The following is a 55,122-nucleotide window of genomic DNA, read 5'->3' as shown; positions in this document are numbered from 1 at the left end:
CCCAGCCCAGCTCGCCCACGTACGTGACGCGGGTGGCGCGCACGGTGGCGTGACCGAGGTCGACCAGCCGGGACGTGCCGAATTCGAAGGCCGAGAAGTCCGACTTCGACACCGACTGCAGGATCCTCCTGGACGACGGGCCCATCACGCCGAAGACGGCGTACGCGCCGGTGACGTCCACCAGGACCGCCCGCCGGTCGCCGAGGCCCTTGGAAATGTGGTCGAAGTCCCTCGTGGTCTGGGCCGAGCCGGTCACGACCAGGTACTCGTCGCGGGCCACGCGGGTCACCGTCAGGTCCGACTCGTAGCCGCCCCGGTCGTTGAGCAGGCCGGTGTAGACGACCCGGCCGAGCTCGACGTCCACGTCGGCGGTGCAGAGCCACTGCAGCGCCTCCATGGCCTCGGGGCCCTTGAGGACGAACTTGGAGAAGGACGTCTGGTCGAACAGCGCCGCCGCGTTCCGGCACGCCGCCACTTCGGCGTCCACGTACGGCTGCCATCCCGGCCGCCCGAACGTGGACGGCGTGGCGGGCCCGAAGTAGTTGACCCGCTCCCAGCCCATCTTCGACCCGAAGCGCGCCCCGGCCTCGGCCAGCAGGTGGTGGACCGGCGAGCGGCGCAGCGGCCGGGCCGTCTCCAGCTCCTTGTCCGGCCAGGACATCGCGTAGTGCAGCCCCAGCGTCTCGGTGACCCGGTCGCGCAGCCAGGTGTCGTTGCCGGCCCAGCGGGCGAAGCGCCGGATGTCGGCGGGCCACAGGTCGCCGGTCGGCTCGCCGTTCACGATCCACTCGGCCAGCGCGCGGCCGGCGCCGCCCGCCGAGGCGATGCCGGCCGAGTTGAACCCGGCGCCGACGAACAGGCCGCGCACCTCGGGCGTCTCGCCCAGCAGGAACATGTTGTCGGGCGTGAAGCTCTCCGGCCCGTTGTAGAACATCCTGACCCCGGTGCTCTCCAACGCCGGGACGCGCTGGATCGCGTTCTCCATGATGATCGCGAACTGGTCCCAGTCCTCCTCCAGGAGCTGGAACTCGAAGGGGTGGGGGATGCCGTCCATGCCCCACGGTTTGGCGTCCGGCTCGAAGCCGCCCACGACCAGGCCGCCGACCTCCTCCTTGAGGTAGGCGTACCCGTCGGGGTCGCGCAGCACGGGCAGGTCGGGGCGTACGCCGGGGATCGGCTCGGTCACCACGTAGTAGTGCTCGGCCGAGTGCAGCGGGACGGTCGCGCCGGCCATCCGGCCGAGTTCCTTGGCCCACTGGCCGGCGCAGTTGACCAGCACCTCGGTCTCGATGTGGCCCTCGGTGGTGTCCACGCCGCGCACGACGCCGTCCCGTACGGTGACGCCGGTGACGCGGACGCGTTCCATCACCAGCACGCCGCGCCGCTGGGCGCCCCGGGCGAGCGCCTGGGTGAGGTCGGAGGGGTTGGCCTTGCCGTCGCCGGGCAGCCAGACGCCGCCCACCAGGTCGTCGGTGCGCATGACCGGCCACAGCTCGCCGGCCTCGCGCGGGGTGATGACCTCGGCCTGGATGCCGTAGTTGCGGGCGGCGGACGCGGTGCGCCTGAGCTGGGTCATGCGCTCGGGGGTGCGGGCCACGCTGACGCTGCCGCACTGCTTCCAGCCGGTGCCGAAGCCGGTCTCGGCCTCCAGGCGGGCGTACAGGTCGGTGCTGTACTTGATCAACTTGGTCATGCTCTCGGTGCTGCGCAGCTGGCCGACGAGCCCGGCGGCGTGCCAGGTGGTGCCGCAGGAGAGTTGCCCCTGTTCGAGCAGCACGACGTCGGTCCAGCCCAGCTCGGCCAGGTGGTAGGCCACGCTGCAACCGGCGATGCCGCCACCGATGATCACGACCTGTGCCCGGGAGGGCAGGGATGTCACGAGATGCTCCTCAAGCGGTTGATCCCCGGCCAGCTGCGGACGTTGCGCAACATGGCGATGAACGCCTGTTCGGCGGGCCCCAGCAGCCGGTCGCGGCGGTGGGCCAGCACGATGGGGCGGGGCTTGGGCGCGGGCAGCACTTCGAGGGCCGCCAGCCGCCCGTCGGCGAGCTCCTGCTCGACGCAGTGCTCGGACACCAGCGAGACGCCGAGCCCGGCGGCGACCGCCTGTTTGATCGTCTCGGGGCCCCAGATCTCGCTGCGGCCGGCCTCTTCGAGCCCCCACGTCTCCAGCGCCTGTTCCTGCAGCTCGCGGGTGGAGGAGCCGGGCTCGCGGATGAGGAAGAACTCGCCGGTCAGGTCGGCGGGCTCGGCGCGGCCCCTGCTGGCCAGCCGGTGGCCCGGCTGGGTGATGACGACGAGCCGGTCCTCCAGGATGGGCTCGCTGACGAGCTGCGCCGCGCCGGGCTCGCCGGCCAGCACCGCGACGCCGATCTCGCCGTCCACGAGCCCGCGTTCGACCCGCTGGCCGTTGCCGACCTGGATGCCGATCTCGATGCCCGGGTGACGGTCGCGGAAGGCGGCCAGCAACGGCGGCAGGAGGTACGTGCCGACGGTGGTGGTGCCTCCCGCGACCAGCTTGCCGGTCTGCAGCCCGGAGACCTGCCGGATCGCGGCCACGGCCTCGTCGGCCAGCAGGAACACGCGCCTGGCGTACTCCAGCATCACCTCGCCCTCGGGGGTGAGCCTGATGCGGGCGCCGCTGCGGTCGATCAGCGTGGCGCGCAGCGACTGCTCAAGCTGCCTGACCTGGTGTGACACGGACGGTTGGCTGAGGTAGAGCTTCTGCGCCGCGGCCGAGAAGCCGCCGCACTCCACGACCGTCATGAAGATCCAGAGCCGGTGCAGGTTGAGCTGCATGTCGTCGTTAACCCCTAGCTGCCTCGATCGACTCTCGGAGCGCGTCCTCGAGCTGTTCCAGCCGGTGCCAGGGGATCTCGCCCATCGTGCAGATCCTGAAGAAGTCCGCCGAAAGTTGCCCCTGACCGGCGTAGATAACGTAACCGCGCTTTTTGAGCTCATCGTGAAGCGCCGCATAAGTTACGTTTTCGGGGAGATGAAGCATTGTTACGGTGTTTGACCTGAATTGTTCATCAACGAGGATTTCCAGGCCCAGACGGGTGAACTGGCCGCGGACCAGGTCGGCCCGCTCGCGGTACAGCCGGGTGCGCGCCGCGAACCCGCCCGCCTCCTCGTACTCCTTGATCGCCTCGTCGAGGGAGTAGCAGACCTGGACGGCCGGGGTGAACGGCACGTCGCCCTTGCGCTGGCCGGCCAGGTAGCTGGCGGCGTTGAGGTACAGGCTGCGCGCGGGCGCCTCCTGGATCCGCTCGATCGCCGCCTCGCTGCACAGGATGAACGACATGCCGGGCAGCCCGTGCAGGCCCTTGTTGGCGGTGCCGCAGACGACGTCGGCCTTGACCTCGGCCAGGTCCTGGTCCTCGATCGCGGTGCCGCTGATCGCGTCGATCACGAACAGGGCGCCGTGCTCGGCCACGACCTCGCCGATCTCATTGATCGGGTTGATCAGGCCGGTCGTGGTCTCGTGGTGCACGCAGACCACGGCGTCCACGTCGTCGCGCCCGGCCAGCGCCGCCCGGACGGCCTCGGGGTCGGCCGGGACCGTCCAGTCGCTCCTGACCTCGTGGAACGGGATGCCGTGCGCCTTCGCGATCTTGATCATCCGGTCGCCGTAGACGCCGTTGTTCACGACGAGCACGCCACGTCCCGCGCGGACGGAGCTGATGACCGCCATCTCCATGGCCGCGGTTCCCGACCCGGTGACCAGCAGCGCCTCGTGCGTGCCGCCGAGGTTCAGGCACCGGGGCAGGGCCTCACGGATCCTGAACAGCAACTCCGTGAACTCGGGCTCGCGGTGGCAGAGGTCGCCGCGAAGCAGGGCGTCCTTGACCCGCTTCGACGTACATGCGGGCCCGGGATTCAACAGAATGAGTTCTTCGTCCATCAATCCACTCGATCTTGGGTAGTTATCGGGCATTACGGACGCTATCCGGGGTGGCGCCGCATGGGACAGCCGCCTTTCCCCTATGGGGGCCATAAGGGAAACGGGCTTGTCCGTGCTGAACAGCGCCGACTGGGATGGAGCACGTGCCGTTGGAGACCGTCGTACTGATCGGGGTCGCGGGGCTGTTCGCCGTCGTGTCCGGGATCAACGACGGCGGGGCGCTGCTGGCGACCGGGCTCAAGCTGCCGGTGATCCGGCCGGCCGTCGGCATCCTCACGCTGGTGCTGCTCGTCACGGTGATCCCGTTGATCACGCACCGGGTGGCGCTGACGTTCGTGAACCGGCTGGCGGCCTTCCACGCCCCCGGCGGTCAGGCCGCGATGACCGTCGCCGTGCTCTGCTCGCTGGCCGTGGTGTTCACGCTCAGCGCCAGAGGGCGGCCGACCAGCCTCACGCTGGCCGTGGTGGGCGGGCTCACCGGGGCGGGGCTGGGGTGGGGGCTGCCGGTGTCGGGCGGCTCGGTGGCGCTCGTGCTGGCCTTCGGGCTGGCCGCGCCGTTCGCGGGGGCGCTGCTGTCGTGGCTGCTCATCCGGCTGCTCGTACGGGTGACCGACGCGCCCGGCCTGGCCCGCTGGCACTGGGCCGGGTTCCTGCTCCAGACGCTCGCCTACGCGGCCAACGACGGGCAGAAGATGCTGGCCGTCTTCATGATCGCGCTCGGCTTCCAGGGCGCGCCCCTGGCCTGCACCTCGCTGGTGGCGATGTTGTTCGGGCTCGGCGCGCTGTACGGGCTGCCCAGGGCGGGCCGCACGCTGAGCCGCGAGATCATCGTCTCCCGTCCCGCGCACGGCGTCGCCGCCGAACTGGCCGCGGGCACCGCGGTGATCGCCTGCGCCGCCGTGGGTATGCCCGTGAGCATGACCCAGGCCGTGGCCGGCGGGCTGGTCGGCGCGGGGGTCGCGCAGGGCGGCGGCCGGGTCCGCTGGTACGCCGCCGTCAAGATCGTCGTGGCCTGGCTGCTGACGCTCCCGCTGAGCGGGCTCTTGGCCGCGACCGCGGCGTTCGTCCTGAAGGGGCTGAGGGGGACGTGGTGAAGCGATGGCGCCGGATCCGGGACCTCATGACCGGCCGCATGGACGGCGCGCTCAGCGGGGCCCTGCTCGGCCAGCTCAAGGCCACCAAGCAGGGCGCCTGGCTGGCGATGGCCATGATCGGCGGCGAGGTCGGCAGGACCGGCGCGCACGAGCAGATGCGCGCCATCGAGCACCTCGGCGACGAGGAGCGCGCCCGCCTGGTCGAGGAGCTCAAGACGGCGCTGGTCACGCCCATCGACCCCGAGGACCTGTTCCGCCTGTCACGCTCGATCGACGACGTGCTGGACTCGCTGCGGGACTTCGTACGCGAGTCGCACCTGTACCGGGTGCCCGACCAGATCCGCTTCACGCCGCTGCTCGACCAGGTCATCGTGGGCATCGACGCCCTGGAGAGCGCCGTACGCGGCCTGGCCTCGCGGCCCTCGGCGGTGGTGCAGGACGCCCTGGAGGCCAAGAAGGCCGGCGGCGCGATCCGGCGCATGTACCAGTACGAGATCTCCCGGATCTTCTCGGCCGAGGTCACCTCGGACGCCCTCAAGCAGCGCGAACTGGTACGCCGCCTGGAGATCGTGGGCATGGCCATCGGCGACGCCGCGGACGCCATCGCCGACGGCGCCATGAAACGCTGACCGTCAGCCCGGTGAGACCCCGCCTCTCAGTACCGCGCGACGCCGCCGCCCCTCAGGACCGCGCGGCGAAGGCGTCGACGCCGGTCAGCTCGGCCGACAGCCGCCACAGGCGCGCGGCCTGGTCGGGGTCGGTCGCGTAGGAGTGGACGCCGCCCCCGGCTGCGCCGGCCTGCTCGGCGATCTCGCAGTCTTCGCAGTAGACGCCGCCCATGTCGTCGAGCTGCGGCGAGGTGGCCGCCCACACCTGGGTGGCCGCGCCCTGCTCCGGCGTCTTGAAGCTGGTGTTGAGCTGGTTGCCCTGCTCGTCGATCCAGCCGGCCTCGACCATCTCCTGCCTGGTCAGGTGGCGCTGGAGCGGGGTGAGGATGCCGCCGGGATGCACCGCGAACGCGCGCACCCCCGCGTCCTTGGCCAGGGCGTCGAGGTGCACGGCGAACAGCACGTTGGCCGTCTTCGCCTGGCCGTACGCCTGCCACTTGTCGTAGCCATGCTCGAACATCACGTCGTCCCAGCGCATGCCGGAGCGCCGGTGGCCGGCGGAGGAGACGGCCACGACCCGGCCGCCGCCCCGCTCGACGGCCGGCCACAGGCGGTTGACCAGGGCGTAGTGGCCGAGGTGGTTGGTGGCGAACTGGGCCTCCCAGCCGGGGCCGACCCGCGTCTCGGGGCAGGCCATGATGCCCGCGTTGTTGATCACGAGGTGCAGGTCGCGGCCGGTCGCCAGGAACCCGTCGGCGAAGCGGCGCACGCTGTCGAGGTCGCCGAGGTCGAGCTCGCCCACCTCGACGCGGTCGATGCCGGCCAGGGCCTCCTCGGCCGCACCGGGACGCCGGGCCGGGACGATGACATGGGCCCCGGCCCTGCTGAGCGCGCGCGTGGTCTGCAGGCCCAGGCCGGAGTAGCCGCCGGTGACCAGCGCGATCCTGCCGGTGAGGTCGATGCCCTGGAGCACCTCGTCCGCCGTGCTTCTGGCGCCGAAACCCGAACCGATCTTGTGCTGAGGCGTTGTCATGGGACCGACGTTACGAATTGAAGTGCGCTCTAAGTCAAACCGACCCGCCGGGGCCCGCCCCTCGATCAGAGGCCGAGGGCCGGCGCCAGGCGCTGGAGCTGCTTCAGGGCGTCATCGAGGTCGGGGGCGCCCGGCGAGAGCGGCTGGACGGCCACGTGGTCGGCCCCCGCGTCGAGGTGGGCCCGCAGCCGCGCGGCGACCCGCTCCTCGTCGCCCCAGGCCACGATGGCGTCGGCCAGCCGGTCGCTGCCGCCGCCCGCGAAGTCGTCGTCGGTGAAGCCGAGGGCGCGCAGGTTGCCCAGGTAGTTGGGCAGGGTCAGGTAGTAGGCCAGATGGGCGCGGGCGATCTCGCGGGCCCTGACCGGGTCGGCCTCCAGCACCACGGCCTGCTCGGGCACCAGCAACCGGTCGGCGCCGAGGACGCGGCGGGCCTGCTCGGTGTGCTCGGGCGGCACGAAGTAGGTGTGGGCGCCGTCGGCCCGGTCTCGGGACAGCTTCAGCATCCGGGGACGCAGCGCCGCCAGCAGCCGGGGGGCGCGCGCCTCGGGCAGGCCCTCCTCGGCGGCGTCCATGCCGTCGAGGTAGGCGCGCATCGCGCTCAGTGGCTTGTCGTAGGCGTGGCCGCGGCTGCCGACCAGCGGGCCGTGGCTGACCCCGATGCCCAGCAGGAAGCGGCCCGGGAAGGCGTCGGCCAGCGTCTTCGTGCCCGCCGTCATGCCCGTCGCGTCGCGGCCCCAGATGCTGGCGACGCCGGTCGCGACCGCGACGCGGGTGGTGGCGGCCAGCAGGACGGCCGCCGTGGTGAGCGGCTCCTTGCTCTGCCGGCCCTCGTTGATCCACACGGAGCCGTAGCCCAGCCGCTCGATCTCGGCCGCCGCCCGCCGCGCCTGCTCGGCGGGGGCCTTGCCGATCAGCGGGTGCCACACTCCGAAGTGCCCGGTCTCCATGACCGCTCCCTCGACTAAGATGTTCGATCGAGATGGAACACTACACCAATGTTCGACCGGCATCGAACAGGACGCGCGGCCTGACCCACGCCTCTCCCGCCGAGGTGTCGTTGCAGGCCGCCCTCGACGCGCTCGGCGACCCGGTCCGCCGCCGCATCGTCCGCGAGCTGGCCGGTGAGCCCGACTGGGCCCGCGCCTGCGGCACGTTCGCCCACCTGCGGGTGGCCAAGTCCACGCTCAGCCACCACTTCGGGGTGCTGCGCCAGGTCGGCCTGCTGGAGCAGCGCGACGAGGGCACCCGCCGGCTCAACCGGCTGCGCCGCGAGGAGTTCGACGAACGTTTCCCCGGCCTGCTCACCCTCGTGGTCGAGGAACCCGAGGGCGCCTAGGGCATGCGGCGGCCCTGGCGGGTAGGGGCAGGCCCATGCAGATGCGCCCGTTCGCCCGTAACCTCCTCGCCACCACGGCCGCGGTCACCGTCACGGCCACGCTCGGCAGCCTGGCCACCTCCTCCGGCTCGGCCTGGTACCGCCGGCTGCGCAAGCCGCGCTGGCAGCCGCCCACGCGGGCGTTCGGCCTGGTCTGGACCCCGATCTACGGCCTGATCGCCTACGCCGGCGCCCGCGCGCTGACCTCGGGCGACGACCGGGCGGGCCTGACCCGCGCGCTGGGCGCCAACCTCGCGCTCAACGCCGCCTGGACGCCGCTGTTCTTCGGCGCCCGCTCCCCCCGCCTGGCCCTGGCCGACATCGTGGCGCTCGACGCGGCCAACCTGGTGCTCCTGCGCCGCTTCCTGCGCGCCGACCGCCGCGCCGGGCTGGCCATGCTGCCCTACGTCGGCTGGACGGCCTTCGCCACCGCGCTCAACGCCTCCATCGCCGCCCGCAACCCCTGACCGGGAGCCCCGTCCCAGGACGAGACTCCCGGCCGCACCCGGCCCCACCCGGCAGCACCCGGCAGCACGGTCAGGAGACGCGCAGGTCGTCCACCGCCCAGTACCAGTTGTTGGTCGCGTCGAAGTAGTGGAACTTGACTCTCATCGACGTGGCCCCGGCCGGCACGGTCACCCTGAGCGACTCGTTCCTGGCGATCGCGTCGGCCGTGTAGTTCTTCACCAGCGTGACCGCGCCGCCGTCGAACGAGACGAGCACCTGCGCCTTCTGCGCGCCGTCCACCCGGTAGTGGGTGGCGTAGGCGAGCGTGACGGACGCGCGGCCGGTCACGGTGTAGGCGGGCGAGACGAGCGTCGAGTCGAACGTCCCGGTCCCGTGGGACTTGTCGTCCCATTCGTCGGAGTCGGCCACCGCGAAGATGCCCCTGGACCGGACGTTCAGCTCCCGCTGCTGGTCACGGGCCGCCCGCGACCAGAACTCGTCCGTGGTGAACGCCCAGCCGCGCCACTCCTGGACGCCCCCGGACGGCATCCTGGACGCGTCCGCCGACCAGCCCGAGGGCGGCGTGTGCGAGTAGCCGAGCACGCCGGCCGGGATGCCGGTCTCGTCGGTCCTGCCGGACAGCGTCACGCCCTCGAACCGGTCGCCGGTCCTGGTGTCGACGCGCCTGCCGTCGATCCCGCCCGGCACGGCCAGCCGCAGCCCGGTGAAGACCGCGGCCGTCACGTCCACCAGGCGCGTGTCGGCCGGCCGCGCCCCGGCGGCGATGCCGGGCCCGGAGGCCAGGACGAACGTGCGGCGCTCCTCGATCGAGGACCCGCCGTGCCCGCCCGCGTCGGTGTGACCGTGGTCGGTGGCCACGACCACGGTCCAGCGCTCGCTCGCGTACGACGGCCTGGCCCTGACCGCGGCCAGCAGCCGGCCGATCCGGGCGTCGGCGTCGTGGATCGCGGTCAGGTAGGCGGCCGAGCCGGCGCCGCTGCCGTGCCCGGCGATGTCGATCGCGCCCAGGTAGACGAAGGAGGCGTCCGGATTCCTGGTGCGCAGGACGGTCTCGCTGACCTGGGTGACGCGCTCGTCCTCGGCCGGGTAGCCGTCGGCGTCGCCGTCCAGGGCCACTCTGGCGTCGATCCGGGGGCCGAACGTGCCCTGGTCGGCGAGCGGCTTCCAGTCGAGCGCGGCGTAGGTGGAGTAGGCGGCGTTCGTGTTCTCCAGCCTGGTCAGGAAGTCGGGGTACTGGTCGTAGTGCTTGCCGGCGAAGGTGTTGTCCTTCACGCCGTGCAGGTCGGGCCAGACGCCGGTGGCGATCGTGGACCAGCCGGGGCCGCTGGAGGTGGCGGCCATCGGGCTGGTGTAGAGCAGGCTGGTGCCGAACGTGCCGCCGCTGATCAGGGCGTCGAGGTTCGGGGCGTCGGCGGGGGCGATGCGGTCGTGGCGTAACCCGTCCAGGCCGATGACCAGGACCTTGTCGGCGCTGATGCCGTTCGGGACGTCGGGGACGGGCACGGGCGCGGCCAGGGTGGTCACGCCGTTGAGGACCTTGCCCTCTGGGGCTGGCGCGGGATCGGCCACGGGATCGGCCACGGGATCGGCCAGGGCGGCGGGCGCGGGGACCGACACGGCCGCGGCCACGAGAGCGGGCAGGATGCGCCATCGTTGCATGGACGTACTCCTCGCTGAGTGCTGGGATGATCCGGCTGAAGGATCTCCAGCGTCAGGCGGGTGCGTGAATAGCGTCTTTCCGATGGTCGCCATAGAGGAAAAAGGGGGCCCAAATGGGCAGTAGCCAACGTCCTGCCGCCCGCGTCGTCTGCCTCGACCGCGACGGACGCGTCCTGCTCATGCACTGGTACGACCCGATCAGCGGCAGGGACCTCTGGGAGCCGCCGGGCGGCGGCCTCGACCCGGGCGAGACGCCGCTGGAGGCCGCCAGGCGCGAACTGGCCGAGGAGACCGGGCTGCCCGGGTCGGCGGTGCGCGATCACTCGGTGGACGTCGAGCGCGACTTCACCTGGCTGGGCGTGCGCTACGTGAAGACCGAGCCGTTCTTCCTGGCCACGTTCGACGAGGCGCGCCCGCGGGTGACCCCCGCCGCGCTCACCGAGGAGGAGCTCGGCGTCTACCGCGGTCACACATGGGCCGAGGAGATGCCGTACGGCGTCGAGCCGCCGGAGCTCGCCGCCGTGGTGACCGCCCTGCGCACGCCCCCGCCACGCTGAGCCCGGTGCGTCACACCTCGATCGCGAGGCCCGCCGTGGCCACCGCGAGGTCGCCCGCGTAGGACCTGGCCGCCGCGTCGAGCGCCGGCTCGGGCCGGGTGCCCGGCCACAGGTGGGTGAGCAGCAGCCGGGCGGCCCCGGCCGCGGCGGCGGTGCGGCCCGCGTCGAGGGCGCTGGACAGGTAGGGCGCGTCCTCGTCGGGCACCCGCTCGGGGTAGGTGGCCTCGGCCACCAGCAGGTCGGCGTCGGCGGCCAGCGTGACGAGGTCCGCGGACGGCCCGGTGTCGCCCGTGTAGGCGATCGCCCGGCCGCCCGCGCTCAGGCGCAGCCCGGCGTTGGGCACGTGGTGCGGCAGCGAGAAGGCGTCGAGCCGGAACGGGCCGATCTCGCGCGGCGTGCCCGGCTCCAGGTCGTGCAGCTCGAAGCTGCCGGCCAGCATGCCGCGCCGGTCGAGCGCGAGCACGGCGTCGAGCGCGCCGGGCGGCGCGTGCACGGGCAGCGCGGCCGGCGGCGCGTCGCCCAGGGCGCGGGCGCGCAGCAGCGGGTTGAGGTCGGAGCAGTGGTCGGGATGGCCGTGGCTGACCAGGACGGCGTCGACCCGCTCGGCCGGCGTGCTTTCGAGCAGCCGCGGCAGCGTGGCGTAGCCGGGGTCGACGAGCACGCGGAACCCGTCGTGCTCGACGAGGTAGCCGCTGCACGCCTGGCCCGCCGCCGGCCAGGCCCCGCATCCGCCGAGCACCGTGATCCGCATGATCCCCGACTTTAGCGGGGCCGGTGGCCCAGCTCGGCCAGCGTGGTGGACATGAGACCGCGCAGCAGCGACCCGGCCAGGCCCTCGTGCACGGACTCGACCGGAAACCCCTGGGCGATGCGGGCATGGTACGCCTCGCGGTCGCGCTCACCGGTGTAGGGCAGCGCGGTCATCGCCACGACCACGGTCGCCCGGGTGCCGCCGCGCGGCAGGACGGCGACGGCGTGGGTGCGCAGGCAGGTCTCGTCGGGGGCGCCGTACCAGCCGCACTTGATCCCGGCGTCGGGCGAGCCGAGCGCCTCGCGGGCGCCGAACGTCTGCTCCCCCGCCACCTGCCGCATCCACTCCAGGACGGTGGCCGCCACCGGGTCGCCCGCCGCCGCGGCCTGCGCGAACACGGTGTAGGCGGCGGCGACCTCGTCGGCCGACACCTCGACCGAGCCGAAGCGCGACGGGTCGCCGCCCGGCTGGGCCCACCGCACGCCGGTGCGCCGGTAGAGGTCCTCCAGCAGGACGCGCGGGCCGATGGACAACCACAGGCTCAGCGTGTCGGCGTTGGAGGAGAGGACCACGGCGGGCTCGGCGTGGCGGCGCCAGCGCTCGGCGTCGTCGATGTGGTCGGCGGCCACCCAGGCGTAGAGGGGCTTGAGCAGCGAGGCGCAGCGCAGCCGGGCCGGGCCCGAGCGCACGCTCATCGTCCGGGCGGGCGGGCCGCCGTAGCCGCGTCTGATGCCCGCGGCCTGCGCTCCGGCGCTGTGGTCGAGGTCTTTCAGCAGGTCATTGAAGGCCACCGTCCCACCGTAGACCTACGGGGCGGTCCGCCAGCGCCCTTCGTACCACTCCGTGCTCGGCGGATCACCGGGCAGCGGGGTCGTGCCGGGGGCGCGCAGGCCGTCGAGCGTGACGGCCAGCAGGCGCTGCTTGACCCGCTGGTGCTCCTCGCTGGGCGGGCCGGGGGCCGGTCTGCTGAACTGCTCGATGAGCAGGGAGACGTCGAGCGTGGTGACGTCGGGTCTGAGCGCGCCGGCCTCGCGGGCCTTCGTGACGAGCTCGTCGGCCAGCTCGGTGGCCCGCCGGGAGGTGCGCCACATCTCGTCGGTGACCTCGATCGTGCCCGCCACCGGGGCCAGCGCGCCGGAGCGGCCCTCCACGCAGGCCCGCACGTACGCCTCCAGCCCGGTCCACGGGTCGGGTTCGGCCAGGGCCGACTCCAGGGCGTCGACCACGCGTTCCATGGCGATCAGGCACAACCGCTGGAGCAGCTCCTCCTTCGTGCGGTAGCGGCGGTAGAGGCTGCCCATGCCCACGCCCGCCTGCTTGGCGATGGCCGACACCGGCGCGTCGAACCCCTGTGTCGTGAACACCTCGTGGGCCGCCTGGAGCAGGCGCAGATCGTTCCGCGCCGCCTCGGCCTGTCTGCCGCGTCCTGCCATGCCGTACAGGATATTGCGGAGCGGAGCGCTCCGATATACCGTACTTTGTCGGAGCGTAGCGCTCCGACTAGGGAGGATTGTCATGCGTGCGGTGGTGCTGCGGCGGTTCGGTGGTCCCGGGTCGCTGGTCGTGGAGGAGGTGCCCGATCCCGTCGCGGGGCCGGGGCAGGTGCTGGTCGAGGTGGCGGTCGCGGGCATCACGTTCGTGGAGACGCAGGTGCGCGCCGATCGGGGGCCGCGACGGGCCGAGCTGCCCGCGATCCTGGGGAACGGGGTGGCGGGCACCGTCCTGGCGGTGGGCGAAGGCGTGGACGCGGCGCTGGTGGGAACGCGGGTGGTCACCACGCTCGGCGGCCGGGGCGGCTACGCCGAGCTGGCGGTGGCCGCCGCCGACGACCTGATCCCGCTGCCCCCGGGCCTGTCGGCGCTGGACGCCGTGGCGCTGCTGGCCGACGGGCGCACCGCCGTGGGGCTGACCCGCGCCGCCGCGCCGCGGCCCGGCGAATGGGTACTGGTGGAGGCCGCCGGAGGCGGGGTGGGCAGCCTGCTGGTGCAGCTCGCCCGCGCCGCGGGGGCACGCGTGGTGGGCGCGGCGAGCAGCGCCGCCAAGCGCGACCTGGCCGCGCGCCTCGGGGCCGAGCTGACGGTCGACTACACCGTCCCGGGCTGGGCCGAGGAGGTACGCGCCGCGACCGGCGGCCTGGACGTCGTCTTCGACGGCGTGGGTGGCGAGGTCGGCGCCCAGGCGCAGGCACTGCTGAAGGACGGCGGGCGGCTCAGCGCGTACGGCATGGCCGGCGGCCCGATGACCACCCCCGACCCCCGCGTGACCGCAGTGGCCTGGCCCTCGGCCGACCCGCGTGAGCTGGCCCGCGAGGCACTGGAGCTGGCCGCCGCCGGCCGCCTTCGTCCCACGGTCGGCAACGTGCTGCCCCTGGAGTCGGCGGCCGAGGCGCACGCCGCCGTCGAGGCCCGCAAGGTCACCGGGAAGTCGCTGCTGCTGCCCGCCCGTGCCAGGACGATCCTGGTCACCGGCGCCACCGGCAACCAGGGCGGCGCGGTGGCCCGGACGCTCCTGGAACGCGGCTGGACGGTCCGCGCCCTGGTCAGGGACCCGGCCTCGCCCGCCGCCCGCGCCCTGTCCGCGCTCGGCGCCACCCTGGCGAAGGGCGACCTGGACGACCCCGCCTCCCTGCGGGCCGCCATGACGGGCGTGCACGGCGTGTTCAGCGTGCAGGCCCTCGCCCTGACCGAGGAGGAGCTGGCCCGCGAGGTGCGCCAGGGCGTCGCGGTCGCCAACCTGGCCGCCGGGCTGGGCCTGGCCCACCTGGTCTACAGCTCGGTCGGCGGCGCCGAGCGCGACACCGGCATCGAGCACTTCGCGAGCAAGTGGGCGATCGAGCGGCACCTCGCGGAGCTGGGCCTGCGGGCCACCGTCCTGCGGCCGGTGTTCTTCATGACGAACCTGCTGTACTACGCCGAGCCCGCCGGGGACGAGCGGGTCATCGCGCTGCCGTTCCGGCGCATGCAGCTCGTCGCGCCCGAGGACATCGGCCACTTCGCGGCGGAGGCGTTCGAGCATCCCGACGAGTACGCCGGCCGGGCGCTGGAGCTGGCGGGCGACGAACGCACCGGGCCGGAGCTCGCCGAGATCTACCAGCGCGTCACCGGCACCCCCACCCGGTTCGAGCAGACCCCGACCGGCGGGGAGCGCATGTACGAGTGGTTCCTGGAGAGCGGCTACCAGGCCGACGTCGCCGCCCTCCGCGCCCGCCACTCCGGCCTGCGCACGTTCGAGGGCTTCCTGCGCGACCGCCTGGCCCGCTGAGCCCCGGTCAGTCCCGTCAGCCGAGCGCCGACTCGAAACGGGCCCGCAGGTCCGACAGGCGCCCGACCGGCTCGGCGCTGTAGACGAGGCGGACGTACCGGGGGGCGACGCTCTCGCCCCAGGCCGTCATGGGGGTGGCCGCGACGCGCCCGCGTTCCAGCAGGCGGGCCGACAGGTCGGCGGCGGTCAGCCCCATGGCCTCGGCGTCCACCAGGACGGACCAGCCGCCGCCCGCCCGGACCACCGGCAGCCCGTCGAGCTGCGCGACCACGGTGTCGTGGCGGGCCTGGTACTCGGCCGCCGCCTCCGCCACCCCCGCGCCGGCCGGGTCGGTGAGCGCGGCGGCGGCGCCGTACTGGTGGTAGCCGCTGGCCACGGTGGTGTTGTAGATGGTCGCGACCATGATCCGGGACATGATGTCGGCCGGGCCGGCGACCCAGCCGATCCGCCAGCCGATCATCCGGTACTCCTTCGACATGGACCCGATGATGATCGTGCGCTCGGCCAGGCCGTCCACCTGGCACGGGTTGACGCGCGGGTGGCCGTCGAAGACGATGCGCTCCATGGCGGCGTCGTAGATCAGGTACGCGCCCGTACGCTCGCAGACCCGCGCGACCGCCTCCCAGTCCTCCCGGTCGAACACCACGCCCGACGGCATCGACGGGCTCATCAGCAGCAGTGCCGCCGCCGCGGGCACCCGGCCGAGCGCCTCGCGGTCCAGCCGCCAGCGGCCGCCCTCCACCCGCAGCGGCACCAGGTGCGGACGCGCGCCCGACAGCCGCACCCGCTGGAGCAGCCCGGCGTAGGTGGGGTCGGTGAGCACCACGGGCTCGCCCGGCTCGGTCGTGGCCAGCAGCACCGGCATCACCGCCGACGTGCCGCCCGAGGTGATGCACACCTGCCGCAACGGGTCGTAGTCGACCCCGGTACGCGCCCGCAGCTCGGCGGCGACCGCCTGGCACAACACCGGCAGGCCGGTGAACGGCAGCCAGCTGTTGCCCGTCCCCTCCTCCAGGGACCGCCTGGTCGCGGCCACCGCGACCGGCGGCGGCGGGACGTCGGTGTCCAGGTTCTCCAGGCGCAGGACGTCGGGGTCGGCCCCGGCGGCGGACGCCACCTTGTCGATGTCGAACGGCTGCACCTGCGCGAACCGGGAGTTGGGCCGCATGACTGCACCTCCACGCTTGTTCCGTATACGGAACACCACCTTGATCCTGGAGAACGCGGGTGTCAAGGGTCGGCGCGGAGGTGCCGGCGGCGGTCAGGCCAGTGATCCGGCCAGTGATCCGGCCAGTGATCCGGCCAGTGATCCGGCCAGTGATCCGGCCAGTGATCCGGCCAGTGATCCGGCCAGTGATCAGGCCGGTGGTCAGGCCCGGGGTCAGGCCAGGGCGCGGTCGGCCGGGCCGTCGTAGTGGTCCGGGCCCTGCATCGACAGGTCCAGCGGCTGGACCATGTCGGAGTTGGTGGAGGCCCGCCAGCCCTTCTCCCTGGTCATCTCCTCGATCGAGTGCGCGCACAACGACAACGACCTGCACACGATGAACATGGCCTTGAGCTGCAACGGCTCGTACCCCATGTCGAGGCCGACGCAGCCCATCGAGCCTGGGCCGTTGATCCAGATCCGGCGGCCGAAGACGTCCTCGGTGGCGTCCTCCATCGCGCGGGCGATGCGGACGTACCGGCCGGTGACGCCCAGTTCGTCCGACAGCTCCAGCAGGCGGGCGGTACGCGGGTCGCGGATGTGCTGGGCGTGGTGGAACCCGGGCATGCGCTCGCGGCGTTCGCGCATCTCGGCCACGACCTTGGCGGCGGCCTCCTGGTCGCTCAGCCCGTCGCGCTCGGCCCGCTGCCCGACCGCGAGGAACAGCTCGGCGGGCCGGTCGGCGGTGCCGTGCAGGCGGCCGATGCCGGCGACGCCCGCCGCGACGGCCGCGTTCAGCTCGGCGCCGCCGGAGGTGGCGAAGCGCACGGTGGCCGAGGACGGCGACATGGCGTGCTCGGCCATGTTCACCAGGATCGCCTCGGTCATCCGGCCCACCTCGGGGGTCGGCAGCTCGCCGCGCAGCACCAGGTGGAAGTGCTCGGCGAAGGAGATGTTGCCGGTCAGCTCGTTCACGTCGTACCCGCGCACGACGATCCGGTCCTTGTTCTTCCAGGCGATCGCCGTCTCCCAGGCGAACGGCTTCTTGTCGGTCAACGGGCTTTCCTTTCAGGGAAGTACACGCACGCCGGGTCGATCTCCTCGCGCAGCAGGCGGAGGTCCTCGGGGGCCGGCGGCACCACAATTTCCAACGAATCCCGAAATTTCGGGGTAAAGCCGGTGTTTTCTAGTACGTCCGCAACACTCGCCCCCGGCATGAGGGCCGTCACGGTCAGCGCCGAGTCCTCGGCCTCCATCACGCACAGGTCGGTGACGACCTTGACGCGCAACGGCCCGAGCCCGGCCTTGGCCCGCTCCCCCGGCCCGCCCAGGAACCCCGGGCTGGTGACGTAGTCGCAGCGGGCGGGGAAGCGCCGCCTCTCGTGGTCGGTCAGGATCACCACCTGCCGGCAGTGGCTGGCGATGTCGTTGGCCCCGCCGCTGCCGGGCAGGCGCACCCGAGAGCCGTCCGGTCTCGGGACCCAGGTGGAGTTGATGTTGGCGTACTCGTCCACCTGGGCCCCGCCGAGGAAGCCCGTACGGACCAGCCCGCGCTGGACCAGCCCGCCCAGCGCCTCGAACAACGACCCGTGCCGCGCGGCGCCGTGCATCAGCCGCGGATCGACCACGGACACCGGCGTCGGCACGACCTTCGGGAACATCACCCCCGACTCGATGACGAGCTTGGCCTCCGGCGCGTGGGTGCGCTGGGCGAGCGTGGCGGCCAGCAGCGGCAGGCCGGTGCCGACGATCACCAGGTCGCCGTCGCGGATCTGCCGGGCGCCCTCGACGACCAGCAGTTCCCTCGGCAGGGCGGCCCACTCCCCGGACGCGCTCACACCAGCCTCCTCATCTGCTCGGTCAGCCCGTCCCGGAGCGTGCCCGCCGGGTCGCGGGCCTGGAGGTGATCGTCGAAAGACGCGCCCAGGTTGGCCCCGATCCACTCGCGCAGCTCGGCGTCCCCGGCCCGGCCCAGCGCCTGGTACTCCTTGATCTCCGGCTCGGCGAAGTCGTACTCGCGGTAGACGGAGGTCGGGAAGGCGCCGAAGGGCTGGTGGACGACCGCGGTCACGTACGCCTCCGGGATCGTGACCCGCTCGGGCCGGTCGGCGAACGCCCCGGCGGGCAGCACCTCCTCGGCCGACACGATCGTGGCGCGGGCCGCCCGGACCATGTCCACCTCATGGGAGGTAACCCCCTCGATCACGACATTTCCGGAGAGGTCGGCGCGGTTCGCGTGGATGATCGCCACGTCCGGCGTCATCGCCCGCAGCAGCACCACCGGCTGCCCCGTCCACGGATCGGCCGACTCCACCGCCATGCCCTCCGCCACCAGGTCGGCGAGCAGGTCGGTGCCGAGCAGGCTGCGCGTCGGCAGGAAGGGCACCCCGATGGCCCCCGCCGCGAAGCGGGTGGCCATCGCCAGGTGCGAATGATCGCCGACGCCGACCTCGCCGCGCTCGACGGCCCGGCGCCAGGCGAACAGCGTGCCGTAGCGCTCCAGGTTGCCGGTGCCCTGCTCGGTGCGGACCACCAGGCCCGCCGCGACCAGCATGTCGAGCGGCAGCGACAGGTTGCAGCCGACCACGGTCAGCCCGCCGATCCCCTGCCTGATCACCTCGTGCACCAGCGCCATCGGGCAGCGGTTGATGTTCTGGCCGCCCATCCCGACGACCGCCCCGGCGGGGACGTGCCGGGCGACGGCCTCGGCGGCCGTCAGTAACTTATGCACGCCGACCGCCACTCGGTGTAGAAGTCCCAGACCTGCGGCGAGCACTCGGGCGGGCCGAACTGCGACAACTTGGCGCCCATGTGGGGCAGGTGCGCGTACGCGCCGACGCCGGGCCGGTTGACGTGCAGCATGCCCGCCTCGAAGCGGTCCAGGGCCTCGAAGATGGTAGCCGGGTCCTGGGTGAAGATCGTGCCGCTCATGCCGTACCGGACCGAGTTGGAGATGCGCATGGCGTCGTCGAAGCCGTCGCAGTCCACCACGGACAACACCGGGCCGAAGATCTCCTCCTGGGCGATCTCGCTGTCCCAGGGCACGTCGCGCAGCACGGTCGGCTGCACGTAGCAGCCCTCGGGCACGCCCTCGGTGTGCCGCTCGCCGCCGATGGCGACCTTGGCGCCGGACTCCTGCGCGGCCTTGACCGCGTCCAGGCAGGCGCGCATGCGGGCCTCGTTCACGACCGGGCCGATCGTGGCCCCGTCCGACAGGCCGGGGCCCACCTTGAGCCCGGCCACCTCGGCGACCAGCCGCGACAGGAACTCCTCCTTGACGGAACGGTCGACGATCACCCTGGACGTGGCGCTGCACCGCTGTCCCGACTGCCCGAACGCGCCGAACGCGGTGGCCTTGACCGCCTTGTCCAGGTCCGCGTCCGCGAGCACCAGGACCGCGTTCTTGCCGCCCAGTTCGAGCTGGGTGCGCAGCAGCCGGGGCGCTCCGGCCTGGTGGATGGCCAGGCCCACGGGCAGCGAGCCGGTGAAGCTGATCCCGGCCACGCGCGGGTGCGTCACCAGCGCCTCGCCCGCCGCGATGTCGCCCTGGACGAGGTTGAGCACCCCGGCGGGCACGCCCGCGTCCACGAACGCCTCCACCAGCAGCGCGGAGGTCAGCGGCGTGAACGGCGACGGCTTGAGCACCGCCGCGCACCCGGCCAGCAGCGCGGGCGCGACCTTCCACATGGGGATGGCGAGGGGGAAGTTCCACGGCGTCACCAGGCCGACCACGCCGATCGGCGCTCGGAAGGTGTAGGAGAACGTGCGCGGCTCCTCGGCGGGCAGCGTCTCGCCCTTCAGCCTGCGCCCCTCGCCCGCGGTGAAGTCGAGGATGGCCAGGGCCCGCCTGACCTCGCCGCGGGCCTCCTTGATGAGCTTGCCCTGCTCGCGGGTGATCGCCTGGGCGAAGTCCTCGGCCCGCTCCTCGATCAGGCGCTCGGCGGCGCGCAGGAACTCGGCGCGCTTGATCGGCCCGAGCCCCTTCCACTCCGGCATCGCCGCGGCGGCGGCCTCCACGGCCAGCTCGACGTCCGCGCCACCGGACTCGGCGAAGTCCCCGATGTGGTCGGAGAGGTCGCCGGGGTTGATGTTCGGCCGGGTCTGCCCGCTCTCGGGGGCACGCCATTCGCCGCCGATGTGGTTGAGCAGGTAGCGACTCGGGATCGTCGCCATCGGGTTCCTTTCCGGTCAACTTCTAGTAGGGCAAAGCCTCATGGCCAGGGATGTTCCGGACAAGGGGGATTAGACCGATGCCCCCGATAGGCAGCCGTTATATGAGTCTGCCTATAGCGGCGATAGGCAAATCACACGTTGGCCGGACCGTTCCGCTGCACTAGACATGCCGGGGAAAAGACCTGCTCACGGCACTTGTCGAATTTACCGGGAATTAACCGAGGGTCCATATGAAGCATCGCACATGGGCGGTAATTGCCGCCTCATCCCTTTTCGCCCTCACCGCGTGCGGCAGTTCGGCCGGCGCCGGTGAATACGACTGGTCCGCCGCCCCGGACACCGGCAAGATCGCCGCCCAGGGCAAGGACCTGCCGACCTACGGCCTGGCCCCCGACTGGGCCAACTACGGCGAGGTCGTCAAGACGTTCTGCGCCAAGTACCAGGGCGCCTGCGCCCACAAGGACACCGACATGTCCTCCTCGGAGGAGATCGTCAAGTTCGACGCCGAGAAGGACAACCCGATCGGCACGGCCAGCGACATCGGCCTGATGTGGGGGCCGGTGGCCGAGGCCAAGGGCGTGGTGCCGGCGTACCTGCCGCCGTCGGCGGGCAAGCTCAAGGACTGGCAGAAGGGCAAGGGCGGCTGGGTCGCCACGTTCGTGGGCGCGCCCGCGTTCGTCGTCAACACCGACAAGGTGAGCAACCCGCCCAAGAGCTGGCAGGACCTGCTCAAGCCCGAGTACAAGGGCCAGATCGCCATCAAGAACCCGGCCTCGTCGGGCACCGGCCAGGCCATGGTCGTCGCCGCCGCGGTCGCCAACGGCGGCTCGGTGGACGACCTGACCCCCGCCTACACCTACTTCAAGAAGCTCAAGGACGCCGGCAACCTCAGCGACGTCAAGATGAGCGAGGAGACCCTGGAGAAGGGCGAGGCCCCCATCCAGATCAACTACGACTTCAACGGCCTGGCCCAGAAGGCCGCCCTGAAGGCCAAGAACGTCAACGTGGACGTGGTCATCCCCTCCGACGGCTCGGTCTGGTCGCCGTCCGGAATGATGATCAACAAGTACAACACCGCCAAGGGCGACTTCCTCAAGGGCCTGCTCGACTACGTGCTCTCCGACGAGGCCCAGACGCTGTTCGCCAAGTTCGGCGCCCGGCCGATCCGCGCGCTCAACGGCGACCTCCGGCTCCCCGCCGACGCCAAGGCCAACTGGCTGCCCGAGGAGTCGTACGCGCCGGTCAAGGAGATCGAGATCACGAAGGTCAATCCGGAGCAGATCGTCGCCGACTGGGAGGCGAAGGTCCTCGCGTGACGTCCCACATCACGGAGTCCGTGGCGGCTCCACCGGCCGCCCGTCGCAGGGTCCCGGGCAAGCTGTTCACCGCCTGGGGCCCGGCCCTGCCGCTGTTGCTGTTCACCCTGGCCACCCTGGTCCTGCCGGCGCTGCGGCTGCTGCACGACACCTTCGCCCTGCCCGACGGGAGCTACGGCTTCGACCACATCGTCAAGGTGGCCGGGAACCCGGTGGACCGCCAGGCCATCGGCGGCTCGCTCGCGCTCGGCCTGACCCAGGCCACGCTGGCCACCGCGCTCGGCGCGCCCGCCGCCTGGCTCATCACCCGGATGCGCCTCGGCGGCCGGGCCTTCTGGCTGTCGCTGATGAACGTCGCCTCGAACTTCGCCGGCATCGGCCTGGCCTTCGGCTTCGTCGCGCTGATCGGCTCGACCGGCATGCTGACGCTCGTGCTCAAGGGCCTGTTCGGGATCGAGGACAACCCGTTCCCCTCGCTCGGCTCCTTCAACGGCATGAACGTCGTCTACCTGTACTTCAACATCCCGATGTTCGTGCTGCTCACCCTGCCCGCGCTGAGCGTGCTCAAGGACGACTGGCAGGAGGCCGCCGCGGTCTGCCACGCCACCAGGTGGCAGTTCTGGCGGTACGTCGGCCTGCCCGTGCTCTCCCCGTTCGTGATCGCGGGCTGGCTGCTCGTCTTCACCTGGACGATCGGCGTCTACGCCGTCGCGTACGCCATCGGCTCCTCCCCCAGCGCGACCAAGCTCATCACCCTGCAGATCGGCACCACGCTGGAGTCCTCGGTGTTCGGCCTCGGCCGCGCCGCCGTGCTGTCGGTGCTGCTGATGATCCTGGCCATCGGGGCGACCCTGCTCTACCGGCTTTCGCTCAGGCGCGCTGCGAGGTGGCTGTGAGACGCCGCGTCTTCCTCGGCCTGCTGGCCGTCTACTTCGGGCTGCCGCTGCTGGCCGCCCTGCTGTACTCCGTGGCCACCCGCTGGACCGACACGCCGCTGCCCGACGGCTACACCCTGGCCCACTGGACCGGCGTGTTCGCCAAGCCGGACGTCATGGCCGCGCTCGGCCGCTCGCTCGTGCTCTCGGCGGTCGTCGTGGTGATCGAGATCGTGCTCGTCGTGCCGGCCGCGTACTGGTCGGTCGTGCACAACCCGCGCATCGGGTCGATCGTCCAGACGATCTCGGTGATCCCGTTCGCCATCCCGTGGGTGGTCGTCGGCGCGGGCCTCCAGCTCGTCACCAAGTCGGTCGCGCCCGAGCTGTTCGGCACGTTCTGGCTGCTGGCCGCCGCGACCGCGGCGATCGCGTTCCCGTTCATGTACCGGGCGGTGGAGAGCTCGCTGCTCGCGGCGGGAGCCGTGCGGCTCAGCGAGGCAGCCGCCACGTGCGGCGCCGGGCCCGCCGCCACCCTGATCAGGGTGATCCTCCCGGCGATCCGCGGCGGCGTGGTCTCCGGCGCGCTGCTGGTCATCGCGACCGCCATGAACGAGTTCGCGCTCGCCAAGATCCTCACCGGCGTCAGCTACGAGACGCTGCCGCTCTGGTCGGCCAGGCAGTTCGTCTCCCGGACGCTCGGCGACCCCAACGCGCTGGCCGTCGTCACCATCTTCACCTTCGGCCTGCTGTTCGCGCTGTCCGCGCTGGTCGTCTGGCTCGGCCGCGGCCGGGTGAGCGCGTCCATGGCCACCGCTCCGGTCCAGAAGGGCACCACTCCATGAGCCACGTCGTACTCGACCGCATCACCAAGCGCTACGCCGGCCACACCGCGCTCAACGGCGTGAGCGTCAGCGTCGAGCAGGGTGAGATGCTGGCCCTGCTCGGGCCGTCCGGCTGCGGCAAGACCACGCTGCTGCGCTGCATCGCGGGCCTGACCGGGTTCGACGGCGGGCGGCTGACGATCGGCGGCGCCGACATGGCGGGCGTGCCGGTGCGCAAGCGGCCCATCGGCATGGTCTTCCAGTCGTACGCGCTGTTCCCCAACCTCACCGTACGCGGCAACGTCGCCTTCCCCCTGACCGTCAGGAAGCGGCCGAAGGAGGAGGTCAGGGCCCGCGTGGACGAGATGCTCGACCTCGTCGGCCTCGACCACCTCGGCGACCGCCTGCCGAACCAGCTCTCCGGCGGCCAGCAGCAGCGCGTCGCCCTGGCCCGCGCGCTGTCCCCCCGCCCCGAGGTGCTGCTGCTGGACGAGCCCCTGTCCGCCCTGGACGCCCAGGTACGCCACCGCCTGCGCGACGAGGTCCGCCGCATCCAGCACCAGGTCGGCATCACCACCGTCTTCGTCACCCACGACCAGGCCGAGGCGCTGGCGATCTCCGACCGGGTCGCGGTGATGAACGCCGGCGACATCGAGCAGTGCGGACCGCCCGCCGAGATCTACACCGCCCCCTCCACCCGTTTCGCCGCCGGTTTCGTCGGCAACCGCAACACCCTGGAACTCGACGCGGTGGACGGCCGGGTCACCGCGGGCGGCGCGTTCGACGTCGAGGCGCCCGCTCCCCGCGTCCTGTGCATGTTCCGCCCCGAGGACGTCGAGCTGGCCAAGGACGGCCCGGGGGCTCGGGCGGTCGTGGACGTGACGGTGTTCCTGGGCGCGACCACCCGCGTGTACGCCCAGGCGGGCCCTTCGGTGATCTTCGCCGACCTGCCCTCCAGGGCCGCCGCCGGCCTGTCCCCCGGCGACGAGGTGCGCCTGCGGGTCGCCGCCGACCACGTCCAGGTGTTCCCCGCCTGACCGCTCCCGACGACCAGGCGCTCCGGGCCGTCACCCGCTGTTCGGTCGTCGCCCGCGTTCGGTCGTCAGCCGCGTTCGGTCGTCAGCCGCCGAGGCCGAACCAGAGCACGGCGAACACGCCGCACGGCAGGGCGGCCAGGGTCAGCGCGATCAGCACCCGCCAGCGCGGCGCGAGCCCCGGCCCGGTCACGAACGCCGCGACGGCTCCCGCCCCGGCGAAGACGACCGCGGCGCCCACGGCGTGCGCGGCGGTGGACGGCCACGACGGCAGCAGCTTCCCGGTGGCCCAGAACGCCACCGCCGCCCCGGCGGCCACCAGGGCCGCCCGCCGCGCGGGCCGCACGTCCACGCGGTCCAGCACGTACGCGGCCCCGGCCAGCATGACCAGGCTGATCGCCAGGAGGACGCCGAGGGCCGGGGCCAGGCAGTCCCAGTCGGCGCAGCCGACGCCCGCCCACGTCAGCCGGGCGGTGGCCCACCACAACACCCCCAGCGCCCCGCACACCCCCGCAGCTCGCCCAATACGCCCCGTCATACATCAATCGTCCCACCGCCAGAAGGAACAGACCGCTGCCAGGTGAAACGGGCCGCTTGCCAGGTGAACCGGCCGCCCTCAGGAGGAACGGGCCAGGCGAGCGGCCGTGGTCAGGAGGAACGCGTCGCTGCCAGGCGAAGCGGCCGTGGTCAGGCGGAGCGGGTCGCGCGGAGCTCGTCGGCTTCGGCCTCGGCGGTTCGGCCCAGGGCGCGCAGGGCGACGGCGCGGTTGGCGTACAGGTCGGGCTGCCGGTCCAGCTCGACGGCTCTGCTCAGATCCGCGACCGCGCCCTCGGCGTCGCCCGCGGCGTAACGCAGCACGCCCCGGTTCCCCCAGGCGGCGGCCAGCTCGGGAGCGCGTTCCAGGGCCAGGTCAAGGGCCGCCGCGGCCTCCTCGAAGCGGCCTGCCGCCGTCTCCAGCTGGCCGAGCACGGTGAGCAGGTGCGGGTTCTCCGGCGCGCGGGCGAGCCCGGCCGTGACGTCGGCCCTGGCCTCCTCGTCCCGGTCCGCCGCCGCCAGCAGCCCGGCGCGGTTGACGTAGGCGTCCAGGTAGGCGGGGTCCAGCTCGATCACCGTGCCCAGGTCCGCCAGCGCCCCCGCCACCTCACCCCGCACGGTACGCAGCTCCGCCCGGTTGTAGTACGCCTCCGGCAGCGGCGGCCCGGCCCGCATGGCCCGTTCGTAGTCGGCCAGCGCCTCCTCGGTCAGCCCCAGCCCGAACAGCAGGTTCCCGCGCTCCAGATAGGTGTCGGGGAAGGCCGGGTCGATGGCGATGGCGGCGGTGTAGTCCTCCAGGGCCTCCTTGGGATGGCCGAGCATGGCGAGGAGCTGGGCCCGGTTGGCCAGCAGCACCATCCGGTGCACGGGGTGCCGGTCGCCCAGCTCGGCGGCCAGCTCGATGGCCGACTCCACCAGCGACAGCGCGGCTTGCGGCCGTCCGTTCCGCAGCTCGATCAGCGCCAGGCCGTTGCGGTCGAAGCCGAGTTTGAAGGCCCGTTCCAGGGGGTCGGGCAGCAGCCCCGCGATGGCGATGGCCTCGTTGATCCAGCGCCGGGCCCGGCCCAGGTCGCGCCGCGCGGGGTCGGGGTGGCGGGCGTCGAGCATGGCCGTCCCGTACGCGGCGGCGGCGTGCACGACCGGGTCCTGGCTGGCCGCGCGTACGTGGTCCCACAGCGCCTGCGCCTCCTGGACGCGGCCGAGGCCGCCGAGCGCGGTGGCGGTGCGCTGGGCGAAGCGCCACCACCGGGCCTCCCCCGGCTCCGTACGATCCAGGCCCCGCTCGCCCAGCTCGGCCGCGGCGTGCAGGAAGCCCTCGCGCATGCAACGGTCCACCAGGGGCCACAGCTCGTCGGCGGCACGCTCGTCGGGGGGCGGCTCGGGCCCGTCGGCGTACACCAGGACGGTGAGCGTGCCGGCCGGGACGCGCCGGGTCAGGACGTCCAGGAGCTCGGTGTCGGTCGGGTCGGCGTGCGCGCCGTTGCACACCGCGAGCGTCGAGCCCGGCGGCACGGCGGCCCGGACGAACTCGGCGATCCCGTTGGCCAGCCTCAGCGTCCGGCGGGGCGCCGGCACCAGGATGCGCTCCTCGTCGGGCAGCCCCGCGTCGATGGTCATGCGCCGGGCGGGCACCTGAGCGGCCAGCTCGGGTGCGGCCGCCCGGATCTCGATGTCGTACGCCGCGACCAGCTCGGGCGGCGCGCCCGGCACCAGACGGCGCAGCAGGGCGGCGCCCACGGTGTAGGGGCCGCGTGGCCGGCGATGCGCGTCCATCACCGGCATCAGCAGCCGTACGGCCCCCCATCGGGCAGGTGGCCCGCCCTGGACGCTGAGGTGGGATCTGTCCCCGGTCACCCCTTGTGGATGACGCCTGCGGTCCCTGCGAGCCTCGCGGTGCCTGGCTTACGGACGACGATGCGCTTCATGACGTGCCTCTCCGATGGGTGTGATTTCCCATTATTCGGACACTCAACCGGATATCAAGATTTATAGGGAATAGGTGGTGGTTTAACGAATAAGTAGCACCTGGCTTTTGTGTGCGTCCCGCAGCCTATTGAGACCGAAACCAATGTTCGACCGCCGCGACCCGCGTCTGTTCCGATTCCTCCATCAACGTGCACAGGCACCGCCCGACCAGCGTGACGGACTGGCAGCAGCCGGGCCCCGGCAACTTCTTGGCGCGGACGATCGCGGTCGCCCGCTCGATCAGCCGCTCCAGGCTCGGCTCGCCGCCGCCCTTCAGCGCGTGCGCGTTCCACGGGCACGACTCGACGTCCCCGCATGCGCTCTTGGCGATGAACGGCGCCGGCCCCGGCTCCAAAGGCAGCCGTTCCTCACGCTTGATCCGCAGGTCGGCCAGCACCAGTGCGGCACGGCGGGAGACCGCCAGCAGGTCGCGCCTGCCCGGCTGGTCCACTTTTCCCTTGGCTGCCCTCTCGGGCAGGGCCAGCAGCATGGCCGCGGCCATGAGCCCGCCGCCCATCACCATGCTCCAGCCCACCTGCTCGTGGAACCAGATGACCGCGATGGCGGCCACCCAGAGGGGCTGCGAGGACATCATGATCGCGCTGGGCACCGCCGGCACGTGCTTCTGCCCGTACGAGCGGGCCAGGAAGCCCAGGGCGCACGACACCACGGCCAGATGGGCGAGGATCGCCCAGTCGGGCAGGCTGGACGGCAGCGTGATCCCGCCGCGCAACGCGAAGCCCCCGGTGAGCAGCCCGATGGTGAAGAGCTGGATCGTGGTCAGCGCGTACGCCTGGAAGCGCTCGCCCTTCTTGGACAGCTCGGCGAGCATGAGCGTGTGGGCCGAGTAGAGCGCCGCGGCCGAGAGCGTGACGCCGAGCGCGAGCAGCGAGACCTCGTGGTCCTCGACCCCGCGCAGCAGCGTGAACACGGTCATCCCGGCCATGGCGAGTACCACGCCCGCCCACACCCGCCGCGGCGCCCGGCTCCTGAACATCACCAGGGCCAGGACGGGCGTGATCACCACGCTGCACCCCACGGCGAACCCTGACACCGCGGAGGGCAGGCTGTGCAGCGCGAGCGCCTGAGCGGTCTGTCCGACACCGAACAGCAGCCCCAGCACGAGCCCGTTGACCCACGTCCTGCGCGACAGCCCCCGAAGGCAGCGAGGCCGGATGAGCAGCAGCGTCAGCGCCGCGACGAGGTACCGCTCGGCCAGCAGGTCCTCGACAGGTAACCGGAGAATGAGGTCCTTCATCAGCGGGAACGCCGACCCCCAAGCGGCGCTGACGAACAACAGAAGCACGGCTCCCAAGAGGGGTCGGGGAGCGGGCACGACTGCCATGGAGCAGAGCATGCCACTACTAAGAGCATTCGCCAGGGCACGTGACGAAGCCGGTGAGGCTCCTGTTCCACTCGGAGTTAAGAGCCTCACTCGCAGGCCCGAAACATCCATACCGGCGTCGGCGAAAACTGTTCTTTCCTGCGGTTACTGCCTAGTAAGGCGAGGTTCACACCATTCGCACGATGTGCCGGCGCATACGCGGACCGTGCGGGCGAACCGATGCCGCACCCCGGGGCCGTCACTCTCCGCGAGCGCCGCGAGGCGGGATCGACACGCCTGAGCGTAAAAGCTCGCAGGAGCCCTGCGGGGACGGAAAGGGAGAACGAGCCAGGGCAAGCCAGGGCCCCAGGAGGGGATGGGGCGTGCCGCCGGGTCCGGAAGCGTCGGACCCTCGACGTGTGGGAGCTAGAGCTCCATGGCCGGCGCGCGCGCCAGCCGTTTCTCGCCGTAGATGACGACGAGGTCGCCCACCTGGCAGCGGGAGAGCTCACGCCAGCCCTGACGGGCGTAGAGCGCGAGGGCCGCCCCCTGGTTGAGCGTGGTGTCGCCGCGCAGGCTGCTGAAGCCGAGCTCCAAGGCGCGGTCTTCGAGGGCCGAGAGCATGGCGCCGCCGTAGCCGCGCCGCTGGAACTCGGGATGCACCCTGAGCCTGCACACCTCGGCGGTCTCCCGGTCGACGGGTTTCAGGCCGCCCATGGCGACCACCCGTGAGCCGGTCTCGCCGACGATGAAGTCACCTCCGCAGGCCAGGTAGATCTCCTGGATGCGGGGGAAGTCGTCGTCGTAGTAGACGCCGTCGCCGGGTTGCAGGCCCACCTCGGCGAGGCAGATCCGGTGTAGCGCGAGGATGGTGTCGAGATCGGACCAGCGGTACCGCCGGATCTTCAACGTCATCCACCGCTCCCTTCCTTCTGGGCCGACCTTCGACGCAACTCGGCGCTGAATTCGGCCAGCATGTGATGTTTGTCGACCTTTTTCATGATCGCCTGCTCCAGAGCGAGCGCCGGGCGGATGATGAGGTCCGTAAGGTATTCATCCCCCAAAGCGCGCAAGGCTTTCGTACCGATTTGAAGGGCTTCGTCGACGTCGCCCTCCAGGAGGCGGCACTGGGCCTGGTCGAGCCTGATCAGGGTCTGGTCGAGGATGTGGTCCTCGTACTTGCCGAGCGCCTGGTCGAGCACCACCTCGGCCTCGATGGTCTGGCCGAGCTTGGTGAGCACGTCGCCCTGGTAGAAGTAGAGCTGTTTCTCGGTGTAGCCGAAGGCCATGTCCTCCTGCTCCTCGCTCTTCATGTGCGCGAAAGCGCTCCTGGCCCTGGCCAGCGCGCGTTTGGCCTGGTCGACCACCTCTTTCTTGCTGTCGGTGCCCGAGAGCATGGCCAGGGCCCGCGCCTCGACGACCGGCGCCATCGCCTGGGCCACGCACGGAACGGTGCCCGCCAGATCACGGCTCTTCTTGGCGAGGTTGAGGGCTTCGCGGGCGTCGCCGTAGTAGAGGGGTACGAGCGACTCCCTGGCCGTTATCCACGCCCGCAGCGCACGGTCGCCGGTCTCGTCGGCGGCGATGCGGCCGGTGCGGAAGAACGACCGGGCCAGCCGGTGGTCGCCGAGATTGATCATCACCATGCCGCTCAGGCCGGCCAGCTGCGCGGCCATGCGGCACAGCCGGTCCTGGAGGTCGATCGGCTGCCGCTGGGACAGCGCCGTACGGACCGCGCTCAGCTCCAGCAGCACGTCGCACAGCAGCCGTAGCGGGGGCGTCGTGGTGTACTGGCGGCCGAAGGCGAGCGTCGCCTCCTCCCACTGGTCGAGCATTCCGCCCGAGACGGTGGCCGAGACCAGCGTCTGGTCCATCCGCCGCCGGATGCCCTCACACGCGCCCAGCATCGCCCCGTCGAACTGCTGCTTGAACGAGACGTCGGTGTCGAGCAGATTTAACAACGTGCGCCGCAGGATGTTCTCGTCCTCCTGGGCGTCGGCCTCGACGGTCACCGGTTGCAGGACCAGGTCGCGAGGGAGCGACGCCGACCCCATGCGCTGGGTGATCTCGGCGAGCGCGCCCGGCATGCGGTGGCCGTGGCCGCAGATGCAGGGGCCGTCGAAGCCGAGCTCGATGGGCTCTACCCGGTAGACCGTGCACAGGTAGTGCAGGTATTCGGGACCCGGGCGCTTGAGCCCGCTCTCGTACGCCGACAGCAACGTCTCGCCGATGCCCGGCGGCGCCTTGGCGTCGCGCTCGAACAACGCGCGCACCTGTTCGATCACGTCCGCGAGTGCGATGCCGTAGGACAGGCGGTGCGCTTTGATGCGGGTCGTGCTGAACTGTGGTGAGCACGCTTCGTGGATCTCTTCAGCTATCTGGGCGGAGGTGCGCCCGGTGGCAAGGCCCTTGGCCCTGACCCGCCGGGCTATCTCCGTTTCCCTGTGCTGCCTGCCGGACATCCCGGCCCCTCTCCCGATGTCTCGACCCGTCAAGACTGGTGACTCAGCGTAGCCCTCAGGTAGCTCTTCGCCTAGAGATGACTATGAGGCAGTGAGGACCGTTTGAAAACGTGCTCATCAAGCCTACGGTTAAGGATCGTCCTCCGAGGGGTCGTTTCTTACAACCCACGAGGGAATAGCCACTCCCTGTGATCACCACAGTGGCGTTGCGTGTGCCGTTGACTTGAGCCATGTTTGGCCCACCAGCAACGATTCCCAGGGAGGACGAGAAGGTGACGGACGACAAGAACGGACATCTGCAGCGCCTCGTATCCGAGCTCGGCGCTCGCGGTCTGCTCGCACGAGTGGTCCAGACCCAGAGCGGCCGGCAGTTCGTACGCGTCATCAACCCGAAGGCGACGAGCCTGTCCGAGAACGTCACCTGCCGACCGGCGAACGCCTCGGACCTTCCCGACTGGTGGTACTGCTGGTCCTGGGGCGAACCCATGCACACGGCCGACGACCCGGCCGGTGCCGCGACCAAGGTCGCACGCGTGCTCGCCGCCGTGGGAGAGTGACGACGCGGTGATCCGGGTGGAGCGCAGCCACCACGGCTCACCGTCCCCACGGCGGCCTCGCGGGGCCGGCGGGACGATCGGTGCGGAGGGCGTCCGGAGTTCCCGGGCCCCTGATCGTCCCGCCGGTTCCGGCTCTTTCGCGCGGGCGGGTGCCCGTGCGCGCAGGACAGCCCGGCGGGTGCCCCCGCCGGGTGCCGGGGGGATCACCTCCCCCCTTGGAACCGGAACGGGACACGCTTCCGGGTGCGTGGCCCGTCCGAGCCGTCCGTCATCGGAGCGTCCGGTCTCTCCCTCCGCGGCCCAGAGACCTGGCGACCCCGTCTTCCCCGGCGTGATGTGACGGCGGCCGGTTCGGTCAGCGGTATTTTTAGATCCAATTGGACTGATTTGCCGCTGACCGAACCGCTTCCTGAGGGGGAATCCACCCAGTGTTCCTGTTGGTGACATCGGGGCCATCACCGACGCCCGCGCCGACGGAGTCGTCGCTCGTGCAGGACTTGGACAAAGTGAGCTCGCAGATGGCGCAAGCCTGTCAAGGTGACACAGTGATCTGTGGTCCCCTGGTCGACTGGCTGGGCAACGTATCGTGGGCGCCGTTGCTGGCGAGCTTGATCACCATCGTCCTGATCCTGGTCTTCGGGTTCGTCGTGCGGAACATCTCGCACCGTGTGATCACGAAGGTGGTGACCCGGGCGGCCACCGGCGGCTCGCTCGCCAACAGGTTCCGCCGCAACGCCGCCACCGACGGCATCGACGCGCTGCTGCACGAGCGCCGCAAGCAGCGGGCCGAGACCATGGGCTCGGTGCTCAAGCACATCGCCTCCATCGTCGTCCTCGGCACCGCCATCCTGACCGTGCTCGACCGGCTGACGATCCCCATCGCCCCCCTGCTGACCAGCGTCGGCATCCTGGGCGTCGCGATCGGCTTCGGCGCCCAGGAGCTGGTGAAGGACTTCATCGCCGGCATGTTCATGCTGCTGGAGGACCAGTACGGCGTGGGCGACGTGATCGACGCGGGCGCCGCCATCGGCACCGTCGAGGCGGTCACCCTGCGCGTCACCCGGCTGCGCGACGCCGACGGCCGCGTCTGGTACGTACGCAACGGCACGATCACCCGCGTCGGCAACGAGTCGCAGGGCTGGTCGCGGGCCTACTTCGACGTCCCGGTGGCCTACGACGCCGACATCACCGCCGTGCGCGCGGCGCTGGAGATCGTGGCCGAGGAGATCTGGGCCGACCCCGAGTACCGCGAGAGCGTGATCGTGGAGCAGCCTCAGGTGTACGGCGTGGAGCAGCTCTCCGACAGCGCCCTGGTGTTCCGCATCACCGCCAAGACGTTGCCCTCCCACCAGGCCGAGGTCGCCCGGGAGATCCGGCTCAGGGTGAAGTCCGCCCTCGACTCGGCCGGCATCCCCATGGTCGCCCACGCATAGGCGGCGGCCCCTGCCACCTGCGGTTGGCCGCCGAACGCGGCCGACCGTAGGCTGAGAGCGTGACTGAGACCTCCTTCTACGACGCCGTAGGCGGCGAGGAGACCTTCCGCCGCCTTGTCCACCGTTTCTACGAAGGTGTCGCGGAAGACCCGCTGCTGCGGCCGCTCTACCCCGAGCCCGACCTGACGGGCGCCGAAGACCGGCTGCGTGGATTCCTGATCCAGTATTGGGGCGGCCCCAACACCTACAGCCAGGAGCGCGGCCATCCCCGGCTGCGCATGCGCCATGTGCCGTTCGTGATCGGGGAGGCCGAGCGCGACGCCTGGCTGCGGCACATGCGTGACGCGGTCGACTCGCTCGACCTGCCCGAGGAGCAGGCGACCCGACTTTGGGACTATCTGGTGTACGCGGCCCACAGCTTGGTGAACTCGCCGACATAACGGGCATGACGCCCACATGGATATCCCCTGGTGGCGCGATGCCGTCGTCTACGAGATCTACGTTCGCAGCTTCGCCGACGCCTCCGGAGACGGCGTCGGCGACCTGGCCGGGGTACGGGAACGGATTCCGTACCTGAGGAGGCTGGGGGTCGACGCCATCTGGCTGACGCCGTTCTACCCGTCCCCGATGGCCGACGGCGGTTACGACGTGGCGGACTACCGCGGCGTCGACCCGCTGTTCGGCACGCTGGCCGACTTCGACGCGCTGGTGGCCGAGGCCCACGGGCACGGGCTGAAGGTGCTCGTGGACGTCGTCCCCAACCACAGCTCCTCCGAGCATCCCTGGTTCCAGGCCGCGCTGCGGGGCGAGGGCCGCGACCGTTACCTCTTCCGCGACACGATCAACAACTGGCAGTCCACGTTCGGCGGCCCGGCGTGGACCCAGACCCCCGACGGGCAGTGGTACCTGCACCTGTTCGCCCCCGCCCAGCCCGACTTCAACTGGCGCAACCCCGAGGTGCACGCGGAGTTCCTCGACGTCCTGCGGTTCTGGCTGGACAAGGGCGTCGACGGGTTCCGCATCGACGTCGCGATGGGCCTGTACAAGGCCGAGGGGCTGCCGGACGTCGGCGACCAGTCGTTCAAGTCGGTCTCGCCGGTCTGGGGGCAGCCCGAGGTGCACGGCGTCTACCGCGACTGGCGCAAGGTGCTCGACGGCTACCCGGGCGAGCGCATGGCCGTCGGCGAGGTCTGGACCGACAGCGCCGAGGACCTCGCCCTCTACGTGCGGCCCGACGAGCTGCACCAGAGCTTCAACTTCGCCTGGCTCCAGGCGCCCTGGTCGCCGACCGCGTTCAAGAAGGTGATCGACGACACCCTGGCCTCGGTGCCGTACGCCACCTGGGTGCTGTCCAACCACGACGTCGTACGCCATCGCACCCGCTACGGGACCGCCGATCCCGGCACGGGGCTGGCGCGGGCCAGGGCGGCGCTGCTCACGATGCTGGCGCTGCCCGGCTCGGCCTACCTCTACCAGGGCGAGGAACTGGGCCTGCCCGAGGTGACCGACCTGCCGGACGAGGCCAGGCAGGACCCGGTGTTCGTCCAGTCGGAGGGCAAGCTGCCCGGCCGCGACGGCTGCCGGGTGCCGCTGCCGTGGTCGGCGGAGTCCCCCTCCTACGGGTTCTCGCCGCCCGGCGTGCGGCCGTGGCTGCCGCAGCCGTCCTCCTTCGCCGAGCTGACGGCCGAGAAGCAGGAGGGCGACGCGGACTCGACGCTGGAGTTCTACCGCCGGGCCCTGGCCTGCCGCCGCGAGCTGGCGGGGGACATTCCTTACACCTTGGAGTGGCTGGATTCCCCCGAAGGAGCACTTTTCTTCTCCCGGGGCCCGCTGATCTGCGCGATCAACTGCGGGACGGAGGCCGTACGGCTGCCGGCGCACGACGCGGTGCTGCTGTCCAGCGGCCCGGTCCAGGCGGGGACGCTGCCGCCGGACACCGCCGTGTGGCTGCGCCGGGAGTCATGAGCGAAGGCCGGCCCGCTGCTCGCCGCGGACGGGGATGACGGGCAGCGAGAGCAGCGCGCAGGCCAGGCCCGCCGCGTACGCCGCCCAGTACCCCGTCCCGGTGATCAGCGCTCCGGCCAGCGGGGTCACCGCCAGGGCGACGACGTTCTGGACTGTGTTGTGGGTGCCGAGCACCTTGCCCGCCCAGGCGGGTCCGGCCAGCTCGCCCGCCCTCAGGTAGGCCAGCCCGTTGCCGGACACGGTGAGCACCGAGGCCGTCGCGAGCGCCGCCGGGCCGAGCAGGCTGTCCGTCGCCGTGCCCACGACCAGCAGGGCGAGCACGGCCAGGCAGGCGCAGGTGAGCAGCAGCAGGGGACGCATCCGCAGGCCGACCCGGTCCGACCAGCGGCCCACGGCCACGCGGACCACGGCCCCGGCCACGGCCGACAGGCCGAAGAGCTGGCCGGCCGCCACGGCGTCCCAGCCGTACAGGCCGACGAGGCAGGTGACGCCGTACGTGCTGACCACGATCTGCGGGACCGCGTGCAGCCCGCTGGTCGCGTGCACCCGCCAGAGCGCCGGCTGCCGGTACGGCGAGCGCGCCTGCTCAGCGCTCCCGCCGGAGATCGAGTGCGGCGGCTCGGCCAGGAACAGTGCGGCCAGGACGGCGGCCAGCAGGCTCACGGCGGAGCAGACCAGCAGCACGCCGGGCAACCCGTGCGCCCGCGCGACCGGCGGCAGCACGAACGCCGCGACGGCCATGCCGAGGGTGTAGGAGACCTGCCGCAGGCCCATGGCGACCCCGCGCTCGGGCGGCTGGAACCAGCGCAGCACGATCCGGCCGCCGCCGACCATGGCCGCCGAGCCGGCCGCGCCCGCCAGCGCCAGCAGCGCGATCACCGCCCAGGCCGGCCCGGCGAAGGCCACGGCGGCGAGCAGCACGGCCGCCAGGCTCACGCCGATGCCGAGCACGAGACGCTCGCCGTGCCGGTCGGCCAGCGCACCCCAGGCGACGAGCGCGATCAGAACCCCGATTCCCGGGGCGTTCCCAATGATTCCGGCCACCGCCAGCGGCACCCCGAAATGTCGCTCGATTTCCGGCATGACGAGTGGCAGGCCGAAGAGTCCTAAGGTGACGCTCGCGTGGGCGTTGACGCCCAACGCGAGCATCAACCAGCGCTTCCTGCCGGGGCCGGCGGGCGGCTGCGGTTCCAGGGCGGTCAGCCCTCGGCCGCGTAGCGCTTGAGCACGACCAGCTCGTCCTCGGTGAGCCGGCGCGGCGCGGCCCGTTCGACGTCGTAGGCCACGATCACCGAGGTGGCGGTCACGTAGATCTCGTCGTCGTCGCGGATCTCGTAGGACAGGGTGAAGCGGACCGGTCTGATCCCGGTGACCCAGGTCTCGACCCTGACCGGGTCGGGGCGCAGGCCGAGCGGCCGCCGGTAGTCGATCTCGTGGCGGGTCACCACGAGCCCTCCGAAGGGCGCCTCGCCCGCCCGCACCGGATCGATCGCGAACATGCCGAAGCGGGCGTCCTCCAGGTAGTCGAGGAAGCGCACGTTGTTCACATGCCCTTGGGAGTCGATGTCGGCGAATCTGACCATGCGGGGGAAGACGTGCCGGTGCGCCGAGGAGGGTTCTGCCACGTCCGCCACGGTACCCGTACCGTCCGGTCCGCCGGTCACCGGGCCTTGCGGCGGGCCAGGCAGGCCAGCACGGTCAGCACCGAGATCGAGGCCATGCAGGTGAGCGCCCAGCGGTAGCCGGTCACCAGCTCGCCGACCGCCTCCCCCGAGACCTGCGAGAGCGTCCCGGCGAAGACACGCTGGTGCAGCGCGGCGGGGAGGGGCGCGGTGATGATCGACAGCACCAGGCCGGTGCCGACCACGTTGCCGGTGTTCTGGAGCATGAGGCGCATGGCGTTGACGATGCCGAGGCGGTCGGAGGGCAGGCCGTCCAGGATGGCGGTGGTGTTGGAGGGCAGGAAGACGCCCGAGCCGAGCCCGATGAGCACCAGCCCGGCGGTCACCGCCGCGTACGGCGTGCTCGCCGACATCGTGGCCAGCAGCACCAGCAGCCCGCAGGTCGTGGTGGCGGCCCCGGCCACCGCCAGGGTGCGCGCGCTGGTCAGCCGCTGGAGGAACCCCGACGCCACCGACGCGGCCATGGCCGCCACCGCCAGCGGCAGCACCTTCAACCCGGCCTGTACGGGATCGTCCCCCCGCACGGCCTGGAAGTAGAGCGCGACGAGGAAGACCATGCCCATGCGCGCCACGGCGTTGAGGAAGGAGGCGAGCGTGCCGAAGGCGAAGGCGCGGTCGTGGAACAGCCGCAGGTCCACGACGGGATGGGCGGCCCGCCGCTCCCTGGCCACGAACAGCGGCAGCCCCACGGCGAACGCGCCGAGCCCGGCCAGGACCGCCGGATGCCCCCAGCCCAGCCTGCCGAACTCCGACAACGCCAGCAGCAGCCCGCCCAGCGTGACCAGCACGAACACGCTGCCCGGCAGGTCGAGCCCGCGCTCGCGCCCGGCCGGCTCGGTCCGCCGCAGCGTGACCGCGCCCCACACCAGGCAGATCACGCCGATGGGCACGTTGAACCAGAACACCCAGCGCCAGCCCAGGTTCGAGGCGAGCACACCGCCGAGCGTCGGGCCGATCAGCCCGGCGATGGAGAAGGAGGCCACGTAGACGCCCATGCCCTCGCCCAGCCGCTCGCGCGGGAAGGCGTCGCTGACCAGGGCGGCGCTGTTGGTGAGCAACATCGCGGCGCCGACGGCCTGCACGACCCGCATGGCCACGATCACCCACGCGCCGGGCGCGAACCCGGCGAGCAGGGCGGCCGCGGTGTAGACGGCCAGCCCGAGCAGGTACATCCTGCGCCTGCCGAACATGTCGGCCAGACGACCGAATACCACCATGAGGACGGTCGTGGTCAACTGGAAGCCCAGCAGGATCCAGCCCGCGGCCGTGGCGTCGGCCCCGGTGTGCCGGGCGATCTCGGGCAGCGCGACGTTGATCGAGCTGCCGCCTAACCCGGTCAGCACGCTGGCCAGGCTCACGACCGAGAGCGTACGCCAGGCGTGGCCGACGGATTCGGTGGTCGTCGTCACCAAGGGCCTGTCCTTTCTAGATTTTAATACTAGAATCCAGTTCAAGTCGTCGGCGGGTCAAGGATCGAGGTGTCGGATGAGCGGGATCGTCGAAGGTCGCGTGGTGATCGTCACGGGTGCGGCCAGGGGCATCGGGCGCGGGCACGCGCTGGAGTTCGCCAGGCAGGGCGCGAAGGTCGTGGTCAACGACCTGGGCGCGGAGGTGGACGGCACCGGTTCGTCCGGGGCCGCCGCCGAGGTGGTGGCCGAGATCGAGGCCATGGGCGGCCAGGCGATCGTCAACGGCGAGGACGTCTCCGACTTCGAGGGCGCCGAGCGCCTGATCAGATCGGCCGTCGAGCATTTCGGCGACCTGCACGTGCTGGTCAACAACGCCGGAATCCTGCGCGACCGCATGCTGGTCAACATGACCGCCGACGAGTGGGACGCGGTGATCAGGGTGCACCTGCGCGGCACGTTCGCGCCCCTGCGGCATGCCGCCGCCTACTGGAGGGCCAAGGCGAAGTCCGGCGAACGCCTCGATGCCCGGATCATCAACACGACGTCGTCCTCCGGCATCTACGGCAACCCGGGCCAGGGCAACTACGGCGCCGCCAAGGCGGGCATCGCGGGGCTGACCGTGATCGCCGCCAGGGAGCTGGAGCGCTACGGCGTGACCGTCAACGCCGTCGCCCCCGCCGCGCTCACCCGCATGACGGAGAACCTGATCCCGGCCGGGGCGACCGGCGCCGACCCCGACGACATCGCGCCGCTGGTGGTCTGGCTGGCCAGTGCCGAGGCGCGGGCCGTCACCGGGCGGGTGTTCAACGTGCGCGGCGGCATGATCAGCGTGGCCGAGGGCTGGCACGCCGGGCCCGGCGTGGACAAGGGCTCCCGCTGGGACCCGGCCGAGCTGGGCGCGGTCATCCCCGCCCTGGTGGACAAGGCCGCCCCCAACGCCCTGACCAACGGCCGCGTCCCCGGACGGGAGGACTGACATGCCGCTCGACCACTCGCTGATCGGCGTCGAGGGCCCGGCACACGAGCGTACGTGGACGGCCAAGGACACCATGCTGTACGCGCTCGGCGTCGGCTCCGGCCTCGACGAGCTGGAGTTCGCCACCGAGAAGGGGCAGCGGGTGCTGCCGACGTTCGCGGTGCTGGCCGCGCAGTCGCCGGGGCGGCGGCTGGGCGACTTCGACCCGGCCCTGCTGGTCCACGCCGAGCAGGGCTTCGAGCTGCACCGGGAGCTGCCGGCCGCGGGCGGCGTACGGACGACGTCGAAGGTGACGGGCATCTACGACAAGGGCTCGGGCGCGCTGGTGACCACCGAGGCCAGGGCCGTGGACCTGGAGACCGGCGAGCTGGTGATCGCCTCCCACAGCTCGGTGTTCATCCGGGGCGAGGGCGGCTTCGGCGGCGACCGTGGGCCCCGCGACGAGTGGACGGTCCCGGACCGGGCGCCCGACCACAAGGTGACCTGCCCGACCCGGCCGGACCAGGCGCTGATCTACCGGCTGTCGGGCGATCTCAACCCGCTGCACAGCGATCCTGAGTTCGCCGCCAGGGCCGGGTTCGACCGGCCGATCCTGCACGGGCTGTGCACGTACGGGGTGACCGGGCGGGCGTTGCTGCACACGCTCGCCGGGTCGGACCCGTCGCGGTTCGGGGCGATGTCGGGCCGGTTCAGCAGCCCGGTCTTCCCCGGCGAGTCACTGACCGTCTCCATCTGGGCCGACGGCGACGACGTGCTGTTCAGGACCGCCAAGGACGACGGGACGGTGGTGATCGACCGCGGACGGGCGACGATCAGTCGTCACCGAGCCCTCTGAGGGGATCGAGGCGGTGGATGAGCTTCATCGCCGCCTCGATGATCTCCCTGGCCTCCTCCTCGGTGTCGGACGTGGCCACCTCGCGGGCGGCCTCGCCGATGATGCTGGTCAGCACCGCCACGGTGAACCGGTCGAGCGGGTCTCCCCCGGCGCCGAGCAGGACGGCGTTCTGGCGCACCCACTCGCGCCCGCGGGTGCGGCGGATCAGCTCGAAGCCGGGCGGGCCGTCGCCGTCGATGAAGAGCCTGACCAGGTCGCGCCGGTCCCAGGCGCCGTCGAGGTAGGCGCGGGCCCCGGCGATCAGCAGCTCGACGGGGTCGCTGACGCCCGCCTTCTTGGCCTTGGCGACACTGGCGGCCGAGGCCTGCTCGTGGGCCGCCTGGTGGTCCTCGTAGAGGGCGAGGAACAGCTCGGTCTTGCCGCCGAAGTGGTGGTAGAGGCTGCCGACGCTGGAGCCGGCGCGGGCCACCACCTCCGAGACGTTGGAGTCGGCGAAGCCGTGCTCGCTGAAGACCTCACGGGCCGCCTGCAACATGCTCTTGCGCGTCTGAGCCGTGCGGCTCCACTCCCACGAGGACTTGCGTGCCATGCCGCCCATTCTAGCCCGGTAAATTCTAGAATCTGATTCTTGACCAGGGCGGCACGGGAGCTAGAATCCAGTACTAGAGAATGATTCTAGAAATTCAGGAGGCGGCCGTGGACTTCTCGCTCAGCCCGGAGGAACGCCAGATCCGCGACACCGTACGTTCCTTCGTCGAGAAGGAGGTCATGCCGCTGGAGCCCGAGGTCCTGCGCAACGAGCGCGAGGGCCGTCCGGGGCTCGATCCCGAGGTCGTGCGCGACCTGCGCGCCAAGGCCAGGAAGTCCGGCTTCTGGGGCATCAACACCCCCGAGGAGTACGGCGGCGCGGCGCTCGGCCCGATCATGTCCGCGATCATCGCCATGGAGATGGGCCGCACGTTCGTGCCCTTCTCCTTCGGCGGCAGCGCCGACAACATCCTCTACGCCGGCACCGACGAGCAGAAGCGCCGCTACCTCGTCCCCACCATCGAGGGCGAGCGGCGGTCCTGCTTCGCGATCACCGAGCCCGGCGCCGGCTCCGACGCCCGCAACATCCGCACCCGCGCCACCCGCGACGGCGCCGAGTGGGTGATCAACGGCGAGAAGACGTTCATCACCGGCGGCAGCGAGGCCGACTTCGTCATGGTGTTCGCGGTGGCCGAGGGCCACGGCGTGACGTGCTTCCTGGTCGACCGGGACATGGGCTGGAAGTCCGAGCCCATCCCGACCATGGGCGAGTGGGGCCCGGCGGCGCTGGTGTTCGAGGACGTACGGGTGCCCGAGGAGAACATCCTGGGCGAGCTCGGCAAGGGCTTCGAGCTTGCCATGCAGTGGATCGGGCAGGGACGCTACATGATCCCGGCCCGTGCCATCGGCTCCGCCGAGCGCATGCTCCAGATGGCCGTCGACTACGCCAAGATCCGCAAGTCGATGGGCCAGGCCATCTCGGAGTACCAGGCCATCCAGTGGATGATCGCCGACTCCCAGGTGGAGATCGAGGCGGCCAAGTGGCTCACCCTCTACGCGGCCTGGCAGGTGCAGCAGGGCATGGACGCCCGGCACGCCTCCTCCATCGCCAAGCTCAACGGCGCCGTGATGGCCAACCAGGTCGTGGACCGGGTGCTGCAGATCCACGGCGGCATGGGATACACCAAGGAGCTGCCGATCGAGCGGTGGTACCGGGAGCTACGCCTGCTGCGCATCTTCGAGGGCACCGACGAGATCCAGCGCCGCACGATCGCCCGCAACCTCATCAAGGGCCACGCCAGGCTCGGCCTGATCGGAGAGTAGCCCCATGTCGGTCGAGGCACTGTTCAACCCGCGCTCGATCGCCCTGGTGGGGGCCACGGACAAGTCGGGCTGGTCGGTCAGCACGCTGCTGAACCTGCGTACCCACGGCTTCTCCGGGCCCGTCCACCTGGTCAATCCCAGGGGCGGGGTGGTGCACGGATCGCCGGCCTTCCGCAGCCTGACCGAGATCCCCTCCCCGGTCGACCTGGCCTACGTCATGGTGCCGACCGCGGCGGTGCTCGGCGTGCTGAAGGAGGGCGCCAAGCTGGGCATCGGCTGTTACGTGATCCTCACGGCGGGGTTCGGGGAGGCGGGCGCGGAGGGCGCTCGCCTGGAGGCCGAGATCGCCGGGTTCGCCCGCGAGCACGGCCTGACGATCCTAGGGCCGAACGGCAACGGCTACATCAACGCCGCCGCCGGCGTGACCCCGTACGGGCTGCCCATCCCCGAGCCGCTGCTGCGCGGGTCGGTCGGCGTGGTGTTGCAGAGCGGCGCGCTGGCCAGCTCGGTGCTCGGCTTCGCCCAGGCCCGCAACGTCGGCATCAGCCTGCTGACCTCGATGGGCAACGAGTCGGTCGTCACGGTCACCGACGTCGTCGACCACCTCGTGGACGACCCGGCGACCAAGGTCGTCGCCCTGTTCCTGGAGACGATCAGGAACCCGGCCGAGTTCTCCCGCGTCGCGCGCCGGGCGCTCGTCGCGGGCAAGCCGATCGTCGCGCTCAAGATCGGCCGCAGCGGGCTGGCCTCGCACACGGCGCAGGCCCACACGGGCGCGCTCGTCGGCGACGACGACGTCATCGACGCCGCGATGCGCCAGCTCGGCGTGATCAGGGTGCGCTCGCTGGAGGACCTCATCATCACCGCCGGGCTGCTGGCCGCCACCGGGCCGCTGCCCGGCCGCCGGATGGGCGTCGTGACGCCGTCCGGCGGCGCGTCCGAGATCATCGCCGACCGGGCCGAGGACGAGGGCCTGGAGCTGCCGCCGTTCGCCCCGGCGACGGTCGAGCGCCTGGCCGGGATCGTGCCGTCGTTCGGCACCGTGCAGAACCCGCTCGACGTCACCGGTTACGTGCTCGTCGACCGCACCCTGCTCGGCCGCGCCCTGGAGACGGTGACCGCCGATCCCGGCATCGACCTGGTCATGCTGCTGTCCGAACCGCCCAGGACCGCCCCTCCGGACCCGGCCCCCGTGCTCGCGATGTACGAGGCCAGCTCGCGGCGCATCGCCGAGTCGCCGGTGCCCGTCGTGGTGGTGAGCAACGTGCTGACCGACGTCACGGAGTTCGGGCGGCGGGTGCAGAAGGAGACCGGGTTCCCGTACGTCATGGGCGGGATCGAGCACGGGCTGACCGCGATCGGCGCGGCGGTGCGCTGGTCGGAGGCGCACCGCAGGGCGCTCACCAGCGCCCCGGCCGGGCGCGCGGCGGTCACCGGCGCGCCCGAGGGCGCGAGCGGCGTGTGGGCCGAGCACCGGGCCGCCGCCCTGCTCGCCGCCGCCGGGCTGCCCGTGGTGCCGTCGGAGACCGCGGCGGACGAGGCGGCGGCGGTCGCGGCGGCCGAACGTTTCGGCTACCCGGTCGTGCTCAAGGCCGCCGCCGAAGGGCTTGGGCACAAGAGCGACATCGGTGGCGTACGGCTCGGGCTGTCCGGGCCCGAGGAGGTGCGGCAGGCCTACCGGGAGGTGGTGGCCGCGGCGCGGGCGCACGCCCCGGACGCGGGCGCCCTCATCCAGCCGCAGCGCGGCGGCGGGGTCGAGCTGCTGGTGGGCGTGGTGCGCGACCCGGCCTGGGGGCTCACCCTCGCGGTCGGGCTCGGCGGCGTCTGGGTGGAGGTGCTGCGCGACGCGGCCCTGCGTGTGCTGCCGGTGGACGCAGTCGAGGTCCGCCGGGCCCTGTCCGAGCTGCGCGGCGCGGCCCTGCTGGACGGCGCCAGGGGCACCGAGCCGGCCGACCTGGACGCGGTGGCCGACGTGGTGACCCGGATCGCCGCCTTCGCCGAGAGCCTGGGCGACGCCCTGGAGTCCCTGGAGATCAACCCGCTCCTGGTCACCGGCTCCCGCGTCGAGGCCCTGGACGCCCTCATCACCTGGCGCCCACCGGCCCCCTGACCTCGGCCGCCCCGGGCGGGACCGCCACGCGCGGCCCCGCTCAGTGCCCGACGCTCTTCAGCAGGATCATCACGGCCCCCAGAGCCCCCGCACCGGCACCGCAGAGCAACCGGACCCAGAGCCGGTCGGTCTTCGGCGCCGCCGCGAAGAAGCCCAGCACGGTGAGCAGGACGACCGACACGACGATCTCCAGGTACACCGACGCGTCCACGGACATCGCCCCGGTCATCGCCACGCACAGGATCACCGTGAGCGGCACCAGCCCCCACAACATGCCGGTGGACCGCATCACCGCGCCTCTCACCGCCTGGCGCACGTCCGGCGACCGGTCGCCGACGATCTCCGCGAACGCGTGCGCGATCCAGAACACGATGACCGTGCCGATCGCGGTCACCAGCAGTTCGTCGGCGTCGCTGATGAAGTGCGAGAGCCCGGACACGACGCCGGCCGTCAGGATGGTCCCGTAGACCGACTCGCCGTTGACGAACCGCCCCACCCCGCGCGCGGCTCCCGTTCCCACCCGACGAATCTAGTACGGCCCCCGCCCCCGCCCCGGCACCCGACGCGCCCCGCCTGCCCGGATTCTCTGGGTCCATGGCGCCCCGGTCCCGGATTCACAAGGTCCGGGGCGCCGCGGTGACGGACGTCCGCGTCCGCAGCAGCGCGGTCGTCGTCACCGGTCCGGCGGTCACCCCTGTGGTTACTCGACCTCGATCGGCAGCTCGTAGATTTCCGTCGTGGGATGGCCGGCCTTCTCGTGCACCCGCATCACCGCGTCCTTCGACGGCCCCGAGGACAGGCAGAACACCTTGCCCGAGTCGGGGTCGAGCCAGGCGCGCTCGAAGTGCACGCCCTCGGCGTCCTCGACCGCCAGGTCCCGCTCGTGGGCCTCGCGCAACTGCTCCTCGGTGACACCGACGAAACCACTGTGCACGTCCATGAACTTCGGCATCGCCGTCTCCTCTTCTCATGGTCTTCCGCTTCCGATGGAGAGGCGTTCCATCCCGTTCCATGCCGTTCCATCGGCCGTCCGGGCTCGCCTGCCCGGAGGGCCGACCGGGGAACCTAGGGCAGCCGGGACGCCAGGACGAGGGTCGCGGCCGAGGCGAACATGCCGCCGTTGCCCAGCACCACGCTCACCTCCACGTCCGGCACCTGCGCCGCCGCCTCCCCCCGGAGCTGCCGCACCGACTCCTGGATGGCGAACATGCCGTACATGCCGGTGTGGGTGTAGGACAGTCCGCCGCCGTTGGTGTTCATCGGCAGCCGGCCGCCGGGCGAGGTGTGCCCCTCGGCGACGAACGCCCCCGCCTCGCCCCGGCCGACGAAGCCCAGGTCCTCCAGCCCGTAGATGGGCACGTGGGCGAAGGCGTCGTACACCATCAGGTGGTCGACGTCGTCGTGCGAGATCTTGGCCTCGGCGAAGGCGGCCTCGCCGGACAGGCGGAAGCCCTTGGAGGTGGTGAAGTCCTCCATCTGCGAGACCATCGGCGCGTCCATGGCCTCGCCGGAGCCCAGCAGGTACACCGGCGAGCGGCGCGACAGCTCCTCGGAGGTGACGACCAGCGCACCGCCGCCGTCCGTCACCAGGCAGCATTCCAGCAGGTGGAAGGGGTAGGCGACCATCTTCGAGTCGAGCACGTCCTCGACCGTGATGAGGTCGCGGTACATCGCCCGCGGGTTGCGGGAGGACCAGCGGCGCTGCGCGACCGCCACCTCGGCCAGTTGCTCGTGGGTGAGGCCGGTCTCCTTCATGTGGCGCAGCGCCGTGACGGTGAACGACGTCGGTGGCCCGGCCACCCCGTACGGCAGCTCGAACTGCCCCAGAAGCGAGTCCGCGCCCAGCCCCCACCGGCCCGCGCCGACGCGCGACCTTCCCGACTCGCCGTGGGTGATCAGCACGGTACGGCACAGCCCGGCCCGGATGGCGGCGGCGGCGTGCCGTACGTGGAACAGGAACGACGACCCGCCCACCCCCGTGCCGTCGAGCCAGGAGGGCGTGATGCCGAGGGCGTGGGCGATCTGGATCGGGCCGGGCGTGCCGACCGTGGCGATGCCGTCGATGTCATGTTTCGTCATGCCCGCGTCGGCGAGGGCGTTGCGCGCGGCCTCCAGGTGGAGCTGGAAGGTGGAGCGGTCCGGCAGGCGGCCGATCTCGTCGGTCTCGGCCGCCCCGGCGATCACGATGTTCATCGGGCGTCTCCGGCGGGCTCGAAGAGCGGCACGTGCACGTCGCCGCGCCGCTCGAACACCACCCGCAGCTCCATGTCCAGCGGCAGGTTCTCGGGGGTGCTGGGCACGCCCACGATGTTCGTCATCATCCGCACGCCCTCCTCCAGCTCCACGACGGCGATGGCATACGGTCCGTCGGCCTCGAAACCGGGCGCGGGCCTGTGGTTGATGACGTACGAGTACAGGGTGGCGCGGCCCGTCGCGCGCACCCACTCCACGTCGTCGCCGCCGCAGTGGGGGCAGCTCGGCCGGGGGTAGAAGTAGTGCCGCGCGCACGTCTGGCAACGCTGGATCCTGAGCTCTCCCGCGGCCGTGCCGTCCCAGAACGGTTGGGTCTCGGGCGTGGGCTTCGGTGCCGGTTTCATCGGCCTCCCCAATCTGGTTCTAGAATCCCACTCTAGATCTAGGTTCGGTTCCGAGGGAAGGCTCAGGACTTCAGGGACGCGGGGACCTCAGGGGGTGGGGGCGGCCAGGGACTGGGGCCGGTCAGGGACGGGGGCCGGTCAGGGACGGGGGGCGGTCAGGGGCTGGGGATGCCGTCGCCGTTGCGGCCGCGTCCGGCCAGCACCTCCTCCAGCGTCGGACGGGTCTCGTCCGGCTCGCGGAACCCCGGACAGGCGAGCTGGATCAGCACCCCGTGCGCCTCCTTGGGGTGCAGGAACACCTCCTGCCAGCGGACGTCGGCCCGGTTGAGCCCGTGCAGCCGGTAGCCGCGCTCGGTGAGCCGGGCGACGGCCGCGTCCATGTCGCCGACGTGGAAGTTCAGATGGTGGACGCCACCCCGCCCCCGTGTCAGCCCGAAGAAGCTGTCGAAGAACGTGGACCCGGCCAGCGGCTCCATGAGCTCGATCTTGCTCCCGTTCTGGTACGTGAGCTGCAGCGTGCGGTACCCGTTGACCCGGTTGTCACCCCCGCCCCCCAGGTGGCGGCCCCCGAGCAGGTCGCGATAGATCGGCAGCAGGTCCCTGATCCGGGGAGCGGCCACGGCCGTGTGGTCGAAGGTCACGTCGAGGCCGTCAAGTTCCAGGTCCACGCACGGCTCCTCACTACGAGCGAATCCTAGAATTTGATTCTAATCACCTCATACCGGGTACGCACTCTTGACGTCCGCCGATGCGAGGAGCAGCATCTCAGAAATGGATTCTAGAGCTAGCTTCTAGAACTCATGACGGGGGGCCTAGGCTCGACAGAAAGGCTTGTCATGAGGCTGTCCTACGTCCGCGAGCTCGACGAGTACCCGACCGGCGCCCGCCGGATGAAGATCCTCACCATGGCCGTGCTGGCCATCCTCATCGGCTCCTACGAAGGGCAGATCGCGCCCGTCGTACCCCTCCTGCTCAAAGACCTGAACATGTCCCTGGCCACGTACGGCGCGGTCTCGGGGGCCGCGGCGGTGGCCGGGGCGATCGCCTCCATCCTGGGCGGCAGGCTCACCGACCGGGTCGGCCGGGTCCGCCTGCTCATCCCGCTCATGGCCCTCACCGCCGTGTGCTGCTTCGCCATGACGCTCGTGCACAGCCCGCGCGACCTGCTGATCGCCCGCATCCTGCTGGCCTTCGTGGACGGCGTGGCCATGGCCTCCACCGCGCCGCTGATCCGCGACTTCTCGCCCCGGCTCGGGCGGGCGCAGGCGTTCGGATTCTGGACGTGGGGCCCGGTGGGCGCGAACTTCCTGGCCGCCGCCGTCGCCGGCTGGACGCTGCCGATCTTCGATGAGTCGTGGCGGTCGCAGTTCGTCATCATGGGCTGCTTCTCTCTGGTGATCTCGGCGGTCATCGCGTTCAACATCGCCGACCTGTCCCCCGAGCTGCGCGCCAGGATCCAGCACACGGAACGGGCCGCCGAGGAGGTCGTCGACCTGCGGCGCCCGCCCACCATCCGGTCGCTGTTCGCGCGCCGCAACATCTGGGCCCACGTCGTCGGCATCTCGCTCTGGCTGGTGCTCTACATCACGCTGTCGCTGTTCGGCCAGACGATGCTGGTGGGCTCGCTCGGCATCAGCAGCGCGCAGGCGTCCACGATCATGGCCGCGTTCTGGAGCCTCAACCTCATCACGCTGATCGTCACCGGACGCCTGTCGGACCGTCTGCAACTGCGCAAGCCGTTCTCGCTCGCCGGCACGATCGCCGCGGTCCTGGTCACCGCCTACCTCGCCGTCGCACTCGGCCAGGAAGGCGTCTCCACCGGCACGCTCATGGTGGCCGGCGCCCTGCTCGGCGGCTCGCTCGGCGTCGCGTACGCCCCCTGGATGGCCAACTACTCCGAGGACGCCGAGGACGCCGACCCGCGCCTGCAGGGCACGGCCTGGGGGCTGTTCGGCTTCCTGAGCAAGGCGATCGCGGTGGTCGGGCTGCTGGTCATCCCGCACGTCGTGGCGGCCACGAGCTGGCAGACCTGGCTGTTCGTGGCGCTGGGCTGCCTGGTGCTGTTCATCCCCGCGATCCTGCTGTTCAACGGCCCCTGGCGACGCACCACCCCGGCCCCCGTACCGATCGCCCTCACCGAAGCCGAAGGCTGATCCCCCGTCGTACAAGGCTCGTCCGGGCCCTCCCGCATGGCGCTCCGGCCCCTCACAACACGCGAAAAGCGGCGAGCCCCTGGAAAGGGGCCCGCCGCTCGTCGGCTCGGGACGTCAGTCCCGGTGCAGCTTCCGGTACGTCACCCGGTGCGGACGGGCCGCGTCGGCACCGAGACGCTCGATCTTGTTCTTCTCGTAGTCGGCGAAGTTGCCCTCGAACCAGAACCAGTTCGAGCCTTCCTCCCACGCGAGGATGTGGGTGGCGATGCGGTCGAGGAACCACCGGTCGTGCGAGGTGATCACCGCGCAGCCCGGGAAGTCGAGCAGCGCGTTCTCCAGCGACGACAGCGTCTCGGTGTCGAGGTCGTTGGTCGGCTCGTCCAGCAGCAGCACGTTGCCGCCCTGCTTGAGGGTGAGCGCCAGGTTGAGCCGGTTACGCTCGCCGCCCGACAGCACGCCGGCCTTCTTCTGCTGGTCGGGCCCCTTGAACCCGAACGCCGCGATGTAGGCCCGCGACGGCATCTCGACGTTGCCGACCTTGATGTGGTCGAGCCCGTCGGAGACGACCTCCCAGACGTTCTTGTTCGGGTCGATGCCGCCCCGGCTCTGGTCGGCGTAGGAGATCTTCACGGTCTCGCCGACCGTGATCGACCCCGTGTCCGGCGTCTCCCCACCCGTGATCATGCGGAACAGCGTGGTCTTGCCGACGCCGTTGGGGCCGATGACGCCGACGATGCCGTTACGCGGCAGGTCGAACGTCAGGCTCTCCATCAGCAGGCGGTCGCCGAAGCCCTTGGTGAGCTCGTCGGACCTGATCACCGTGGTGCCCAGACGCGGGCCCGGCGGGATCTGGATCTCCTCGAAGTCCAGCTTGCGGAACTTGTCGGCCTCGGCCGCCATCTCCTCGTACCGCTGGAGACGGGCCTTGCTCTTGGTCTGGCGGGCCTTGGGGTTGGAGCGCACCCACTCCAGCTCGTCCTCCAGGCGCTTCTTGCGCTTGGCGTCCTTCTGGCCCTCGACCCTGAGACGCTGGGCCTTCATGTCGAGGTAGGTGGAGTAGTTGCCCTCGTAGGGGTAGCAGCGACCGCGGTCGAGCTCCAGGATCCAGGTGGCCACGTTGTCCAGGAAGTACCGGTCGTGGGTGACGGCCAGCACCGTGCCGGGGTACTTCTCCAGGTGCGACTCCAGCCACTGCACGCTCTCGGCGTCGAGGTGGTTGGTGGGCTCGTCGAGCAGCAGCAGGTCGGGGGCCTCAAGCAGCAGCTTGCACAGCGCCACGCGGCGGCGCTCACCACCGGACAGCTTGCTCACCTCGGCGTCGGGCGGCGGGCAGCGCAGGGCGTCCATCGCCTGCTCCAGCTGGCTGTCGAGGTCCCACGCGTTGCGGTGCTCCAGCTGATCCTGGAGCTTGCCCATCTCCGCCAGCAGTTCGTCGCTGTAGTCGGTGGCCATCTGCTCGGCGATCTGGTTGTAGCGCTCGAGCATCGCCATCGTCTCGGCGACACCCTCCTGCACATTGCCCAGAACGGTCTTTTCCTCGTTGAGCGGCGGCTCCTGCTGGAGCATGCCGACCGTGAAGCCCGGCATCAGCTTGGCGTCGCCATTGGACGGCTGCTCCAGGCCGGCCATCATCCGGAGCAGCGTCGACTTACCGGTGCCGTTCGGCCCCAGGACACCGATCTTGGCTCCGGGCAGGAACGACAGCGTGACGTCGTCAAGGACAACCTTGTCGCCGTGCGCCTTGCGCACGCGCTGCAGCGTGTAGATGTACTCCGGCATGCTCCCTAGCTTAGAGGCTGCACGCCCAGGCTTCCGCCGCCCAGCCCCATTCCCCTCCGCCCTTCCCTCCCCCCGCCACCCCCCAGCCCCTCGACGCCACAGTCCTCACGGGGTCTTCCGGCCGGGCAGAACCCCCTGCCGCCGCAGCCGAACGCCCACCCTCGGCAGGACACCGATCAGCCCGTCAGCACCACTGGCGATCCCCGATCAACACCGCCTCCGGTCGGCGAAGCCGACCCGGTCACGAACCGGTGGTCCGCGCCTGCGCGCTCCAAGCACCCGACGATTCGACGTCAGCGGACCGCGTCCTCCCTGACCGCCCCCGCAACGTCCGTCGTCGCGCCCTCCCCGGTGGCGAGAAGCGCGGCGGCCGCGGCCCGCGCTCGCAGCGCAGGGCGGATCGAACGTTCGCGTACCGCCGTGACGATGGCCCCGTCCACCAGCAGCACGAACAGGTGCGCCAGCTCGACGGCGTCGGGCCGCGCGTCCCGCTCGATCAACTCCGCCACGTAGGCCCGCACGCGCTCCTTGTGCTCGGCCGCCACCCGATGGGCCGCGCTGTCCGGGTCCGCCGTCTCGATCATGGTGTTGATGAAGGCGCAACCACGGAAGTCCGCTCTCGCGAACCGCTCGGCCAGGGCGTCGAAGACGTTCAGCGGATGCCCACCCAGAGCCTCCACCCGTTCGGCCAGCCATGCCCGCCACCGCTCGTCCCGCCGCCGCAGCACCGCGACGACCAGGTCGTCCTTGCTCGGAAAGTGCCGGTAGAAGGAGGCACGCCCCACGCCCGACACACTCAGGATCCGCTCGACCCCGACGGCTCTGATCCCCTCCGCGTAGAAGAGGTCCTCGGCGGCGTCGAGCAGTCGTTCGCGGGCGCGGGTTGGCATGCCTCCAAGCTATCCCGAACTTTCCTAAAACAGAACCATTCGGTATCGTCTTGCCGAGACGGAACCGATCAGTACCGTTTTGGAGACATCATGCCCCGCCTTCCGCAACTGACCGAAGACCACGACGGTCTGCTCGAACAGACCCGCCGCCAACTCGGCAAGGTCCCCAACCTGTACGCCGCCCTCGCCAACGGCCCCGCCGCCCTGGCCGGCTACCTCGCGATGCGGGAGCACCTCAGCTCGGGCGTCCTCACGCCCAGGCTGCGGGAGCAGATCGCCCTGTTCGTCGCCCAGGAGAACCACTGCACCTACTGCGTGAGCGCCCACACCATGCGCGGTCACCGTATGGGCATGTCCGACGAGGAGCTGATCAAGACCCGCCAGGGCGCCGACGACGAGCCGCACGCGGCAGCCGTCCTGGCGATCACCAGGGCGATCATGCACACGGGCGGCGCGGTGAGCGACGACGACCTGGACGCCGCACGGGCCGCCGGCGTCTCGGACGCGGAGCTCGCCGAGATCGTGGGCCACGTCGCCCTCAACACCTTGTCCAACTACTTCAACCATCTCGCCCAGCCCGAGCTGGACTTCCCGGAGGTGCAGGCGTGAACCCCACCTGGAGAAACGGCACCGTCGAACTCCTCGACGGCTACACGCTGACGGACTCCGAGGGCCGCCGCCTGTCGAAGGTGGAAGGAGTACGGTTCGCCATCGAAGGCGGGTACCTCAACGTCGAGGTCCCGGGTGTACCGCACGTCCAGATCGTCTCGGCGCCCGCCGTCCGCCTCGTCACCTGCGACAGCGTCACCACGTCCTGACATCCCGGCCGGCTTCCCCGGACCGGCACCGGCAGGGGCAGGCCCCTGACCCGCACCTCCCTCAGACGCCTGCCCCCAGCTCCTCCGAGAGCCCTCGGCGGAGGCGGCCGACCGCCGCCCTGCAGATCCGCAGCCGACCGACAGCCCCACGGTCGGGAGATCGACGCACGCGACCGGCACGATCGCCTCGTCGTACGAAGCGAGATCACACGGCTTGCTCCTCGTGCGACGGCGGTTGCGGCGGCTGGACGACGGGGATGCAGACACGGTCCCGTCCCAGTTCCTTGGCTCGATAGAGCGCCAGGTCAGCGGCGGCCAGCAGGTCGATCAGATCGTCACCGTGCACGGTCATCAGCGCGACCCCGACCGAGATCGTGATCCGGATCAACGCGTCGTCCACCGGGGTCGCCATGTGCCCGATGTGCGTACGAAGACGTTCGGCGACCTGCCGAGCCTCGTCGACATCCGCGCCCGGCAGCAGGACGACGAACTCCTCACCTCCGAACCGCCCCACCACGTCGGAGTCCCGCAGCTCCCTGCGCAACATGGCCGCCACCCCGGCGAGGACCTCGTCGCCGACCAGGTGGCCGTGCGCGTCGTTCACGCGCTTGAAATGGTCGATGTCGATGATCAGCAGGGCCAGCGTCTCGCCGCTGCGACGCGCCCGCAGGATCTCGGTGTCGGCCTCCCGCTGCCAGGCGGCCGCGTTGAGCAACCCCGTCTTCGAGTCGGTACGCGCGGCGGCCTGCAACTGCGCGTGCAACAGGCTGCGTTGCAGCAGGACGACCGGCGGCAACGCGAGAACCAGCAGAGCGAGGTTGAGCCCGCACCCGATCGAGACCGTGACCCCGAGGCACAGCTCGACGATGTCCAGCAGCACGCTCTCCCTGTTCCACAGCACCTCCTGCCACGACCCCTCAGGGTCGGACGTGTGCGCCGCGACCGCGATGAGACCGATGTTGAGCAAGGAGAAGAGCACAGCGGCCGTCACCGCGTAGGCGATCGGCGGCCCGCTCCCCTGCGTCAGCACCCAGGGATCCGGGACGACCCAGTGGAAGGCCACCGACGCCGTACACCCGGCCAGACCGATGGCCGCCGAGCTGAACACCCGACGGTAGAGAACTGTGGCGCGGACGCGCACCTGGAGCAGGATCTGCAGCACGATCGGCGCGAAGAGGGCGTAGACCGGTGGCAGGAGCAGTGCGACCGGCAGCCACCAGGCCGACAACAGGTCGCGCGAGACTCCGGCGGGCATGCCCAGACGCCTACTGGCCTCGATGCAGACCGCGCCGCATGCCATGAGCGCGGCAAAGGTCAGCAAATCCGGCCACTGGAAATCGGTAGATCTCGTGAACAAGGTAATCGCGACGGCATCGAGGGCGACAATGGCGCACAGATACGCCACAAGCGGGCGCCGTTGCCCGAGCAATGGCCAGCGACCGGCCAGTCTTGACACACCGTCGCGAGACTTGATCGTGGCGTGACTGGTCGCCGCCATCTCGTCTCCTCCCTGACTAACGATGTGTAACACAATAATTGCGGAGTGTGCGTTATGCGATGGGAACCGCTACGTTGAAACGACCACGCCCGCTCACTCCGCGAGCGGGCTGCCGGAAAGGAGCAACCATGGTGCGGGGCGTGACCTGGACATGACCCATGCTCTAGGTATCTGACGCGGACAAACACCCCATCGGCCCCCCTTCGGGGTGGCATCGGGGCCATCGGCCGATGCCCCTCCCCCTCCCCTTAGGCCGTCCTCTGCGCGGGGCGCCGACAATCGGCTGCTGCCCCTCCGCCCCGATCGCTTCCCACCCCGTCCACCGGCCGGTGATCGACCGCGAATCGGGATTCACACCGCCAAGGTGCGCATCACTCCAACAACCGGGTGTCTCATCACGCCCGCCGGCCGGGCCTCGCGTCAGACGGCGCACCGTCTCACCCCCATGAGACACACTCCGGTTCCTCACGACGTCCCCTCTGCCGACGTCTGCACGCGCCCGGCCGCAGACACCGGCGGCGGGCAGGAGCACCGCGCGTCCGTACGTGCGCGCTCCCGAGTCGGGTGTGCGCAAGCGAAGGTGACCAAGCAGCCTCCCAGGTGGCCGCCCCGAAAGTGCAGCGGACGACCCCCAATGCACTTGACGCGACGTAGGCGAGGGGCGACCCGGCGTAGGCGAAGGCGCCGTGAAGGTGGACAAATCCGCAAGGCGGCGGACAGCCGCGCCGGTGGACGAGCGCCTTCCCAGGTTGGGCCTCCCCGCAGGCTGGAGGTCGCCGCCTTTGTGGGCGGCGCCGTGTGCGCGTACTCCTGTCGGCGAGCGGTCGCTCGCGGTGCGGGGAGGCGCGTGTCTTGCTGGTCGCCTGAGCAAGGCACCGGCACACACGCGCCTCCACCGACAGCGGCCACCCTCACGGCACGAGCATCCACCGACGTCAGTGCCTAGCCGTACAGAGCTCTAGCCGTGTAGAGCTCTAGCCGTGCAGATCCCTGGCCGTGTGACGCCCGGCTGTGTGACGCCTGGCCGTGGGGTGGTGCTGGTGTCAGGCGGCGGCCTTTTCCGGGATCTGGGTCTTCGTCCGGGGCCGGGCGGTCGGGCCCAGGGGGCGGACTGTGCCGGTCTTCGTTGCCGAGCCACGCACCCGGTGCTCTCGGGTGCCCGTGTCGGCGTCGACGTAGTCTCCCGAGGCGGGAGCGTCTTCCGAGGCGGGGTCGGCCGGGGTTTCAGGGATGGGCACAGGGGGTGTGGCCGGCTTCGGGGTGGTGGCGCCGGGGTCGGTGGCCGCGATGGCCATTGGCGCATGGTCGGCTTCCGGCCTGGCATCCTCGTCGTGAGGCTGGGCGGGGACGGTTCCGGCGGCGTCGGCGGTCAGGGAGACCGACGGGTCGGCGGTCAGGGGGATCGACGGGTCGGCGGTGGGGCGGGACGGCGGGCGGACGGGCCTGGTGCCCATGGCCCAGTCCTGGGTCTCCTCGTCGAGGCGTTCGCGCATCTCCTTGGTCATCGAGCCGAGGCCGCCCCCGCGCTCCGGCTTGGTGAAGGCGCCGGTGCCCCAGCGCAGGTCGTGCCCCACCGCGCTGGCCTCGATCTCCGGCATGAAGCGGCGGTCGCCCTCCGCGCCGAACTCGCGGATGCGGAGCTTGCCGGACACGACGACGGGTTGCCCCGCCCGTACGCAGTCGGCGACGTTGTCGCCCAGCGCCCGCCAGCAGCGGACGGTGAAGCAGACGCGCTCACCGTCGGTCCACTGCCCCGTCTTCCTGTCGAAGTAGCGGTGCGAGGTGAACACCTTCAGCGATGTGACCCTGGTGCCGTCGTCGAAGCTGTACTGCCGTGGCTCTGCTGCGACGTTTCCGGTGAGCGTGATGTAGATGTCGTTCATCCGTGCCTCCCATGATGCGGGCCTGCTGCCCGCGACCTGGGAACACGGTGCCTGAAGGGGGCCGGGTGGGGTGGAGGCGAACGCCGTTCTGTGGATGAGGGGACGGGAAGGGAACGAGCCTGTGGACGACGGCCGTACGAACAGACGGGGATCAGCTGGAGAGGTCGCGAAGGGCCGTGTAGAAGGCGTGGTGACGGCCTAGCTCGCGTTCGACCGGCTCCACCACCATCGTCGCCGACACCGCCGCCACCCGGCGGCGCATCTCCCGCTCCAGCCGTTCCCGCTCGCGCGAGGCCCCCAGCTCGACGAAGTTGCGCGAGGCGATGCC

The 55,122-nt window shown here is 71.4% G+C and carries 54 protein-coding genes (2 of these 54 running past the window's edge); 21 read left to right on the top strand and 33 right to left on the bottom strand.

The features are described 5' to 3' along the window. The 3 genes in view from ACIA8R_RS27430 to ACIA8R_RS27420 are tightly spaced (at most 7 nt apart) and all read right to left on the bottom strand, a layout consistent with a single transcriptional unit that may run on beyond the window. Positions 1-1,879: the 5' portion of an FAD-dependent oxidoreductase gene (locus tag ACIA8R_RS27430; protein WP_397041111.1), read on the bottom strand. It extends 506 nt beyond the left edge of the window; 1,879 of the gene's 2,385 nt are visible here — the first part of the coding sequence; it begins with the start codon at positions 1,877-1,879; its stop codon lies beyond the left edge, outside the window. Continuing rightward, on the bottom strand, positions 1,876-2,799 hold the full coding sequence (locus ACIA8R_RS27425; protein ID WP_364092321.1) for a LysR family transcriptional regulator: 924 nt from the start codon (positions 2,797-2,799) through the stop codon (positions 1,876-1,878). The genes ACIA8R_RS27430 and ACIA8R_RS27425 overlap by 4 nt, the downstream gene beginning before the upstream one ends. Before the next feature lie 7 nt (positions 2,800-2,806). Then, the gene (locus tag ACIA8R_RS27420; RefSeq protein ID WP_397041109.1) at positions 2,807-3,904 is read right to left on the bottom strand and encodes a pyridoxal-phosphate-dependent aminotransferase family protein; all 1,098 of its coding nucleotides are present in this window, start codon (positions 3,902-3,904) and stop codon (positions 2,807-2,809) included. 149 nt (positions 3,905-4,053) lie between these two features. Here ACIA8R_RS27420 and ACIA8R_RS27415 point away from each other — a divergent pair, with 149 nt between their 5' ends. Further along, complete coding sequence (locus ACIA8R_RS27415) at positions 4,054-4,998, top strand: inorganic phosphate transporter (RefSeq protein ID WP_397041108.1); 945 nt, start codon at positions 4,054-4,056, stop codon at positions 4,996-4,998. Continuing rightward, positions 4,995-5,627: a DUF47 family protein gene (locus ACIA8R_RS27410; protein WP_357705188.1), complete on the top strand. Its 633-nt coding sequence runs from the start codon at positions 4,995-4,997 to the stop codon at positions 5,625-5,627. Before ACIA8R_RS27415 ends, ACIA8R_RS27410 begins: the two co-directional genes overlap by 4 nt. Before the next feature lie 52 nt (positions 5,628-5,679). On the opposite strand, the gene ACIA8R_RS27405 is transcribed toward ACIA8R_RS27410, so the two are convergent. Next, a complete protein-coding gene (locus ACIA8R_RS27405) occupies positions 5,680-6,639 on the bottom strand; it encodes an SDR family NAD(P)-dependent oxidoreductase (protein ID WP_397041106.1) in 960 nt (319 codons plus the stop codon). A 65-nt stretch (positions 6,640-6,704) separates the two neighbouring features. Beyond that, positions 6,705-7,586, bottom strand: coding sequence for a TIGR03620 family F420-dependent LLM class oxidoreductase (locus tag ACIA8R_RS27400; protein ID WP_397041104.1), 882 nt, complete (start codon positions 7,584-7,586; stop codon positions 6,705-6,707). 32 nt (positions 7,587-7,618) lie between these two features. Between ACIA8R_RS27400 and ACIA8R_RS27395 the strand changes: the two genes are divergently transcribed. Both ACIA8R_RS27395 and ACIA8R_RS27390 read left to right on the top strand, forming a co-directional pair. Next, entirely contained in the window at positions 7,619-7,975 is a 357-nt protein-coding gene (locus tag ACIA8R_RS27395; protein WP_397041103.1) for an ArsR/SmtB family transcription factor, read from the top strand. 35 nt (positions 7,976-8,010) lie between these two features. Further along, complete coding sequence (locus ACIA8R_RS27390; RefSeq protein WP_397041101.1) at positions 8,011-8,481, top strand: TspO/MBR family protein; 471 nt, start codon at positions 8,011-8,013, stop codon at positions 8,479-8,481. Positions 8,482-8,551: 70 nt separating this feature from the next. Here the strand turns inward: ACIA8R_RS27390 and ACIA8R_RS27385 are convergent, their stop codons facing one another. Beyond that, positions 8,552-10,141: an alkaline phosphatase family protein gene (locus ACIA8R_RS27385; RefSeq protein ID WP_397041100.1), complete on the bottom strand. Its 1,590-nt coding sequence runs from the start codon at positions 10,139-10,141 to the stop codon at positions 8,552-8,554. Positions 10,142-10,254: 113 nt separating this feature from the next. Between ACIA8R_RS27385 and ACIA8R_RS27380 the strand changes: the two genes are divergently transcribed. After that, positions 10,255-10,698, top strand: coding sequence for an NUDIX domain-containing protein (locus ACIA8R_RS27380; RefSeq protein WP_364092311.1), 444 nt, complete (start codon positions 10,255-10,257; stop codon positions 10,696-10,698). Between the two features lie 10 nt (positions 10,699-10,708). On the opposite strand, the gene ACIA8R_RS27375 is transcribed toward ACIA8R_RS27380, so the two are convergent. From ACIA8R_RS27375 to ACIA8R_RS27365, 3 genes are read right to left on the bottom strand one after another with little or no spacing between them, the layout of a single operon-like run. Next, positions 10,709-11,449, bottom strand: coding sequence for an MBL fold metallo-hydrolase (locus ACIA8R_RS27375; RefSeq protein ID WP_364092309.1), 741 nt, complete (start codon positions 11,447-11,449; stop codon positions 10,709-10,711). Between the two features lie 11 nt (positions 11,450-11,460). Continuing rightward, complete coding sequence (locus ACIA8R_RS27370) at positions 11,461-12,240, bottom strand: hypothetical protein (RefSeq protein WP_357705172.1); 780 nt, start codon at positions 12,238-12,240, stop codon at positions 11,461-11,463. A gap of 15 nt (positions 12,241-12,255) precedes the next feature. Then, on the bottom strand, positions 12,256-12,882 hold the full coding sequence (locus tag ACIA8R_RS27365) for a helix-turn-helix domain-containing protein (RefSeq protein WP_364092305.1): 627 nt from the start codon (positions 12,880-12,882) through the stop codon (positions 12,256-12,258). A gap of 82 nt (positions 12,883-12,964) precedes the next feature. Here ACIA8R_RS27365 and ACIA8R_RS27360 point away from each other — a divergent pair, with 82 nt between their 5' ends. Next, positions 12,965-14,710: an NmrA family NAD(P)-binding protein gene (locus ACIA8R_RS27360; protein ID WP_397041098.1), complete on the top strand. Its 1,746-nt coding sequence runs from the start codon at positions 12,965-12,967 to the stop codon at positions 14,708-14,710. A gap of 16 nt (positions 14,711-14,726) precedes the next feature. Here ACIA8R_RS27360 and ACIA8R_RS27355 read toward each other — a convergent pair whose 3' ends face one another. The 5 genes from ACIA8R_RS27355 to ACIA8R_RS27335 form a co-directional block, all read right to left on the bottom strand. Next, on the bottom strand, positions 14,727-15,878 hold the full coding sequence (locus tag ACIA8R_RS27355) for a pyridoxal phosphate-dependent aminotransferase (protein ID WP_397041096.1): 1,152 nt from the start codon (positions 15,876-15,878) through the stop codon (positions 14,727-14,729). A gap of 213 nt (positions 15,879-16,091) precedes the next feature. Continuing rightward, the gene (locus ACIA8R_RS27350) at positions 16,092-16,910 is read right to left on the bottom strand and encodes a citrate/2-methylcitrate synthase (RefSeq protein WP_357705163.1); all 819 of its coding nucleotides are present in this window, start codon (positions 16,908-16,910) and stop codon (positions 16,092-16,094) included. Then, positions 16,907-17,692, bottom strand: coding sequence for a CoA-transferase subunit beta (locus ACIA8R_RS27345; protein WP_397041095.1), 786 nt, complete (start codon positions 17,690-17,692; stop codon positions 16,907-16,909). The genes ACIA8R_RS27350 and ACIA8R_RS27345 overlap by 4 nt, the downstream gene beginning before the upstream one ends. Further along, positions 17,689-18,585 carry a CoA transferase subunit A gene (locus ACIA8R_RS27340; protein WP_397041094.1) on the bottom strand — a complete coding sequence of 299 codons (897 nt, stop codon included), beginning with the start codon at positions 18,583-18,585 and terminating at the stop codon, positions 17,689-17,691. Before ACIA8R_RS27340 ends, ACIA8R_RS27345 begins: the two co-directional genes overlap by 4 nt. Then, positions 18,570-20,027 carry an aldehyde dehydrogenase family protein gene (locus ACIA8R_RS27335; RefSeq protein ID WP_397041092.1) on the bottom strand — a complete coding sequence of 486 codons (1,458 nt, stop codon included), beginning with the start codon at positions 20,025-20,027 and terminating at the stop codon, positions 18,570-18,572. Before ACIA8R_RS27335 ends, ACIA8R_RS27340 begins: the two co-directional genes overlap by 16 nt. A gap of 230 nt (positions 20,028-20,257) precedes the next feature. On the opposite strand from ACIA8R_RS27335, the gene ACIA8R_RS27330 reads away from it, so the two are divergent. The 4 genes from ACIA8R_RS27330 to ACIA8R_RS27315 are packed head-to-tail and all read left to right on the top strand — an operon-like array spanning position 20,258 to position 24,076. Further along, positions 20,258-21,343 (top strand): extracellular solute-binding protein, encoded by a 1,086-nt coding sequence (locus ACIA8R_RS27330; protein WP_397041091.1) that lies wholly within the window; start codon positions 20,258-20,260, stop codon positions 21,341-21,343. Further along, positions 21,340-22,239 (top strand): ABC transporter permease, encoded by a 900-nt coding sequence (locus ACIA8R_RS27325; protein WP_397041089.1) that lies wholly within the window; start codon positions 21,340-21,342, stop codon positions 22,237-22,239. Before ACIA8R_RS27330 ends, ACIA8R_RS27325 begins: the two co-directional genes overlap by 4 nt. Continuing rightward, positions 22,236-23,060, top strand: a complete 825-nt coding sequence (locus ACIA8R_RS27320) for an ABC transporter permease subunit (protein WP_357705151.1) — start codon at positions 22,236-22,238, stop codon at positions 23,058-23,060. The genes ACIA8R_RS27325 and ACIA8R_RS27320 overlap by 4 nt, the downstream gene beginning before the upstream one ends. Beyond that, a complete protein-coding gene (locus ACIA8R_RS27315) occupies positions 23,057-24,076 on the top strand; it encodes an ABC transporter ATP-binding protein (protein WP_364092287.1) in 1,020 nt (339 codons plus the stop codon). The genes ACIA8R_RS27320 and ACIA8R_RS27315 overlap by 4 nt, the downstream gene beginning before the upstream one ends. Positions 24,077-24,158: 82 nt before the next feature. Here the strand turns inward: ACIA8R_RS27315 and ACIA8R_RS27310 are convergent, their stop codons facing one another. The 5 genes from ACIA8R_RS27310 to ACIA8R_RS27290 form a co-directional block, all read right to left on the bottom strand. Continuing rightward, entirely contained in the window at positions 24,159-24,611 is a 453-nt protein-coding gene (locus ACIA8R_RS27310; protein ID WP_364092285.1) for a hypothetical protein, read from the bottom strand. Between the two features lie 149 nt (positions 24,612-24,760). Beyond that, positions 24,761-26,461 carry a tetratricopeptide repeat protein gene (locus ACIA8R_RS27305; RefSeq protein ID WP_397041087.1) on the bottom strand — a complete coding sequence of 567 codons (1,701 nt, stop codon included), beginning with the start codon at positions 26,459-26,461 and terminating at the stop codon, positions 24,761-24,763. 196 nt (positions 26,462-26,657) lie between these two features. After that, positions 26,658-27,878 carry a DMT family transporter gene (locus ACIA8R_RS27300; protein WP_357705143.1) on the bottom strand — a complete coding sequence of 407 codons (1,221 nt, stop codon included), beginning with the start codon at positions 27,876-27,878 and terminating at the stop codon, positions 26,658-26,660. A 444-nt stretch (positions 27,879-28,322) separates the two neighbouring features. Further along, positions 28,323-28,811 carry a GNAT family N-acetyltransferase gene (locus tag ACIA8R_RS27295; RefSeq protein WP_364092278.1) on the bottom strand — a complete coding sequence of 163 codons (489 nt, stop codon included), beginning with the start codon at positions 28,809-28,811 and terminating at the stop codon, positions 28,323-28,325. Next, positions 28,808-30,358, bottom strand: a complete 1,551-nt coding sequence (locus ACIA8R_RS27290) for an XRE family transcriptional regulator (protein WP_364092276.1) — start codon at positions 30,356-30,358, stop codon at positions 28,808-28,810. The genes ACIA8R_RS27295 and ACIA8R_RS27290 overlap by 4 nt, the downstream gene beginning before the upstream one ends. 272 nt (positions 30,359-30,630) lie before the next feature. Here ACIA8R_RS27290 and ACIA8R_RS27285 point away from each other — a divergent pair, with 272 nt between their 5' ends. From ACIA8R_RS27285 to ACIA8R_RS27270, 4 genes are all read left to right on the top strand, one after another. Then, a complete protein-coding gene (locus tag ACIA8R_RS27285) occupies positions 30,631-30,915 on the top strand; it encodes a hypothetical protein (RefSeq protein ID WP_357705137.1) in 285 nt (94 codons plus the stop codon). A gap of 545 nt (positions 30,916-31,460) precedes the next feature. After that, positions 31,461-32,348 (top strand): mechanosensitive ion channel family protein, encoded by an 888-nt coding sequence (locus tag ACIA8R_RS27280; protein ID WP_397041085.1) that lies wholly within the window; start codon positions 31,461-31,463, stop codon positions 32,346-32,348. A 59-nt stretch (positions 32,349-32,407) separates the two neighbouring features. Then, positions 32,408-32,788, top strand: a complete 381-nt coding sequence (locus tag ACIA8R_RS27275) for a globin (RefSeq protein WP_364092272.1) — start codon at positions 32,408-32,410, stop codon at positions 32,786-32,788. A gap of 16 nt (positions 32,789-32,804) precedes the next feature. Then, positions 32,805-34,313 carry an alpha-amylase family glycosyl hydrolase gene (locus ACIA8R_RS27270; RefSeq protein ID WP_364092270.1) on the top strand — a complete coding sequence of 503 codons (1,509 nt, stop codon included), beginning with the start codon at positions 32,805-32,807 and terminating at the stop codon, positions 34,311-34,313. Here ACIA8R_RS27270 and ACIA8R_RS27265 read toward each other — a convergent pair. Genes ACIA8R_RS27265 through ACIA8R_RS27255 form a run of 3 tightly spaced genes read right to left on the bottom strand, consistent with a single transcriptional unit; the run spans position 34,308 to position 37,404 of the window. Continuing rightward, positions 34,308-35,462 carry an MFS transporter gene (locus tag ACIA8R_RS27265; protein ID WP_357705280.1) on the bottom strand — a complete coding sequence of 385 codons (1,155 nt, stop codon included), beginning with the start codon at positions 35,460-35,462 and terminating at the stop codon, positions 34,308-34,310. The genes ACIA8R_RS27270 and ACIA8R_RS27265 overlap by 6 nt on opposite strands. A gap of 50 nt (positions 35,463-35,512) precedes the next feature. Further along, complete coding sequence (locus ACIA8R_RS27260) at positions 35,513-35,938, bottom strand: acyl-CoA thioesterase (protein WP_397041084.1); 426 nt, start codon at positions 35,936-35,938, stop codon at positions 35,513-35,515. Between the two features lie 35 nt (positions 35,939-35,973). Beyond that, positions 35,974-37,404, bottom strand: coding sequence for an MFS transporter (locus ACIA8R_RS27255; RefSeq protein WP_364092268.1), 1,431 nt, complete (start codon positions 37,402-37,404; stop codon positions 35,974-35,976). Positions 37,405-37,480: 76 nt separating this feature from the next. On the opposite strand from ACIA8R_RS27255, the gene ACIA8R_RS27250 reads away from it, so the two are divergent. Both ACIA8R_RS27250 and ACIA8R_RS27245 read left to right on the top strand, forming a co-directional pair. Beyond that, complete coding sequence (locus ACIA8R_RS27250; RefSeq protein ID WP_364092265.1) at positions 37,481-38,380, top strand: SDR family oxidoreductase; 900 nt, start codon at positions 37,481-37,483, stop codon at positions 38,378-38,380. A 1-nt stretch (position 38,381) separates the two neighbouring features. Further along, on the top strand, positions 38,382-39,215 hold the full coding sequence (locus ACIA8R_RS27245; RefSeq protein ID WP_397041082.1) for a MaoC/PaaZ C-terminal domain-containing protein: 834 nt from the start codon (positions 38,382-38,384) through the stop codon (positions 39,213-39,215). On the opposite strand, the gene ACIA8R_RS27240 is transcribed toward ACIA8R_RS27245, so the two are convergent. Continuing rightward, positions 39,193-39,804, bottom strand: a complete 612-nt coding sequence (locus tag ACIA8R_RS27240; protein WP_357705121.1) for a TetR/AcrR family transcriptional regulator — start codon at positions 39,802-39,804, stop codon at positions 39,193-39,195. The two genes, ACIA8R_RS27245 and ACIA8R_RS27240, sit on opposite strands and share 23 nt — an antisense overlap. An 80-nt stretch (positions 39,805-39,884) precedes the next feature. Here ACIA8R_RS27240 and ACIA8R_RS27235 point away from each other — a divergent pair, with 80 nt between their 5' ends. Continuing rightward, on the top strand, positions 39,885-41,066 hold the full coding sequence (locus tag ACIA8R_RS27235; RefSeq protein ID WP_357705118.1) for an acyl-CoA dehydrogenase family protein: 1,182 nt from the start codon (positions 39,885-39,887) through the stop codon (positions 41,064-41,066). A gap of 4 nt (positions 41,067-41,070) precedes the next feature. Continuing rightward, complete coding sequence (locus ACIA8R_RS27230; protein ID WP_364092261.1) at positions 41,071-43,176, top strand: acetate--CoA ligase family protein; 2,106 nt, start codon at positions 41,071-41,073, stop codon at positions 43,174-43,176. 40 nt (positions 43,177-43,216) lie between these two features. Here ACIA8R_RS27230 and ACIA8R_RS27225 read toward each other — a convergent pair whose 3' ends face one another. From ACIA8R_RS27225 to ACIA8R_RS27205, 5 genes are all read right to left on the bottom strand, one after another. Then, positions 43,217-43,696 (bottom strand): hypothetical protein, encoded by a 480-nt coding sequence (locus tag ACIA8R_RS27225; RefSeq protein ID WP_397041080.1) that lies wholly within the window; start codon positions 43,694-43,696, stop codon positions 43,217-43,219. 180 nt (positions 43,697-43,876) lie between these two features. Continuing rightward, entirely contained in the window at positions 43,877-44,128 is a 252-nt protein-coding gene (locus ACIA8R_RS27220; protein ID WP_357705111.1) for an SCO4226 family nickel-binding protein, read from the bottom strand. A 113-nt stretch (positions 44,129-44,241) separates the two neighbouring features. After that, complete coding sequence (locus ACIA8R_RS27215) at positions 44,242-45,369, bottom strand: thiolase C-terminal domain-containing protein (protein WP_364092258.1); 1,128 nt, start codon at positions 45,367-45,369, stop codon at positions 44,242-44,244. Continuing rightward, a complete protein-coding gene (locus tag ACIA8R_RS27210) occupies positions 45,366-45,773 on the bottom strand; it encodes a Zn-ribbon domain-containing OB-fold protein (protein WP_397041078.1) in 408 nt (135 codons plus the stop codon). Before ACIA8R_RS27210 ends, ACIA8R_RS27215 begins: the two co-directional genes overlap by 4 nt. 155 nt (positions 45,774-45,928) lie before the next feature. Next, complete coding sequence (locus tag ACIA8R_RS27205; protein ID WP_364092254.1) at positions 45,929-46,441, bottom strand: VOC family protein; 513 nt, start codon at positions 46,439-46,441, stop codon at positions 45,929-45,931. Positions 46,442-46,609: 168 nt separating this feature from the next. Here ACIA8R_RS27205 and ACIA8R_RS27200 point away from each other — a divergent pair, with 168 nt between their 5' ends. Beyond that, positions 46,610-47,926, top strand: a complete 1,317-nt coding sequence (locus ACIA8R_RS27200) for an MFS transporter (protein ID WP_357705100.1) — start codon at positions 46,610-46,612, stop codon at positions 47,924-47,926. A 114-nt stretch (positions 47,927-48,040) separates the two neighbouring features. Here the strand turns inward: ACIA8R_RS27200 and ettA are convergent, their stop codons facing one another. After that, the gene (gene ettA / locus ACIA8R_RS27195) at positions 48,041-49,705 is read right to left on the bottom strand and encodes an energy-dependent translational throttle protein EttA (protein WP_357705098.1); all 1,665 of its coding nucleotides are present in this window, start codon (positions 49,703-49,705) and stop codon (positions 48,041-48,043) included. A gap of 293 nt (positions 49,706-49,998) precedes the next feature. After that, entirely contained in the window at positions 49,999-50,595 is a 597-nt protein-coding gene (locus ACIA8R_RS27190) for a TetR/AcrR family transcriptional regulator (protein ID WP_397041076.1), read from the bottom strand. Between the two features lie 90 nt (positions 50,596-50,685). On the opposite strand from ACIA8R_RS27190, the gene ACIA8R_RS27185 reads away from it, so the two are divergent. Next, the gene (locus tag ACIA8R_RS27185; protein WP_364092249.1) at positions 50,686-51,204 is read left to right on the top strand and encodes a carboxymuconolactone decarboxylase family protein; all 519 of its coding nucleotides are present in this window, start codon (positions 50,686-50,688) and stop codon (positions 51,202-51,204) included. Next, positions 51,201-51,413, top strand: a complete 213-nt coding sequence (locus ACIA8R_RS27180; protein WP_364092247.1) for a hypothetical protein — start codon at positions 51,201-51,203, stop codon at positions 51,411-51,413. The genes ACIA8R_RS27185 and ACIA8R_RS27180 overlap by 4 nt, the downstream gene beginning before the upstream one ends. Positions 51,414-51,618: 205 nt before the next feature. Here the strand turns inward: ACIA8R_RS27180 and ACIA8R_RS27175 are convergent, their stop codons facing one another. The 3 genes from ACIA8R_RS27175 to ACIA8R_RS27165 all read right to left on the bottom strand — a co-directional run. Further along, positions 51,619-52,911 carry a GGDEF domain-containing protein gene (locus ACIA8R_RS27175; RefSeq protein ID WP_397041074.1) on the bottom strand — a complete coding sequence of 431 codons (1,293 nt, stop codon included), beginning with the start codon at positions 52,909-52,911 and terminating at the stop codon, positions 51,619-51,621. 1,043 nt (positions 52,912-53,954) lie between these two features. After that, positions 53,955-54,794, bottom strand: coding sequence for a single-stranded DNA-binding protein (locus ACIA8R_RS27170; protein ID WP_397041073.1), 840 nt, complete (start codon positions 54,792-54,794; stop codon positions 53,955-53,957). 151 nt (positions 54,795-54,945) lie between these two features. Then, a protein-coding gene (locus ACIA8R_RS27165; RefSeq protein WP_357705085.1) for a YfjP family GTPase crosses the window boundary here: on the bottom strand, positions 54,946-55,122 show its final stretch. 1,449 nt of this gene lie beyond the right edge of the window; 177 of the gene's 1,626 nt are visible here — the last part of the coding sequence; the start codon falls outside the window, past its right edge — the gene reads right to left on this strand; the stop codon is at positions 54,946-54,948.

Source organism: Nonomuraea sp. NPDC051191, from assembly GCF_044455665.1.
Lineage (GTDB): Bacteria > Actinomycetota > Actinomycetes > Streptosporangiales > Streptosporangiaceae > Nonomuraea.
This window is presented reverse-complemented; position numbering and strand designations above follow the sequence as displayed.

What these genes read in the sequence shown, in the direction of transcription:
- ACIA8R_RS27425 (WP_364092321.1), bottom strand. Translation starts at nt 2,799, where the DNA reads ATGCAGCTCAACCTGCACCGGCTCTGGATCTTCATGACGGTCGTGGAG.
- ACIA8R_RS27420 (WP_397041109.1), bottom strand. Translation starts at nt 3,904, where the DNA reads ATGGACGAAGAACTCATTCTGTTGAATCCCGGGCCCGCATGTACGTCG.
- ACIA8R_RS27405 (WP_397041106.1), bottom strand. Translation starts at nt 6,639, where the DNA reads ATGACAACGCCTCAGCACAAGATCGGTTCGGGTTTCGGCGCCAGAAGC.
- ACIA8R_RS27400 (WP_397041104.1), bottom strand. Translation starts at nt 7,586, where the DNA reads ATGGAGACCGGGCACTTCGGAGTGTGGCACCCGCTGATCGGCAAGGCC.
- ACIA8R_RS27395 (WP_397041103.1), top strand. Translation starts at nt 7,619, where the DNA reads ATGGAACACTACACCAATGTTCGACCGGCATCGAACAGGACGCGCGGC.
- ACIA8R_RS27390 (WP_397041101.1), top strand. Translation starts at nt 8,011, where the DNA reads ATGCAGATGCGCCCGTTCGCCCGTAACCTCCTCGCCACCACGGCCGCG.
- ACIA8R_RS27385 (WP_397041100.1), bottom strand. Translation starts at nt 10,141, where the DNA reads ATGCAACGATGGCGCATCCTGCCCGCTCTCGTGGCCGCGGCCGTGTCG.
- ACIA8R_RS27380 (WP_364092311.1), top strand. Translation starts at nt 10,255, where the DNA reads ATGGGCAGTAGCCAACGTCCTGCCGCCCGCGTCGTCTGCCTCGACCGC.
- ACIA8R_RS27375 (WP_364092309.1), bottom strand. Translation starts at nt 11,449, where the DNA reads ATGCGGATCACGGTGCTCGGCGGATGCGGGGCCTGGCCGGCGGCGGGC.
- ACIA8R_RS27365 (WP_364092305.1), bottom strand. Translation starts at nt 12,882, where the DNA reads ATGGCAGGACGCGGCAGACAGGCCGAGGCGGCGCGGAACGATCTGCGC.
- ACIA8R_RS27360 (WP_397041098.1), top strand. Translation starts at nt 12,965, where the DNA reads ATGCGTGCGGTGGTGCTGCGGCGGTTCGGTGGTCCCGGGTCGCTGGTC.
- ACIA8R_RS27355 (WP_397041096.1), bottom strand. Translation starts at nt 15,878, where the DNA reads ATGCGGCCCAACTCCCGGTTCGCGCAGGTGCAGCCGTTCGACATCGAC.
- ACIA8R_RS27335 (WP_397041092.1), bottom strand. Translation starts at nt 20,027, where the DNA reads ATGGCGACGATCCCGAGTCGCTACCTGCTCAACCACATCGGCGGCGAA.
- ACIA8R_RS27330 (WP_397041091.1), top strand. Translation starts at nt 20,258, where the DNA reads ATGAAGCATCGCACATGGGCGGTAATTGCCGCCTCATCCCTTTTCGCC.
- ACIA8R_RS27315 (WP_364092287.1), top strand. Translation starts at nt 23,057, where the DNA reads ATGAGCCACGTCGTACTCGACCGCATCACCAAGCGCTACGCCGGCCAC.
- ACIA8R_RS27310 (WP_364092285.1), bottom strand. Translation starts at nt 24,611, where the DNA reads ATGACGGGGCGTATTGGGCGAGCTGCGGGGGTGTGCGGGGCGCTGGGG.
- ACIA8R_RS27295 (WP_364092278.1), bottom strand. Translation starts at nt 28,811, where the DNA reads ATGACGTTGAAGATCCGGCGGTACCGCTGGTCCGATCTCGACACCATC.
- ACIA8R_RS27290 (WP_364092276.1), bottom strand. Translation starts at nt 30,358, where the DNA reads ATGTCCGGCAGGCAGCACAGGGAAACGGAGATAGCCCGGCGGGTCAGG.
- ACIA8R_RS27270 (WP_364092270.1), top strand. Translation starts at nt 32,805, where the DNA reads ATGGATATCCCCTGGTGGCGCGATGCCGTCGTCTACGAGATCTACGTT.
- ACIA8R_RS27265 (WP_357705280.1), bottom strand. Translation starts at nt 35,462, where the DNA reads ATGCTCGCGTTGGGCGTCAACGCCCACGCGAGCGTCACCTTAGGACTC.
- ACIA8R_RS27250 (WP_364092265.1), top strand. Translation starts at nt 37,481, where the DNA reads ATGAGCGGGATCGTCGAAGGTCGCGTGGTGATCGTCACGGGTGCGGCC.
- ACIA8R_RS27245 (WP_397041082.1), top strand. Translation starts at nt 38,382, where the DNA reads ATGCCGCTCGACCACTCGCTGATCGGCGTCGAGGGCCCGGCACACGAG.
- ACIA8R_RS27240 (WP_357705121.1), bottom strand. Translation starts at nt 39,804, where the DNA reads ATGGCACGCAAGTCCTCGTGGGAGTGGAGCCGCACGGCTCAGACGCGC.
- ACIA8R_RS27235 (WP_357705118.1), top strand. Translation starts at nt 39,885, where the DNA reads ATGATTCTAGAAATTCAGGAGGCGGCCGTGGACTTCTCGCTCAGCCCG.
- ACIA8R_RS27230 (WP_364092261.1), top strand. Translation starts at nt 41,071, where the DNA reads ATGTCGGTCGAGGCACTGTTCAACCCGCGCTCGATCGCCCTGGTGGGG.
- ACIA8R_RS27220 (WP_357705111.1), bottom strand. Translation starts at nt 44,128, where the DNA reads ATGCCGAAGTTCATGGACGTGCACAGTGGTTTCGTCGGTGTCACCGAG.
- ACIA8R_RS27215 (WP_364092258.1), bottom strand. Translation starts at nt 45,369, where the DNA reads ATGAACATCGTGATCGCCGGGGCGGCCGAGACCGACGAGATCGGCCGC.
- ACIA8R_RS27210 (WP_397041078.1), bottom strand. Translation starts at nt 45,773, where the DNA reads ATGAAACCGGCACCGAAGCCCACGCCCGAGACCCAACCGTTCTGGGAC.
- ACIA8R_RS27200 (WP_357705100.1), top strand. Translation starts at nt 46,610, where the DNA reads ATGAGGCTGTCCTACGTCCGCGAGCTCGACGAGTACCCGACCGGCGCC.
- ettA (WP_357705098.1), bottom strand. Translation starts at nt 49,705, where the DNA reads ATGCCGGAGTACATCTACACGCTGCAGCGCGTGCGCAAGGCGCACGGC.
- ACIA8R_RS27190 (WP_397041076.1), bottom strand. Translation starts at nt 50,595, where the DNA reads ATGCCAACCCGCGCCCGCGAACGACTGCTCGACGCCGCCGAGGACCTC.
- ACIA8R_RS27185 (WP_364092249.1), top strand. Translation starts at nt 50,686, where the DNA reads ATGCCCCGCCTTCCGCAACTGACCGAAGACCACGACGGTCTGCTCGAA.
- ACIA8R_RS27175 (WP_397041074.1), bottom strand. Translation starts at nt 52,911, where the DNA reads ATGGCGGCGACCAGTCACGCCACGATCAAGTCTCGCGACGGTGTGTCA.
- ACIA8R_RS27170 (WP_397041073.1), bottom strand. Translation starts at nt 54,794, where the DNA reads ATGAACGACATCTACATCACGCTCACCGGAAACGTCGCAGCAGAGCCA.